This window comes from Rhizobium oryzicola, assembly GCF_030504645.1.
GTDB classification, from domain to species: Bacteria; Pseudomonadota; Alphaproteobacteria; order Rhizobiales; family Rhizobiaceae; genus Neorhizobium; species Neorhizobium oryzicola.
Map to the genome: position 1 here is coordinate 115,034 of NZ_JAUKWQ010000009.1, position 56,780 is coordinate 171,813.

General features: G+C 60.2%; 53 protein-coding genes (2 of these 53 running past the window's edge). 23 read left to right on the forward strand and 30 right to left on the reverse strand.

Features of this window, described 5'->3' with window-relative positions; all coding sequences use genetic code 11:
• The 3 genes from Q2T52_RS21255 to Q2T52_RS21265 all read right to left on the reverse strand — a co-directional run.
• Window positions 1-427, reverse strand: the start of a protein-coding gene (locus tag Q2T52_RS21255) for a threonine ammonia-lyase (protein WP_302078863.1). 548 nt of this gene lie to the left of the window's left edge; the window shows 427 of its 975 coding nt (coding positions 1-427); its start codon is at window positions 425-427; the stop codon falls past the left edge of the window.
• A gap of 261 nt (window positions 428-688) precedes the next feature.
• On the reverse strand, window positions 689-1,624 hold the full coding sequence (locus Q2T52_RS21260; protein WP_302078864.1) for a glutaminase: 936 nt from the start codon (window positions 1,622-1,624) through the stop codon (window positions 689-691).
• A 78-nt stretch (window positions 1,625-1,702) separates the two neighbouring features.
• Window positions 1,703-2,212 carry a MarR family winged helix-turn-helix transcriptional regulator gene (locus Q2T52_RS21265; RefSeq protein ID WP_302078865.1) on the reverse strand — a complete coding sequence of 170 codons (510 nt, stop codon included), beginning with the start codon at window positions 2,210-2,212 and terminating at the stop codon, window positions 1,703-1,705.
• 260 nt (window positions 2,213-2,472) lie between these two features.
• On the opposite strand from Q2T52_RS21265, the gene Q2T52_RS21270 reads away from it, so the two are divergent.
• On the forward strand, window positions 2,473-3,132 hold the full coding sequence (locus Q2T52_RS21270) for a peroxiredoxin (protein ID WP_302078867.1): 660 nt from the start codon (window positions 2,473-2,475) through the stop codon (window positions 3,130-3,132).
• Window positions 3,133-3,240: 108 nt separating this feature from the next.
• Here Q2T52_RS21270 and scpC read toward each other — a convergent pair whose 3' ends face one another.
• Window positions 3,241-4,767 (reverse strand): succinyl-CoA:acetate CoA-transferase ScpC, encoded by a 1,527-nt coding sequence (gene scpC, locus Q2T52_RS21275; protein WP_302078869.1) that lies wholly within the window; start codon window positions 4,765-4,767, stop codon window positions 3,241-3,243.
• Between the two features lie 264 nt (window positions 4,768-5,031).
• Here scpC and purU point away from each other — a divergent pair, with 264 nt between their 5' ends.
• Complete coding sequence (gene purU, locus Q2T52_RS21280; RefSeq protein ID WP_302078936.1) at window positions 5,032-5,916, forward strand: formyltetrahydrofolate deformylase; 885 nt, start codon at window positions 5,032-5,034, stop codon at window positions 5,914-5,916.
• A 44-nt stretch (window positions 5,917-5,960) separates the two neighbouring features.
• Here purU and Q2T52_RS21285 read toward each other — a convergent pair whose 3' ends face one another.
• From Q2T52_RS21285 to araD1, 7 genes are all read right to left on the reverse strand, one after another.
• A complete protein-coding gene (locus tag Q2T52_RS21285; protein WP_302078870.1) occupies window positions 5,961-6,203 on the reverse strand; it encodes a hypothetical protein in 243 nt (80 codons plus the stop codon).
• Window positions 6,204-6,403: 200 nt separating this feature from the next.
• Window positions 6,404-7,603: a multiple monosaccharide ABC transporter permease gene (mmsB, locus tag Q2T52_RS21290; protein WP_302078871.1), complete on the reverse strand. Its 1,200-nt coding sequence runs from the start codon at window positions 7,601-7,603 to the stop codon at window positions 6,404-6,406.
• Window positions 7,600-9,162, reverse strand: coding sequence for a multiple monosaccharide ABC transporter ATP-binding protein (gene mmsA, locus Q2T52_RS21295; protein ID WP_302078872.1), 1,563 nt, complete (start codon window positions 9,160-9,162; stop codon window positions 7,600-7,602). The genes mmsB and mmsA overlap by 4 nt, the downstream gene beginning before the upstream one ends.
• Before the next feature lie 57 nt (window positions 9,163-9,219).
• Window positions 9,220-10,278 (reverse strand): multiple monosaccharide ABC transporter substrate-binding protein, encoded by a 1,059-nt coding sequence (gene chvE / locus Q2T52_RS21300; protein WP_436799572.1) that lies wholly within the window; start codon window positions 10,276-10,278, stop codon window positions 9,220-9,222.
• 98 nt (window positions 10,279-10,376) lie between these two features.
• Window positions 10,377-12,200 (reverse strand): IlvD/Edd family dehydratase, encoded by a 1,824-nt coding sequence (locus Q2T52_RS21305; RefSeq protein WP_302078874.1) that lies wholly within the window; start codon window positions 12,198-12,200, stop codon window positions 10,377-10,379.
• Window positions 12,201-12,247: 47 nt separating this feature from the next.
• Entirely contained in the window at window positions 12,248-13,174 is a 927-nt protein-coding gene (locus tag Q2T52_RS21310) for a Gfo/Idh/MocA family protein (protein ID WP_302078875.1), read from the reverse strand.
• 9 nt (window positions 13,175-13,183) lie between these two features.
• The gene (gene araD1 / locus Q2T52_RS21315) at window positions 13,184-14,173 is read right to left on the reverse strand and encodes an AraD1 family protein (protein WP_302078876.1); all 990 of its coding nucleotides are present in this window, start codon (window positions 14,171-14,173) and stop codon (window positions 13,184-13,186) included.
• A 315-nt stretch (window positions 14,174-14,488) separates the two neighbouring features.
• Here araD1 and ytfQ point away from each other — a divergent pair, with 315 nt between their 5' ends.
• From ytfQ to Q2T52_RS21340, 5 genes are all read left to right on the forward strand, one after another.
• Window positions 14,489-15,448 (forward strand): galactofuranose ABC transporter, galactofuranose-binding protein YtfQ, encoded by a 960-nt coding sequence (ytfQ, locus tag Q2T52_RS21320; RefSeq protein ID WP_302078877.1) that lies wholly within the window; start codon window positions 14,489-14,491, stop codon window positions 15,446-15,448.
• Window positions 15,449-15,578: 130 nt separating this feature from the next.
• Window positions 15,579-17,105, forward strand: a complete 1,527-nt coding sequence (locus Q2T52_RS21325; protein ID WP_302078879.1) for a sugar ABC transporter ATP-binding protein — start codon at window positions 15,579-15,581, stop codon at window positions 17,103-17,105.
• On the forward strand, window positions 17,105-18,136 hold the full coding sequence (locus Q2T52_RS21330; protein ID WP_302078880.1) for an ABC transporter permease: 1,032 nt from the start codon (window positions 17,105-17,107) through the stop codon (window positions 18,134-18,136). Before Q2T52_RS21325 ends, Q2T52_RS21330 begins: the two co-directional genes overlap by 1 nt.
• Window positions 18,136-19,134: a galactofuranose ABC transporter, permease protein YjfF gene (yjfF, locus tag Q2T52_RS21335; protein ID WP_302078937.1), complete on the forward strand. Its 999-nt coding sequence runs from the start codon at window positions 18,136-18,138 to the stop codon at window positions 19,132-19,134. The genes Q2T52_RS21330 and yjfF overlap by 1 nt, the downstream gene beginning before the upstream one ends.
• A complete protein-coding gene (locus Q2T52_RS21340) occupies window positions 19,121-19,858 on the forward strand; it encodes a FadR/GntR family transcriptional regulator (protein WP_302078881.1) in 738 nt (245 codons plus the stop codon). Before yjfF ends, Q2T52_RS21340 begins: the two co-directional genes overlap by 14 nt.
• 27 nt (window positions 19,859-19,885) lie before the next feature.
• Here the strand turns inward: Q2T52_RS21340 and Q2T52_RS21345 are convergent, their stop codons facing one another.
• From Q2T52_RS21345 to Q2T52_RS21365, 5 genes are all read right to left on the reverse strand, one after another.
• Window positions 19,886-20,698, reverse strand: a complete 813-nt coding sequence (locus Q2T52_RS21345; RefSeq protein ID WP_302078883.1) for an SDR family oxidoreductase — start codon at window positions 20,696-20,698, stop codon at window positions 19,886-19,888.
• Between the two features lie 78 nt (window positions 20,699-20,776).
• Window positions 20,777-21,580, reverse strand: coding sequence for an ABC transporter ATP-binding protein (locus Q2T52_RS21350; protein ID WP_302078884.1), 804 nt, complete (start codon window positions 21,578-21,580; stop codon window positions 20,777-20,779).
• A 15-nt stretch (window positions 21,581-21,595) separates the two neighbouring features.
• A complete protein-coding gene (gene ssuC / locus Q2T52_RS21355) occupies window positions 21,596-22,429 on the reverse strand; it encodes an aliphatic sulfonate ABC transporter permease SsuC (RefSeq protein ID WP_302078886.1) in 834 nt (277 codons plus the stop codon).
• 28 nt (window positions 22,430-22,457) lie between these two features.
• Window positions 22,458-23,630, reverse strand: coding sequence for an FMNH2-dependent alkanesulfonate monooxygenase (ssuD, locus tag Q2T52_RS21360; protein WP_302078887.1), 1,173 nt, complete (start codon window positions 23,628-23,630; stop codon window positions 22,458-22,460).
• Between the two features lie 24 nt (window positions 23,631-23,654).
• Entirely contained in the window at window positions 23,655-24,623 is a 969-nt protein-coding gene (locus Q2T52_RS21365; protein WP_302078888.1) for an aliphatic sulfonate ABC transporter substrate-binding protein, read from the reverse strand.
• A gap of 263 nt (window positions 24,624-24,886) precedes the next feature.
• Between Q2T52_RS21365 and Q2T52_RS21370 the strand changes: the two genes are divergently transcribed.
• The 3 genes from Q2T52_RS21370 to Q2T52_RS21380 all read left to right on the forward strand — a co-directional run bounded on the left by Q2T52_RS21370 (window position 24,887) and on the right by Q2T52_RS21380 (window position 30,246).
• Complete coding sequence (locus tag Q2T52_RS21370) at window positions 24,887-25,756, forward strand: NAD(P)-dependent oxidoreductase (RefSeq protein ID WP_302078891.1); 870 nt, start codon at window positions 24,887-24,889, stop codon at window positions 25,754-25,756.
• A gap of 232 nt (window positions 25,757-25,988) precedes the next feature.
• A complete protein-coding gene (locus Q2T52_RS21375; RefSeq protein WP_302078892.1) occupies window positions 25,989-27,959 on the forward strand; it encodes a methyl-accepting chemotaxis protein in 1,971 nt (656 codons plus the stop codon).
• 319 nt (window positions 27,960-28,278) lie between these two features.
• Window positions 28,279-30,246 carry a methyl-accepting chemotaxis protein gene (locus Q2T52_RS21380; protein WP_302078893.1) on the forward strand — a complete coding sequence of 656 codons (1,968 nt, stop codon included), beginning with the start codon at window positions 28,279-28,281 and terminating at the stop codon, window positions 30,244-30,246.
• Window positions 30,247-30,326: 80 nt separating this feature from the next.
• Here Q2T52_RS21380 and Q2T52_RS21385 read toward each other — a convergent pair whose 3' ends face one another.
• The 3 genes from Q2T52_RS21385 to Q2T52_RS21395 all read right to left on the reverse strand — a co-directional run bounded on the left by Q2T52_RS21385 (window position 30,327) and on the right by Q2T52_RS21395 (window position 32,119).
• Entirely contained in the window at window positions 30,327-30,815 is a 489-nt protein-coding gene (locus Q2T52_RS21385) for an Lrp/AsnC family transcriptional regulator (protein WP_302078894.1), read from the reverse strand.
• A gap of 66 nt (window positions 30,816-30,881) precedes the next feature.
• A complete protein-coding gene (locus Q2T52_RS21390) occupies window positions 30,882-31,526 on the reverse strand; it encodes a uracil-DNA glycosylase family protein (RefSeq protein ID WP_302078938.1) in 645 nt (214 codons plus the stop codon).
• Window positions 31,526-32,119, reverse strand: coding sequence for a thermonuclease family protein (locus Q2T52_RS21395; protein WP_302078895.1), 594 nt, complete (start codon window positions 32,117-32,119; stop codon window positions 31,526-31,528). The genes Q2T52_RS21390 and Q2T52_RS21395 overlap by 1 nt, the downstream gene beginning before the upstream one ends.
• Before the next feature lie 266 nt (window positions 32,120-32,385).
• On the opposite strand from Q2T52_RS21395, the gene Q2T52_RS21400 reads away from it, so the two are divergent.
• From Q2T52_RS21400 to Q2T52_RS21410, 3 genes are all read left to right on the forward strand, one after another.
• Window positions 32,386-33,921: a sensor histidine kinase gene (locus Q2T52_RS21400; protein WP_302078939.1), complete on the forward strand. Its 1,536-nt coding sequence runs from the start codon at window positions 32,386-32,388 to the stop codon at window positions 33,919-33,921.
• A 68-nt stretch (window positions 33,922-33,989) separates the two neighbouring features.
• Window positions 33,990-34,232 (forward strand): type II toxin-antitoxin system ParD family antitoxin, encoded by a 243-nt coding sequence (locus Q2T52_RS21405; protein ID WP_302078896.1) that lies wholly within the window; start codon window positions 33,990-33,992, stop codon window positions 34,230-34,232.
• Between the two features lie 5 nt (window positions 34,233-34,237).
• Entirely contained in the window at window positions 34,238-34,531 is a 294-nt protein-coding gene (locus Q2T52_RS21410) for a type II toxin-antitoxin system RelE/ParE family toxin (protein WP_302078897.1), read from the forward strand.
• An 80-nt stretch (window positions 34,532-34,611) separates the two neighbouring features.
• Here the strand turns inward: Q2T52_RS21410 and cobT are convergent, their stop codons facing one another.
• Window positions 34,612-35,649 carry a nicotinate-nucleotide--dimethylbenzimidazole phosphoribosyltransferase gene (gene cobT / locus Q2T52_RS21415; RefSeq protein ID WP_302078898.1) on the reverse strand — a complete coding sequence of 346 codons (1,038 nt, stop codon included), beginning with the start codon at window positions 35,647-35,649 and terminating at the stop codon, window positions 34,612-34,614.
• 132 nt (window positions 35,650-35,781) lie between these two features.
• On the opposite strand from cobT, the gene cobS reads away from it, so the two are divergent.
• The 4 genes from cobS to Q2T52_RS21435 all read left to right on the forward strand — a co-directional run bounded on the left by cobS (window position 35,782) and on the right by Q2T52_RS21435 (window position 38,936).
• Window positions 35,782-36,531 (forward strand): adenosylcobinamide-GDP ribazoletransferase, encoded by a 750-nt coding sequence (gene cobS, locus Q2T52_RS21420; RefSeq protein WP_367187353.1) that lies wholly within the window; start codon window positions 35,782-35,784, stop codon window positions 36,529-36,531.
• Window positions 36,532-36,549: 18 nt separating this feature from the next.
• A complete protein-coding gene (locus tag Q2T52_RS21425) occupies window positions 36,550-36,759 on the forward strand; it encodes a DUF1289 domain-containing protein (RefSeq protein WP_302078899.1) in 210 nt (69 codons plus the stop codon).
• Window positions 36,756-37,460: a retropepsin-like aspartic protease family protein gene (locus Q2T52_RS21430; RefSeq protein ID WP_302078900.1), complete on the forward strand. Its 705-nt coding sequence runs from the start codon at window positions 36,756-36,758 to the stop codon at window positions 37,458-37,460. Before Q2T52_RS21425 ends, Q2T52_RS21430 begins: the two co-directional genes overlap by 4 nt.
• 264 nt (window positions 37,461-37,724) lie before the next feature.
• On the forward strand, window positions 37,725-38,936 hold the full coding sequence (locus Q2T52_RS21435) for an MFS transporter (protein WP_302078901.1): 1,212 nt from the start codon (window positions 37,725-37,727) through the stop codon (window positions 38,934-38,936).
• An 8-nt stretch (window positions 38,937-38,944) separates the two neighbouring features.
• Here Q2T52_RS21435 and Q2T52_RS21440 read toward each other — a convergent pair whose 3' ends face one another.
• The 6 genes from Q2T52_RS21440 to Q2T52_RS21465 all read right to left on the reverse strand — a co-directional run bounded on the left by Q2T52_RS21440 (window position 38,945) and on the right by Q2T52_RS21465 (window position 42,902).
• On the reverse strand, window positions 38,945-39,706 hold the full coding sequence (locus tag Q2T52_RS21440) for an ABC transporter permease (RefSeq protein ID WP_302078902.1): 762 nt from the start codon (window positions 39,704-39,706) through the stop codon (window positions 38,945-38,947).
• On the reverse strand, window positions 39,703-40,629 hold the full coding sequence (locus Q2T52_RS21445) for an ABC transporter ATP-binding protein (RefSeq protein WP_302078903.1): 927 nt from the start codon (window positions 40,627-40,629) through the stop codon (window positions 39,703-39,705). Before Q2T52_RS21445 ends, Q2T52_RS21440 begins: the two co-directional genes overlap by 4 nt.
• A gap of 95 nt (window positions 40,630-40,724) precedes the next feature.
• Window positions 40,725-40,946, reverse strand: a complete 222-nt coding sequence (locus tag Q2T52_RS21450) for a hypothetical protein (protein WP_302078904.1) — start codon at window positions 40,944-40,946, stop codon at window positions 40,725-40,727.
• Between the two features lie 86 nt (window positions 40,947-41,032).
• Window positions 41,033-41,269 (reverse strand): 30S ribosomal protein S21, encoded by a 237-nt coding sequence (gene rpsU, locus Q2T52_RS21455; RefSeq protein ID WP_302078905.1) that lies wholly within the window; start codon window positions 41,267-41,269, stop codon window positions 41,033-41,035.
• Between the two features lie 134 nt (window positions 41,270-41,403).
• The gene (locus Q2T52_RS21460) at window positions 41,404-41,613 is read right to left on the reverse strand and encodes a cold-shock protein (protein ID WP_302078906.1); all 210 of its coding nucleotides are present in this window, start codon (window positions 41,611-41,613) and stop codon (window positions 41,404-41,406) included.
• A gap of 236 nt (window positions 41,614-41,849) precedes the next feature.
• Complete coding sequence (locus Q2T52_RS21465; protein ID WP_302078908.1) at window positions 41,850-42,902, reverse strand: D-alanine--D-alanine ligase family protein; 1,053 nt, start codon at window positions 42,900-42,902, stop codon at window positions 41,850-41,852.
• A gap of 337 nt (window positions 42,903-43,239) precedes the next feature.
• Here Q2T52_RS21465 and Q2T52_RS21475 point away from each other — a divergent pair, with 337 nt between their 5' ends.
• Window positions 43,240-45,834: a methyl-accepting chemotaxis protein gene (locus Q2T52_RS21475; protein ID WP_436799570.1), complete on the forward strand. Its 2,595-nt coding sequence runs from the start codon at window positions 43,240-43,242 to the stop codon at window positions 45,832-45,834.
• 397 nt (window positions 45,835-46,231) lie between these two features.
• Here the strand turns inward: Q2T52_RS21475 and Q2T52_RS21480 are convergent, their stop codons facing one another.
• A complete protein-coding gene (locus Q2T52_RS21480) occupies window positions 46,232-47,620 on the reverse strand; it encodes an extensin-like domain-containing protein (RefSeq protein ID WP_302078909.1) in 1,389 nt (462 codons plus the stop codon).
• Window positions 47,621-47,832: 212 nt separating this feature from the next.
• Window positions 47,833-49,644 carry a methyl-accepting chemotaxis protein gene (locus tag Q2T52_RS21485; RefSeq protein ID WP_302078911.1) on the reverse strand — a complete coding sequence of 604 codons (1,812 nt, stop codon included), beginning with the start codon at window positions 49,642-49,644 and terminating at the stop codon, window positions 47,833-47,835.
• A 191-nt stretch (window positions 49,645-49,835) separates the two neighbouring features.
• On the opposite strand from Q2T52_RS21485, the gene Q2T52_RS21490 reads away from it, so the two are divergent.
• The gene (locus tag Q2T52_RS21490; RefSeq protein WP_302078912.1) at window positions 49,836-50,225 is read left to right on the forward strand and encodes an acyl-CoA thioesterase; all 390 of its coding nucleotides are present in this window, start codon (window positions 49,836-49,838) and stop codon (window positions 50,223-50,225) included.
• Between the two features lie 3 nt (window positions 50,226-50,228).
• Here Q2T52_RS21490 and Q2T52_RS21495 read toward each other — a convergent pair whose 3' ends face one another.
• Window positions 50,229-51,407: a DUF1501 domain-containing protein gene (locus Q2T52_RS21495; RefSeq protein ID WP_302078913.1), complete on the reverse strand. Its 1,179-nt coding sequence runs from the start codon at window positions 51,405-51,407 to the stop codon at window positions 50,229-50,231.
• A gap of 5 nt (window positions 51,408-51,412) precedes the next feature.
• On the reverse strand, window positions 51,413-52,849 hold the full coding sequence (locus Q2T52_RS21500) for a DUF1800 domain-containing protein (protein WP_302078915.1): 1,437 nt from the start codon (window positions 52,847-52,849) through the stop codon (window positions 51,413-51,415).
• Window positions 52,850-53,141: 292 nt separating this feature from the next.
• On the opposite strand from Q2T52_RS21500, the gene Q2T52_RS21505 reads away from it, so the two are divergent.
• The 4 genes from Q2T52_RS21505 to uvrB form a co-directional block, all read left to right on the forward strand.
• The gene (locus tag Q2T52_RS21505) at window positions 53,142-53,795 is read left to right on the forward strand and encodes a pectinesterase (RefSeq protein WP_302078916.1); all 654 of its coding nucleotides are present in this window, start codon (window positions 53,142-53,144) and stop codon (window positions 53,793-53,795) included.
• The gene (locus Q2T52_RS21510; RefSeq protein ID WP_302078941.1) at window positions 53,687-54,241 is read left to right on the forward strand and encodes a pectinesterase family protein; all 555 of its coding nucleotides are present in this window, start codon (window positions 53,687-53,689) and stop codon (window positions 54,239-54,241) included. Before Q2T52_RS21505 ends, Q2T52_RS21510 begins: the two co-directional genes overlap by 109 nt.
• A 182-nt stretch (window positions 54,242-54,423) precedes the next feature.
• Window positions 54,424-56,424: a putative bifunctional diguanylate cyclase/phosphodiesterase gene (locus tag Q2T52_RS21515; RefSeq protein ID WP_302078917.1), complete on the forward strand. Its 2,001-nt coding sequence runs from the start codon at window positions 54,424-54,426 to the stop codon at window positions 56,422-56,424.
• Window positions 56,425-56,537: 113 nt separating this feature from the next.
• On the forward strand, window positions 56,538-56,780 hold the 5' portion of the coding sequence (gene uvrB, locus Q2T52_RS21520; protein ID WP_302078918.1) for an excinuclease ABC subunit UvrB. 2,835 nt of this gene lie beyond the right edge of the window; the window shows 243 of its 3,078 coding nt (coding positions 1-243); its start codon is at window positions 56,538-56,540; its stop codon lies off the right edge, out of view.

Genomic DNA, 56,780 nt, shown 5'->3' on the forward strand with positions numbered 1-56,780 from the left:
CCAGCGTCAGTCCGCGTTCGGCAGAGAGCTTGGCGCCGATGGCATCGCGATCCTCCTTTTCCCGATCGTAGAGCACGACCTCCGCGCCATAGTCCCGCGTATTGGCGATCTTCAGGCGCGGCGCATCCGAAGGCATGATTATGACGGCAGCAATGCCATGCATCTTCGCCGCCAGGGCAACGCCCTGGGCATGGTTGCCGGAGGAAAAGGCCAGCACACCGCGTGCTCGCACATCCGGTTCCAGCGCAGAAATCGCCGACCATGCGCCGCGGAATTTGAATGACCCGGTCAGTTGCAGGCATTCCGCTTTGACGAAGACGCGACGTCCCGCAATTTCGTCCAGAAAGGGAGAGTTCAGGAGCGGCGTGCGCAAGGCGCGCCCGCCAATGCGCTGGCGTGCGGCTTCGATCAAATCGATGGATGTCATGAAGGTCCTGCCGGGGAATTCTGTTGAGAAGAAATAGCAGGTTAGGCCGCAGAAAGCGGCGAGGCAACCTCTATCGTCCCTATCGAAATCCGGGAGGAATTGGCATCTGCCAAATCCTCCCGTTGCCGCATCTCCCGGGAAACGGGTGATGATCTCGTGCAGTCATATCGACTGAATGATTCGATTTCAGCGGGAACTTGTGTCACCACAACCGAAATGACAACGGCTCGTCGCGAATAAATATATCAGATGAGCTATGTGCTAATGCTGGGTACCGAAAATGGACCAACCGGTGCGCGCTGCCAGCATTTCCAGCGCAACGGATCCCAGAAGTGAGTTACCGACCTGATTGAGGCCGGGGGACCAGACGGCAACGGATGCCCTGCCCGGCGCCACCGCCATGATGCCGCCCCCCACACCGCTCTTGCCAGGCAAGCCGACATGATAGGCAAAATCACCCGAGCCGTCATAATGACCGCAGGTCAACATCAGCGCGTTGATGCGCCGCGCCCGCTGGCTGGAAACGACAGTATGACCAGTGAGCGGGTTCTTGCCGTTGTTGGCCAAAAACAGCGCTGCGCGCGCCAACTGCGTGCAACTCATGGCCAGGGCGCACTGATGGAAATAGACGCCCAGCACATGATCGACGGCATGATCGAGCTTGCCGAAGGACTTCATAAAATTGGCCAATGCGAAATTGCGGTAGCCCGTGGCCGTTTCGGACCGTGCTACATCCGGGTCGATGGCAATGGTCTCGTCATCCGCCAGATATTGCACGAAGCGCACGATCTCGCCGATCGCCTCGCGCGGCGTGTGGCCGGACATCACGAGATCGCTGATGGCGATCGCACCGGCATTGATGAAAGGGTTGCGCGGCTTGCCGTTTTCATGCTCCAGCTGGACGATGGAGTTGAAGGCCGAGCCCGAAGGTTCACGACCGACCCGGTTCCAGGTGGTCTCGCCATGCTTGCCGAGCGCCAGCGTCAGCGTGAACACCTTCGACACGCTCTGGATCGAAAACGGCTCGTCGCAATCCCCCGCCTTGTAGACACGGCCATGGATATCGATGACGGCAATCCCGAACTTCTTCGGATCGACACGGGCAAGCTGCGGAATGTAGTCCGCTACCTTGCCTTCACCGAGGCGCGGAAGAAGCGCTTGATGGATCTCGTTGACGATTGTCTGTAGTTCGGCCATGCGCGTGCGCCCCACACCCGTATCACAATGATCTCATTGTATTGGCCGAGATGGCGCGCCTTCGCAAGCGCGAGATAGCTATTCGTCCGGAGCACCGGACAAATGATTGGCAACGGAGGATTTCACTCGCCCGACGTCATGCCAAAGATGCGAGATCACCGCGGGATCGACATCCGCCATCATATCGCGCAACCAGCCCTCGTGCGCTGCGGCCATGGCAGCAAAGACCTCCGTGCCACGCGCAGTCAGGCGCGCCACCGTCACGCGGCGATCCCCATCCGGGGTTTCCCGCAGCACGAGACCGTCGACCTCCAGCCGCTCCACAAGGCCGGTGATATTGCCATTGGTAACCATGGTGCGCTTGGAAATTTCCCCAAGGCGCAAACCGTCCTTTTCGCGATAGAGCTGCGCCATCAGGTCGAACTGCGGAAGCGTTGCGCCGAATTCCGCCCGCAACCGCTTGCGGATTTCCGTGGAGATCAGCTTGGTCGTGGAGAGCATTCGCAGCCATAGCCGGGTTTCCGGCTTGCTGCGCGGACCATCTGCGATGATCTCGAGATCGACCGAAGCGGCATCCGTTTCGCCCATAGTGCTGTTCCCCAAAATCGCTTTCTCAAACCTGTACGAAGGGATATTTCAAATGTCAAAGGTTTGACATCCTGGACGCCGCATCACGCCAGCTGATGATCGTCAAGACATCGACGATGCGCAACAAGCGCCACCTGCCTATACTGGTTTGAGGAAGAATTTTGCGCCGGAAGTCGCAATGGCAGACGCACTTGTCTGGCAAGAACAGGTCAAAGCTCTATCTTGGGACATCATCTGACCACCTCAAATGGAGTTTTCCCGTGTCGCTGCGCATCAATGATACCACCCCGGATTTTACTGCCGAGACCACCGCCGGCACCATCAACTTCCATGAATGGATCGGTGACGGCTGGGCCGTTCTTTTCTCACATCCGAAGAACTTTACACCCGTCTGCACCACTGAACTCGGCGCCATGGCCGGCCTTGAAGGCGAGTTCCGCAAGCGCGGCGTAAAGATCATCGGGATCTCTGTCGATCCGGTCGAAAGCCATGGCAAGTGGAAGGATGACATCCGCACCGCAACCGGCTTTGACGTGAACTATCCACTGATTGGCGACAAGAACCTGAATGTCGCAAAACTCTATGACATGTTGCCCGCCGGCGCTGGCGAAAGCTCGGAGGGGCGCACGCCTGCCGATAACGCCACCGTGCGCTCTGTTTACGTGATCGGCCCGGACAAGAAGATCAAGCTGATCCTCACCTATCCCATGACGACCGGCCGCAACTTCGCCGAAATTCTGCGTGCCATCGATTCCATCCAGCTGACGGCCAAGCACAAGGTAGCAACGCCAGCCAACTGGCAAAACGGCGATGACGTGATCATCACCGCCGCCGTCTCCGACGACGAGGCCAAGGAAAAGTTCGGCTCTTTTGACGTGGTCCTGCCCTATCTGCGCAAGACCAAGCAGCCTGCGGCTTGAGGCTGATGACTTGACTGAGCAACGGTGCCCTTCTCCCCGCAAGCGGGGAGAAGGAAGTGAACCGCGCCGTCTGCCTCAAACACCGCAAACCGTCGTCGCTGCTTAACTTCAAGCCAGCCGCACCTTTGGCTGGTCTTTCCCGCCTTCCGCTTTCATCGTTCCCGTATCGCGGCTGCGGATATGCCAGGAAAGCGCCTCTTCCAGGAGATGCGGCGTATGGCCACCGCGTGCGCAGGCACGCTCGAAGTAATCCATGAGATCGTCGCGGAAGCTCGGATGGGCGCAATTGCGGATCACCTCGACGGCGCGTTCGCGCGGTGCGAGCTCGCGCAGATCTGCCAGTCCGTTTTCCGTCACGATGATATCGACATCATGTTCAGTGTGATCCACATGTGCGACCATGGGAACGATGGAGGAAATACGTCCACCCTTGGCGAGCGACTTCGTGACAAAGATGGAGATATAGGCGTTGCGGGCAAAGTCACCGGAGCCGCCAATGCCGTTCATCATATGCGTGCCGTTGACATGGGTGGAGTTGATATTGCCGTAGATGTCGGCCTCCAGTGCCGTGTTAATGCCGATGACGCCCAGCCTGCGGATGACTTCCGGATGGTTGCTGATCTCCTGCGGGCGGAGAATGAGCCGGTCCTTGTAATGGGCGAAATTGCGGTAGACGCGGTTCGCACAGGCTGACGACAGGGTGATCGACGAACCGGATGCAAAGGTCAGCTTGCCGGCATCGAAGAGATCGAACGTGCTGTCCTGCAGCACCTCGCTATACATGCGCAGGTGATGGAACGGCCCGGTGGCAAGGCCCGCCAGCACGGAGTTGGCGATGGTGCCAATGCCCGCCTGCAGCGGGTCCAGCGTCAGGTCCAGCCGGCCGAGCTTCACTTCGTTTTCGAAGAAGGCAATGAGATGATCGGCAATCGCCTGCGTATCCGCATCCGCCGGTTCGATGGTGGAGAAGCTGTCCTGCTCATCGGTAATGACGATGGCAGCGATCTTGTCCGGATCCACAGGGATATAGGGCACGCCCGCATGTGTATCGCAGGCAACGACGGGGATCGCCTCACGGGTCGGGCGCTTTGTGGGAATGTAGATGTCGTGCAGCCCCTCCAGATCGAGCGTCTGCGCCAGATTGATTTCCACGATGATCTTCTTGGCGAGAATGGCGAAGCTCGCGGAATTGCCGATCGAGGTGGATGGGATGATGCCCCCATCCTCACGGATCGCCGCCGCCTCGATGATAGCGTAATCAATCGGGCCAAGCTGGTTTGACCGCAGATGCTCTACCGTCTCCGACAGGTGCTGGTCCACGAACATCACCTCGCCGCGATTGATGGCAGCCCGCAAGGTCGCATCCGTCTGGAAGGGCATGCGGCGCGCCAGCACATGCGCTTCGGTCAGCATGCGGTCGATGTCGTGGCCAAGCGAAGCACCCGTCAGCAGCGTGATCTTGAAGGGATCGGTCTTGGCGCGTTCGGCCATGGCAATCGGCACGGCCTTCGCGTCACCAGCGCGGGTGAAGCCGCTCATGCCAATGATCATTCCGTCCTCGATGAGACTGGCCGCCGCCTGCGGCGTGGTGATGCGTTCCAGAAGGGAGGGACGTCTGATGCGGTCTTCGAGCATGACAATATCCTGCAGTGCCAAATATGAGTGCCAATCTACCTCGCAACTGCGTCATGACCTTGACTGAAATCAAGCACGGCGGCTTTGAGCGGAAGGAAGACGCAAGCGGAACGGTTTTCCTATACCGGTGTCTTAAGCTCCGGCCACAGAACGAGACCGTTCCAACATCAGGGAGGAAACGCCTTGATATATTGCCGGTCTCGGCTATTGCCATGACGATCCGCTTGTAATGCGGAGTTGATCTTTGCCAGGAGTGAAATGACGATGAAAAGCTATGTGCTGACCGTATCCTGCCCGACGACGAGGGGCATTGTGGCCGCCCTTTCCGGTTATCTGGCGGAGAAGGGTTGCAACATTGTCGACAGCTCCCAATTCGATGATTTCGATACAAGCAAATTCTTCATGCGCATCTCCTTCATCTCCGAGGAAGGGCTGGATCGCGACACGCTACTGACAGGCCTCAAGCCGATCATCCAGCGCTTCCAGATGGAGGCCGACATCTTCGACGCCGCCGAGCGAATGAAGGTGATGCTGATGGTGTCCCGCTTCGGTCATTGCCTGAACGACCTGCTCTATCGCTGGAAGATCGGGGCGCTGCCGATCGATATCGTCGGCGTCGTCTCCAACCATTTCGACTATCAGAAGGTCGTCGTGAACCACGACATTCCCTTCCACCACATCAAGGTGACGAAGGAAAACAAGCCGCAGGCGGAAGCGCAGCTGATGGATGTGGTGGAGCAGACGGGCACGGAACTCATCGTCCTCGCCCGCTACATGCAGGTGCTGTCGGATGATCTGTGCAAGAAGATGTCCGGCCGCATCATCAACATCCACCACTCCTTCCTGCCGAGCTTCAAGGGTGCCAATCCCTACAAGCAGGCTTACCAGCGCGGCGTGAAGCTGATTGGTGCCACGGCCCATTACGTGACCGCCGATCTCGACGAAGGTCCGATCATCGAGCAGGACACAGTGCGCATCACGCATGCGCAGTCGCCGGATGATTACGTTTCGCTGGGTCGCGACGTGGAAGCACAGGTGCTGGCCCGTGCCATCCATGCGCATATCCACCACCGCACCTTCATCAACGGCAACCGCACCATCGTCTTCCCGCCGAGCCCGGGAAGCTATGCATCCGAGCGGATGGGGTGAGCAGAAGCCAAAGCGTTATCGACGTGGCCGAAGGCACGACCACGTCAGCTATCTTTTGAAAGAACCTTGAGCCGTTCGACTGTCAACGTGCCGACAGAGAGCGCGTCGATGCGCGCACGGCGGATCCGTAAACGGCCGATTGCCAATGCACCGATCGCCAGCGCGCCAATGGCAAGTGCCCCCACTGCGAGAGCGCCAAGTGCGGCTGCGCCCGACGCATGCGCTGCGGTAACCTTGGCGTCATGGATGTCCTCGATCATGGGAACCGGTACATTCGGCGTGCTCATCGCTCACTCTCCCTTGGACGACAGAAAATAATGCCGGCATAGCGCCGCTACCAGCCTATCAGCTTTTGAACCAGCCGACACTCTGTGGTCATTCAGTCGTCCAACGGGTAACCGGTCGGTCTGACAGTCGTGCCCTGACACGCAAAGGCCGCGGTCCCCTTGCGGAGACCGCGGCCCTGAGAAAGCGATCAATGGATCGATCAGCGGCGCTGGTTGTAGACGTCGACGCAAACGGCGCCCAGCAGCACGAGGCCCTTGATGACCTGCTGCAGGTCGATGCCGATGCCGAGGATGGACATGCCGTTGTTCATGACACCCATCAGGAAGGCGCCGATGACTGCACCGGTGACCTTGCCGACGCCGCCGTAAGCGGATGCGCCGCCGATGAAGCAGGCCGCGATGACGTCAAGCTCAAAACCCGTACCGGCTTTCGGCGTGGCGCTGTTCAGGCGAGCGGCAACCACGAGACCGGCCAGCGCTGCGAGAACGCCCATGTTCACGAAGGTCCAGAACACCAGACGCTGCGTCTTGATACCCGACAGTTCGGCTGCGCGTGCATTGCCGCCGACAGCGTATATCTGACGGCCGATCACGGTGCGGTTCGTGAAGAAGGCATAGGCCGCGATCAGCACGCCCATGATGATCAGCACGTTCGGCATGCCGCGATAGGAAGAGATCAAGTAAGCGATGTAGGCGATGATACCGAATACGACGACATTCTTGACGATGAAGAACGCGAGCGGCTCGGTCTCAACACCATGCGACAGATGGCGTGCCCGGCTCTGATAGCTCTGCCAGACGAGGAAAACCGCCAGCAGGATGCCGATGATGAAGGACGTGATATAGAAGCTGCCTTCGGAGGAGATCAGTTCCGGAATGAAGCCGGACGACAGTTTCTGGAAGCTCGGATCAAACGGGCCGATGGCCTGGCTGCCAAGAACCGTGATCATCAGACCGCGGAAGACGAGCATGCCCGCCAGCGTGACGATGAAGGACGGAATACGCAGATAGGCGATGAAATAGCCCTGCGCTGCGCCGATGATACCGCCGAGAACCAGGCAGATCAGCGAGGCAACGGCGAAATCAACGTGATACGGCACCATCAGCACCGCACCGAACCCGCCGATGAAGCCCGCCACCGAACCGACCGACAGGTCGATGTGGCCAGTGACGATGATCATCAGCATGCCGAGCGCCATAATGACGACATAGCTGTTCTGCAGGATGATATTCGTGAGGTTCAGCGGCTTCAGAATGATGCCGTTGGTGAGATAGGCGAAGATGATGACGATCGCGAGGAGCGATATCAGCATGCCATATTCGCGGAGGTTTTCCTTCCAGAAGCCGGCGCCGCGCTGCTGTTGCTGCGGAGCAGCCGTGGTATTCGACGGGTTGCTCATTGTTCCCTCGCTTTGCGGCGCATGATGGCGCGCATGATATTTTCCTGCGTGGCTTCCTCGCCGGCGACCTCGCCGACAAACGCACCTTCGTGCATCACCACGATACGGTCGCAAATGCCGATCAATTCCGGCATTTCCGACGAGATCACGATCACCGCCTTGCCGCTATCGGCAAGTTCATTGATGATCGTGTAAATTTCATATTTTGCACCGACATCGATGCCGCGGGTCGGCTCATCGAGGATCAGCACTTCCGGCCCGGTGAAGAGCCATTTCGAGAGCACAACCTTCTGCTGGTTGCCCCCCGAAAGCTTGCCCGTTTCCTGGTACACATTGTGGCTGCGGATGCGCATGCGTCCGCGGAATTCCTGTGCAACCTTCATCTCGGCGATATCGTCGATGACGCCCCGATTGGACACGCCAGCGAGATGCGCAAGCGAAATGTTCTTGCGGATGTCTTCGGCAAGTACCAGACCAAGGTGCTTACGGTCTTCCGTGACATAGGCAAGGCCGGCCTTGATCGCCCTGGGCACGTCTGAAAGATCGACTTCCTTGCCGTGCAGCTTCGCGGTGCCGGTGATGTTGCGGCCCCAGGAGCGACCGAACAGGCTCATGGCGAATTCCGTACGGCCAGCACCCATGAGGCCGGAAATGCCGACGATTTCGCCCGCACGCACCTTCATGGAGACATTCTTGACCACCTGGCGCTCGGAATGCAGCGGGTGATAGGCAGACCAGTTGTCCACTTCGAAGACGACATCGCCAATCTTGGGTTCGCGCTTGGGATAGCGGCTGTCGAGATCGCGATCGACCATGCGGCGAACGATCTCGTCCTCATCGACCGGACCGGCATGGCAATCCATGGTGCCGACGGTGCGGCCATCGCGCAGAACCGTGATGCGGTCGGCGATCTCGGTGATCTCGTTCAGCTTGTGGCTGATCATGATCGAAGTGATGCCGCGGCGGCGGAATTCCTTGAGAAGCTCGAGCAGAGCGGCACTGTCGGTCTCGTTGAGAGACGCGGTCGGCTCGTCGAGGATCAGCAGGCGCACGTCCTTCGACAGCGCCTTGGCGATTTCGACCAGCTGCTGCTTGCCGACGCCGATATTGGTAATCAGCATTTCAGGCGCTTCGCTCAGGCCCACCTTTTCAAGCAGGGCCTTGGTGCGCCGACGGCGCTCGTCCTGGTCGATGATACCGAACTTGGACGGCGCAGTGTGAAGAAAGATGTTTTCGGCAATCGACATCAGTGGGATGAGCGCGAGCTCCTGATGAATGATGATGATGCCGAGCTTTTCAGAATCGTTGATGTCGCGAAACTGCCGCTCTTCGCCACCGAAAAGGATCGAGCCTTCATAGGAGCCGTGCGGATAGACGCCAGACAGGACCTTCATAAGGGTCGACTTGCCTGCGCCGTTCTCACCGACGAGCGCGTGAATCTCGCCCTCGCGTACGGTAAAGCTGACATCAGAAAGCGCCTTGACGGCGCCAAAGCTCTTCGAAATGCCTCGCATTTCGAGAATTGGCGGCTTCTCGGCGTTGGAAACGGTATCGGACATGGTCACTCCATGGGGCAAGACCGCGCGGCGGTGACCCCGCCGCGCGGTTCAAGAGTCTTACTTGACCTGGGCTTCCTTGTAGTAGCCGCTGTCAACCAGAACCTGCTTCCAGTTGGACTTGTCGACGACGACCGGCTTCAGCAGGTAGGAAGGAACAACCTTCTTGCCGTTGTCGTAGGTCTTGGTGTCGTTGACGGTCGGCTCCTTGCCGCTCATGGCAGCGTCAACCATGTCGACGGTTACCTTGGCGAGGTCGCGCGTATCCTTGAAGATGGTGGAGTACTGTTCGCCAGCGATGATCGACTTGACGGACGGAACTTCAGCGTCCTGGCCGGTCACGATCGGCATGGCCTGACCGCCCGAGCCATAGCCGACGCCCTTCAGCGACGACAGGATACCGATGGAGATACCATCATAAGGAGACAGAACGCCGTTCAGCTTCTTGTCGGAATAGGTCGAAGACAAGATGGCGTCCATGCGAGCCTGGGCCGTTGCCGGGTCCCAACGCAGCGTGGCAACCTTGTCCATGCCGATCTGGCCGGAACCAACCTTCAGAACGCCCTTGTCGATCAGCGGCTGCAGAACGCTCATGGCGCCGTTGTAGAAGAAGAAGGCGTTGTTGTCGTCCGGAGAACCACCGAAGAGTTCGATGTTGAACGGACCCTTTTCGGTGTCAGCCTTCAGGCCCTTGACGAGCGAGGTTGCTTGCTGAACGCCGACCTGGAAGTTGTCGAAGGTCGCGTAGTAGTCGACATTCGGCGTTTCGCGGATCAGGCGGTCATAAGCGATGACCTTGATGCCCTTGTCATGAGCCTGCTTGAGAACGTCCGACAGCGTGGTGCCGTCGATCGAGGCAACGACGAGCACCTTGGCGCCCTTGGTTACCATGTTCTCGATCTGGGAAAGCTGGTTCGGAATGTCGTCTTCTGCGTACTGCAGGTCGACATTGTAACCGCGATCCTTGAGTACCTTCACCATGTTATCGCCATCGGCGATCCAGCGAGCGGACGACTTGGTCGGCATGGCAACGCCAACGAGACCCTTGTCCGCTGCACCAGCCGGGGCTGCCATAGCCATAACGGCCAGCATCGCGGCAGTGGTCAAATACTTCATCATTTTCATAGGTACTCCTCCTATAGAAACGGGCCTCCCTGTGAGCCCCGCCGGTCCCCCGCAGACGGCACGATTGCCGTCTGCAAACGATTTAAATCAGCTTAGTGATTATCACGCGGAATTCCCTTTGTCTGCGCGATTCGCTGATATTTCACTGCTGGCTCCAGAACGGCGCCGGTTTCCATCTGACCGACGATGCCCCGCTGGATCTCCTGCCACGGTGTCTGATGATCCGGATACTTGTATCCGCCTTCGGCTGCAAGAGCCTGACGGCGTGCCTGGAGTTCCTCCTCGGAAATCAGGATGTCCGCCTTGCCCTGGCCAACGTCGATTCGAACGCGATCGCCCGTCTTCAACAGGGCGAGACCGCCGCCAGCTGCCGCTTCCGGCGAAGCATTCAGGATGGACGGGCTGCCCGACGTACCGGACTGACGGCCATCGCCGATGCATGGTAGCGAGGTCACGCCCTTGTTGAGCAGGTAGCTCGGAGCGCGCATGTTGACCACTTCGGCAGCGCCGGGATAGCCGATCGGGCCAGCGCCGCGCATGAAGAGAACGGTGTTTTCGTCGATCTCAAGCGACGGATCGTCGATGCGGTGATGGTAATCCTCCGGACCATCGAACACGACCGCCCGACCTTCGAAGGCTTCCGGATCGTTCGGGTTCGACAGGTAACGGTCGCGGAACTCCTTGGAGATCACGCTCGTCTTCATGATGGCAGAAGAGAACAGGTTGCCGCGCAGCACGCGGAAGCCGGCACGCTCCTTGAGAGGCTGCTCGTACGGACGAATCACCTTCTCGTCTTCGATGATGGCGCCACGGCAGTTTTCGCCGATCGTCTTGCCATTCACCGTCATCGCGTCTTCCTTGATGAGGCCCTGCTTCATCAACTGGTTGACGACAGCCGGAACGCCGCCAGCGTGATAGTAATCTTCACCGAGGTATTCGCCAGCCGGCTGCAGGTTCACAAGAAGCGGAATTTCCTCGCCATAGGTCTGCCAGTCATCGACGGTCAGCTCAACGCCGAGGTGGCGCGCCAGACCGTTCAGATGGATCGGCGCATTGGTGGAACCACCGATGGCCGAGTTCACGCGAATTGCGTTGATGAAGGCATCCTTCGTCATGATGTCGGAAGGCTTCAGGTCCTCCTTGACCATCTCAACGATGCGAAGGCCCGTGTGGTAGGAGACTTCCTGACGGTCGCGATAGGGCGCCGGAATGGCGGCCGAACCCGGCAGCTGCATGCCGAGCGCCTCTGCCAGCGAGTTCATGGTCGTGGCGGTGCCCATAGTATTGCAGTAGCCGGTCGACGGAGCCGACGAGGCCACGAGCTTCACGAAGCCTGCGTAGTCGATCTCGCCCTTTGCCAGCAGTTCGCGGGCCTTCCAGACGATGGTGCCGGAACCCGTACGCTCGCCACGGAACCAGCCATTCAGCATCGGACCGACCGACAGGGCGATCGCCGGAATGTTCACGGTGGCGGCGGCCATGAGACAGGCCGGCGTGGTCTTGTCGCAGCCGATCGTCAGGACGACGCCATCAAGTGGATAACCATACAGCACTTCCACGAGGCCGAGATAAGCGAGGTTGCGATCGAGACCCGCGGTCGGGCGCTTCCCCGTTTCCTGGATCGGGTGAACCGGGAATTCGATGGCGATGCCGCCGGCTTCGCGGATACCTTCGCGCAGGCGATTTGCCAGCTCCAGGTGATGACGGTTGCACGGAGACAAATCCGAGCCGGTCTGCGCGATACCGATGATCGGACGATCCGACTGCAGTTCCGCCTGGCTGAGGCCAAAGTTCATGTAGCGCTCGAGATAAAGCGCCGTCATGTCGGCATTGGCGGGGTTGTCGAACCACGCGCGTGAGCGAAGCTTGCCGTTCGGTCCCTTGGCGGTCGTGGTGGGCAGTTTGTCGTTGCTCATGAGCTCAATCTTCTTTTCAAGGACGTGACGGACTGGCCGTCAGCACATCAATCTTCAAAGGCCTCGACCACATTGCGGCGGCCCAGCATGAATGCGTCGGCCACATGCACCAATGGTGAGAAGTCCGTATCGGACCGGCCGGCATTTACCAATGACACGAAATGACGGTAGAGGTTGCGATATTCGCGATCTTCCTCGACAATTTGCGCAGTGCCATCCACCAGCAGGCGGCTGCCGCCATGCGTCAGGACAACAGGCCCCTCCTCCGTCTCGACCCGGATATCCCAGGTCTGAGGACCGGTCTGGCGCCAGTCGAATTCGGCGGTCACGGCAATGCCACTGGCCGATGCAAAGGTCAGATTGGCAGCGATCGGGGCCGCACGATTGGCCGGGAAGGACAGTTCGGACGCCGTGAGGTGGAAGCTTTCCGGCATGATGCGGGTGACGATCGACAGTGCGTTGATACCCGGATCGAAGACGCCGAGACCGCCCGGCTCCCAGATCCAGGCCTGACCCGGATGCCAGTGGCGAACATCTTCCTTCCATTCCACGTGGACGGAACGGACCTTGCGTTCAGAAAGCAGCTTGCGCGCCGGCTCAACGGCAGCGGCCTCACGCGAATGCCAGGTGGCAAACAGCGACTTACCCTGCTTCTGCGCCAGCTGATCCAGCGCGAAAACTTCTGCGATCGTCGCACCCGGCGGCTTTTCCAGCATCACATGCTTGTTGGCGAGAAGCGCTGCCTGCGCCTGCTCAAAACGACCCTGCGGTGGCGTGCAGAGCGAAATGGCATCGATTTCAATGCCCGACGCCAGAAGCTCGTGGATGTCGCTGAAACAGTGCACACCTTCGAGCTTTGCGTTGCGGCTGGCCACCGCAACCAGATCGATACCATCAGTCGCCTCAATGGCACCCAGATGCTGATCGCGGGCGATTTTGCCAAGACCGACGATGGCAAGACGAATGGAACTCATCGACCGCCCTCACAGAACCTTGATGGTAACAGGCGTTTCCGCTGCCACGGCCAGACGATTGGAGAGCGTAAGCTTGAAGGGGGCCGCCGAAATTTCGAACACGTCACCGGCCTCGGTCTTGATATTGTCCGAGAAGGACAAGGTGGCCGTGCCGAAGAAGTGGACATGCAGATCGCCCGGACGACGGAATAAATCATACTTGAAGTTATGATGTTCCAAATTGGCGATGGTGTGCGACATGTTCGCTTCACCAGACAGGAACGGCTTCTCGAAGATCACCTTGTCGCCGCGACGCACGCGGGACGTGCCTTCCACATGCGCCGGCAGTTCGCCGACCAAGAGTTCCGGACCGAGCGATGCCTGGCGAAGCTTGGAATGCGCAAGCCAGAGGTAGTTGCCCTTCTCCGTGACGTGGTCGGAAAATTCGTTGGCGAGACAGAAACCGAGGCGGTAGGGCGTTCCATCCGCACCAACCAGATAAATACCGGCCAGTTCCGGCTCTTCGCCGCCATCGAGCGCAAAAGACGGAGAGACGAGGTCTTCACCGGTTGCCTTCAACTGCGTGCCATCGCCTTTATAGAACCATTCCGGCTGAACGCCGGTTTCGCCGGCCTTCGGCTTGCCGCCTTCAACGCCCATCAGGAACATGCGCATGGAATCGGTCGGCTTCTCTGCAGACTGGGCAGCCTTGTGCATCTTGTCGCGACCATCGGCGGAACCAAGATGGGTGAGCCCCGTACCGGCAACGATGAAATGGGCCGGATCCGGATGGCTAATCGGAAGGCCGATGCGGTTCTCAGCAGCCGCCTTTTCCAGGTCGACGCTCTCGCCGAGGCTGAGCGTTGCGATGTAATCCGCAAATCCCTTGCCCGCAGCAATGGCCTTTTGCGCCAGTTCATAGGTGGACTGAACGCCTTCAACGACCTGACCGGCGCCTTCGCCGTGCCAGACAACAACGCGCGGCTGACCGCCGACGATCACTTGGAGAAGTCTCAACATGTATCCCTGATACCTACCCTGAATGTGCCGCTCAGTAGACCTGAGTGCATTATCCTCCCGGACGCCGGAGCGCCTTAGTCTATAAATATGACTATTTGCCAGCGACCCTTCTTGTCAAGCACCGTCTCGGTTTAATCCGCGACGCAACATTTTGAATGCAACGCAACATAATTTCGTGTGCGCTGCGAATTAGATCGATTTAAATTCTTAGTTGTGAAAATTTTCGTTCAGAAAGAGAAAAATCCGCTTTTCAAAAGTAATATAATATGGTCACTTCCCGCTCGTCACTGCTGACATCATCTCTGGGAGGATAAGATGAAAAAAGCTCTCGCGACGCTCGCTGTCGCCGTTACCCTGTCATTGGCATCCAGCGTTTCCGCGGCTTCGTTGACCGTCGGTTTTTCGCAGATCGGCTCCGAATCGGGCTGGCGTGCGGCTGAAACCACCGTCACCAAGCAGGAGGCAGAAAAGCGCGGCGTAACGCTCAAGTTCGCCGATGCCCAGCAAAAGCAGGAAAACCAGATCAAGGCGATCCGTGGCTTTATCGCACAGAAGGTCGATGCGATCTTCGTGGCACCGGTGGTGGCAACCGGCTGGGACGCCGTTCTGAAGGAAGCCAAGGAAGAGAAGATCCCCGTGATCCTTCTCGACCGCGAAGTGGAAGCTCCGAAGGACCTTTACCTGACAGCCGTCACGTCCGACACCGTGCATGAAGGCAAGGTTGCCGGCGATTACCTGGTGAAGGACGTTGCAGGCAAGGACTGCAAGGTCGTGGAACTGCAGGGCACCACGGGCTCCTCGCCCGCCATCAACCGCAAGAAGGGTTTCGAACAGGCGATCGCTGGCCATGCCAACATCAAGATCGTCCGCTCGCAGACCGGTGACTTCACCCGTACCAAGGGCAAGGAAGTCATGGAAAGCTTCATCAAGGCGGAAGGCGGCGGCAAGGGCATCTGTGCCGTCTATGCCCACAACGACGACATGGCCGTCGGCGCCATCCAGGCCATCAAGGAAGCTGGTCTGAAGCCGGGCACCGACATCAAGGTTGTCTCGATCGACGCTGTTCCTGACATCTTCAAGGCCATGGCAGCCGGCGAAGCCAACGCCACTGTCGAACTGACGCCGAACATGGCAGGTCCGGCCTTCGATGCGCTGATGGCGTATCTGAAGGACAAGAAGGAGCCGCCGAAGTGGATCCAGACCGAATCCAAGCTCTACACGGCCAAGGATGACCCGATGAAGGTCTACGAAGCCAAGAAGGGCCTCGGCTACTGATATCCTGGCGCCAAAGGCCGGGGGTGGGCTTTGCCTGCCTCCGGCCTTGCGGGCTTGCGCCCCTCTCGGTCGGAACGACCAAACGGCTTCATCCGGCCGACCTGCATTTTACGTGTAGCGGATATCGTCCATGTCAGATCATACTCCACTTCTGGAGGCTCGTGCCATTGGCAAGAGCTTCCTCGGCATCACTGCGCTTGATGGTGTCGATTTCACGCTGCATCGCGGTGAAGTCCATGCGCTTCTCGGCGAGAACGGCGCAGGCAAATCAACCCTGATCAAGATCCTCACCGGCGTCTATCAGCGCGATAATGGCACGATCCGCATGGACGGCGAGGAAATTTTCCCGGCTTCCGTGGCCGATGCACAGGCACTCGGTATCGGCACCGTCTATCAGGAGGTGAACCTTCTTGAAAATCTGACGGTTGCGGAAAATCTGTTTCTCGGACGCCAGCCGCGCCGCTTCGGCATGGTCAACAAGGCGGAGATGCGCAAACGCTCTCGTGAACTGCTGTCGCGCTACGGTCTCGACATCGACGTGGATGCGCTGCTCTCCAGCTATTCGGTGGCAATCCGCCAGATCGTTGCCATTGCGCGCGCCGTCGATCTCTCCGGCAAGGTGCTGGTTCTGGACGAACCGACCGCCAGCCTGGATAGCAACGAAGTCGAAATGCTGTTTGATGTGCTGCGCAAGCTGAAGGCCGAGGGCCTCGGCATCATCATCATCACCCACTTCCTCAATCAGGTCTATGCGATCGCCGACCGGACCACAGTGCTGCGCAATGGCCGCCTCGTCGGAAGCCGCGCACTGGAGGGCCTGCCACGCATGGAGCTGATCTCCATGATGCTCGGCCGCGAACTCCAGCACATCACGCGTGATCATCATGCCGCGGACGAAAAGGTAGCGCCGAGTGGCGAGGCCCCGATCCGATTCGAGAATTTCGGCAAGCGCGGCAGTGTCGATCCCTTCGATCTGGAAATCCAGCCCGGCGAAGTCGTCGGCATCGCGGGTCTGCTCGGTTCCGGCCGCACGGAAACCGCCTTCCTGCTGTTTGGCATCGACAAGGCCGATTCCGGAACAGCCACGATCGATGGGAAGCCTGTCCAACTGCATTCGCCTGAATCGGCAATTTCTCAGCGCTTCGGCTTCTGTCCGGAAGAGCGCAAGACCGATGGCATCATCGGCGACTTCTCCGTCGCGGAAAACATCGCACTTGCACTTCAGGCGCGCGATGGATGGGCCAAGCCTATTTCCGCCAAGAAACAGAAGGCGCTTGCCCAGGAATACATTCGTTCGCTCGACATTCGCCCGGCCGATGCCGAACGTCCCATCAAGTTCCTGTCCGGCGGCAACCAGCAGAAGGCGATCCTCGCACGCTGGCTGGCGACAAATCCGCGCCTGCTGATTCTGGACGAACCAACGCGCGGCATCGATATCGGCGCGCATGCGGAAATCCTGCGCATGATCGAGCGGTTGTGTGCGGAAGGCATGTCGCTGGTGGTCATCTCCTCCGAGTTGGAAGAGCTCACTGCTGTTGCGCATCGCGTCGTGGTTCTCTCCGACCGGCGCCACGTGGCGGAACTGAAGGGCGCCGACGTAACAGCCGATAACATCATGCACGCCATTGCCGGCCCCACGAAAACGGAGGCCGCATAATGGGCAGCTCCCTCACCCGCAAGTTCAAGCGGCTTGCGCCGCAGATCGCCGCGTTGGTGATCATCCTCGGCCTCATTTCGCTGGTGTCCCCAGGCTTCCTGTCGGTATCGATCCAGAACGGCCGTCTTTATGGCAGCCTCATCGACATTCTGGTGCGCGCCGCTCCCGTGGCGCTGCTGACGGTTGGCATGACGCTCGTGATTGCCACGCGCGGTATCGATCTTTCCATCGGCGCGGTCATTGCCATCTGCGGCGCTGTCGCCGCAACTCTCGTGGCACAGGGCCAGCCTCTGACGGTTGTCGTGCTGGTGGCGGTCGGCGTCGGTCTCGCCTGCGGACTGTGGAATGGAGCTCTGGTCGCTCTTCTCGACATCCAGCCGATCATTGCAACGCTGATCCTGATGGTGGCCGGACGCGGTATCGCGCAGTTGATCACCGAGGGCGTCATCCTCACCTTCAACAATGACAGCTTCGCGGCCTTCGGCTCCGGCGCACTCGGCGGCATTCCGATCCCGGTTCTGTTGTGGCTGGCGGCCGGTCTGTTGATCGGGCTATTGGTGCGCCGCTCCGCGCTTGGCTTCTTGATCGAGGCAACGGGCATCAACCGTCGCGCCGCCATGCTGGCTGGCGTGCGCGCCCGCTTCCTGCTGTTCTTCGTCTATGCCGTCTCCGGCGTGATGGCAGCGATTGCAGGCCTGATCGTGACGGCCGATATTCGTGGTGCGGACGCCAACAATGCTGGTCTCTGGCTGGAGCTCGATGCCATCCTTGCCGTGGTCATCGGCGGCACCTCGCTGAACGGCGGCCGCTTTTCCATCACCGCTTCGCTGCTCGGCGCACTGATTATCCAGACCATCAACACCGGCACGCTGCTGTCCGGCTTCCCGCCGGAATTCAACCTGATCATCAAGGCCAGCATCATCATCGTCGTGCTGACACTGCAATCGCCTGCCGTTGGTCTCCTCCTCGGCTTTGCCAAGAAGCCGGGTGGACCGGCCAAGTCCCATCAGAAGGTGGAGAAACGCGCATGATGAACTCCCGCAACCTGCCCTTCCTGGCAACACTTGCGATTTTCCTCATCGCCTATGCGCTCTGCACCATGCAGTTTCCGGCGATGTTCTCGACGCGCGTCATGGGCAATCTGCTGACGGACAATGCCTTTCTGGGGATTGCTGCCGTCGGCATGACCTTCGTCATCCTGTCAGGCGGTATCGATCTATCCGTGGGTTCCGTCATCGCCTTCACCAGCGTGTTCGTGGCGGTTCTGGTGGGCAAGCTGGGCGTCCACCCGTTGGTGGCGTTCGGCCTGGTGTTGATCATGTCGACCGCATTCGGGGCCGGAATGGGTTTGATGATTCGCTTTCTTGGCATTCCGCCCTTCGTGGTGACCCTGGCGGGCATGTTCTTCGCGCGCGGCGCGGCCTATCTCATCTCGACGGAATCCGTGCCGATCAGTCATCCTTTGCTGGACGCGATCCAGGGCTTCTACCTGCGCATTCCGGGCGGTGGACGGCTCTCGGCACTCGCCATGCTGATGCTTGTCGTGTTTGCGGCGGCCATCATTATTGCCGGCCGCACACGCTTCGGTGCCAATGTCTATGCCCTTGGCGGCAACCAGCAATCTGCAGAATTGATGGGCGTTCCCGCAGGCAAGACGACAGTCGAAATCTACGCACTGTCGGGCTTTCTCTCTGGCCTGTCCGGGCTTGCCTATACGCTTTACACCTCGTCCGGCTACTCGCTGGCGACGGTTGGAATCGAACTGGATGCCATTGCGGCTGTCGTCATTGGCGGTACGCTTCTCACGGGCGGCACCGGGCTTGTGGCCGGAACATTCCTGGGCATCCTGATCCAGGGCCTGATACAAACCTACATCGTATTCGATGGAACACTCTCGTCCTGGTGGACAAAGATCGTTATTGGCATCCTTCTGTTTGTTTTCATTGCCCTTCAGAGAGGTATCATCTGGTATTCGAATCTTCGGATGAGCCGTGGTGGGGGAAAAGGAGCGTTAGGTGGGGTTGCTTGAGACGACGATCACAGGCAAGAAGCGCGGCAGCAGCCATGCGCATGTGGTAGCGGAACTGGGCAGCGCCATTGTCTCTGGCCGCATACCCGAAGGGTCCATTCTTCCGGGTGACACGGAGCTCTCGATGCGCTTCGGCGTTTCGAGGACCGTGCTGCGCGAAGCGATGAAGACGCTGGCAGCGAAACGCTTGATCGAGGCCAAGGCCAAGGTGGGCACCCGTGCGCTGCCGCGTTCGAACTGGAACTTCTTCGATCCGGATGTGCTTGGCTGGCGCTGCGACGTGGGCGTCGATCTGTCCTTTATCGAGCATCTGGCGGAAATGCGCCTGGCACTCGAACCGGCGGCAGCTGCGGCTGCCGCGCTGCGTGCCTCCAGCGATGACATCGTGGCACTGTACGCCATTGCGGCCAAGTTCGACGATCCCAAGCATACGCCGGAAAGCATCGCCAAGGTGGATCTTGAATTCCACCTGGCGATTGCCCGCATGTCCGGCAACCCGTTCATGCGGTCCGCAAGCGCGCTCATCGAGGCGGCACTGGCCATATCCTTCCGCCTGTCCTCGCCCGCGGCCTCGCCGGAAAAGATCGACGAAGTGGCGACAAACCACCTGCGCATTGCCCACGCCATCGCATCGCGTGATCCGGACAAGGCTGTTGCCGCCATGCGTCACGTCATCGATGTCGGTCGCACCCGCATTCACAAGACGCTTGAGGGCGACGAATGATCGACCGCCCTCGGGTCAGGCCGCCTGTTACCCCTTAAGCTTTTCCGTCGGCACTGGCGCATCGTCGTAACCGCCATAGACGGACTGGTCGAAGGGGATGACTGCGCCGGTCATCATGCCGCTTTCATCCGATGCCATCCACAGCACCGTACGCGCCACTTCCCTCGGGTCGAGAATGCGGCCAAACGGCTTTTGCGCAGCGGCGCGATCGATGAAATCGGGGTCGCCGGTTTCGGAGAGGATCAGCTTTCGCTCGTGGTCGGAATTCATCCAGCCGATATCCAGCTGGTTCACATGGATGCGATGGCGCATCAGCGAATAGGCGGCGTTGCGGGTCAGTGTCGCCAGTGCGCCTTTGGACGCGGAATAGGGTGCCAGAAACGGCTGGCCTGCCAGGCTCGACATGGAGCCGATATTGACCACCCTGCCCTCGATGCCCTCGCGGATCATCACCTTGGCCGCATCCTGCAGCAGGAAGAAAGGCGCACGCGTATTGACCGCGAACATCCGGTCAAAGAGCTCTGGCGTGGTGTTAAGGATATTGCCGCGATCCGTCAGTCCTGCCGCATTGACCAGAATATCAACCCGCCCAAACAGCCTGTCCGCAGCCGGAATGATGGTGCGCACAGCAAGGATATCGGCCAGATCGGCAGCCACCACTTCGACGGCGACACCCGTCTTCTCCGCAATGCGGTTGGCAACGCCTTGACCCTTGCCCGCGTCGCGCCCGACAATCACAATGCCCGCCGCTCCGGCTTCCGCAAATTGCTCGGCAATCGCCGCGCCCAATCCTTGCGTACCGCCCGTTACGACGGCTATCTGCCCTTCTATACGGCTCATGGTGTCCTCCCCTGAAAGCCTTGTCCATTCCTCACCGTGGATTGGATAGGGCTTATGAGGGCAGTTGCCAATGCCACGTCACCGTTCGCCGAGGATTGCCTCCAGCAGCTGCCCCTCTATTTTTGCCAGCGAGGCATCGCCATGGTGGCGGGGATGCGGCTGCGGAACGGCGATATCCCTGATGATGCGGCCTTCGTCCAGCACAATCACCCTATCCGCAAGGTGAACCGCTTCCGTTACGTCATGCGTGACGAGCACGGCCGTAAACCCAAGCTCTTGCCATACGCGGGCAAGCAGCGCCTGCATGCTGATGCGGGTCAGCGCATCCAGCGCGCCGAGCGGTTCATCCAGCGCCAGAAGTCCCGGACGGCTGACGAGCGCACGCGCCAGCGCCACGCGCTGGCGCTGGCCGCCGGATAGGCGCGAAGGCCATTCCTTCGCCTTGTCCGAAAGCTGCACTTCGGCAAGCGCCGCCTCACCCCGCCGACGTGCGTCGGCACGCGCAACACCATCGCCGAGTCCGACGCCGACATTATCGGCCACATCGAACCACGGCAGCAGGCGCGGCTCCTGAAAGACAATACGGGAATTTGGCGCGATCTCCTGGCCTTGCCCATCTTCGAAGGCAATCGTACCGCCGGTTTGCTGGTCGAGCCCGACGAGAAGTCTGAGCAGCGTGCTCTTGCCGCAGCCGCTCTTGCCGACGATCGCAAGGAACTGGCCGGCGGGTACGAAGAGATCGATGCCACGCAGCACGCGGTTCTTGCCGAAGGTCTTCTCGACACCTCGCAGGCGAAGACCTGCCGGTGCGACAGAAGGTGCCGTTTCGGAAGTGGTCTCGATGGATGCGCGGTGGTCGCGTTCAACCTGAGCGATGGTCATGACACAATCCTTTTGTCAGCGCTGGTAGGCGGGGTTCCAGGAGAGCGCCCAGCGCTCCAACGCGCGGGCCACCACATCGGCTAGCTTGCCGAGCAGGGCGTAGATGACGAGTGCGAGAACGACAATATCGGTCATCATGAACTCGCGGGCATTGTTGGCCATGTAACCGATGCCGGACGAAGCGGCGATGGTTTCGGACACGATCAGCGTCAGCCACATGATGCCGAGCGCATAACGAAGCCCGACAAAGATGGACGGCAGCGCGCCGGGGAAAATCACCTTGCGGAACAAGGACCAGCGGCCCATGCCGTAGATGCGGCCCATCTCGATCAGATCGCGATCGACATTGCGCACGCCGTGATAGGTGTTGAGATAGACGGGGAAGAGCACGCCGAGCGCCGTCAGAAACAGCTTTGCTTCCTCGCCAATGCCGAACCAGAGAATGACCAGAGGGATGAGTGCCAGATGCGGAATGGTGCGCACCATCTGCAACGTCGTGTCCGTCAGCCGTTCGGAAAGCCGAGACAACCCGTTCACGATGCCGAGCAGGAAGCCGATACTGCCGCCGACCGCAAGGCCCGCCAGCGCGCGCGCTCCGCTGACCAGGATATTGTGCCCGAGATCGCCGGAGGCTGCCTCCTGCCAGAAGGCAGAGAGGACGGCCAGAGGCGATGGCATGATGCGGTCTGAAATGAACCCGAAAGAGGAGCCGGCCTGCCACAGACCAACAAGCGCCACCGGCACGACAAAGGGCAAGAGACGATCGGCATCAACCTTTGGAAGCCGAAAGGTCTTGGGCTTGTCGGCACCAAAGGTTCGTGCTGGACCTTGAATATCCAAAATCGACATGGGCGTTCTCCTTCGGGTCAGTTCCGGATCAGGATGCGGCAACCGCGCGCAGCGTCTGATGGCCACCGCCGGCAAAGACGGTGTTGGAGGTGAATTCAGAGCCAAAGCCGGTCCGCTGCTCGTCGCGGCCAATGCCGAGTTCCGGGAACAGAAGTTCGGCGACGCGGTAAGCTTCCTCCAGATGCGGATAACCGGAACCGATCACCGTCTCGATGCCCAGGTCCTGGTATTCCTTGAGCCGCGCAGCAACCGTCTTCGGCGAGCCGACGAGGGCGGTACCGGCGCCGGACCGCACGAGACCGATACCGGCCCAGAGGTTGGGAGCGACTTCCAGTCTGTCGCGCCGCCCGCCATGCAGAGCCGCCATGCGTTGCTGGCCGACCGAGTCCGACGCGCTGGCGAAATGCGCCTGCGCCTTGGCGATCGTCTCGTCATCCAGCTTGGAGATCAACCGATCTGCCGCTTCCCAGGCCTCGTCATCCGTCTCCCGCACGATGAAGTGCAGGCGGATGCCGAAGGAAACCTCCCTGCCCTTGGCAGCGGCTGACTTACGAACCCGCTCGATCTTTTCAGCCACCTGTTCCGGCGGCTCGCCCCAGGTGAGGTATTTGTCGGCGCGGCCCGTGGAGAATTCGATGCCCGCATCGGACGAACCGCCAAAATAGAGCGGCGGGCGCGGCTGCTGAATGGTCGGGAAACCGAGCTTGGCCTGCTTGGCCTGGATGTACTTGCCGTCGAGATCCGCCTTGCCGGTCGCCAGCAGGTCTTCAAACACCTGGAAAAATTCCTCGGCGTGTGCGTAGCGTTCGTCGTGCGGCAGGAAGATGCCATCACCCGCCAACTCCGCCGGCGAACCGCCGACGACGATGTTCAGCAGCAGCCGCCCGTTGGAGATGCGGTCGAGCGTCGAGGCGAGACGCGCATAATAGGCGGGAGACGCGGTGCCCGGACGGATCGCCACCAGGAACTTCAGCTTTTCTGTAAACGGGGCGAGCGACGCTGCCGTCACGAAGCTCTCCTCGCAGGACACGCCCGTCGGCAGCAGAACGCCGCTGTAACCCAGACGGTCCACGGCAACCGCGATTTCACGGAGATAGCGGTTGTCGGGGGCACGATTAAGGTCGCTGGCACCGATATAGGTGCCGTCGCCGCTGGTTGGAATGAACCAAAGGAAATCGATCGGCTTCTGCTGCTGTGTCATGGCGGGTCTCCAGGCGGTTCGGGATTAGCTGGCCTTCGGGCGCCAGACGATGTCACTGATGGTGAGCTTGCGCGGGATGATCTTCAGGTCGAAGAACTCGTCCGCCAGCGATTGCTGGTAGGCGATAGCCGCATCGGAGATGGTCGCGACATCACCCAGGTTGGAGTCGCTGCGGGTCAGCGTCACCCGCGTGATATCCTGCGGAACGCCGGTGATCTCAGACAGTGCCGGAATGGTGGCTTCCAGATTGGTTTGAGCCTCCTTGCCGAAGCGCGCCAGCTCCTTGATGATATCAGTGATCACGTCCGGATTGGCCTTGGCGAAATCACCATTCGCGAGGAAGAAGCTCCAGGATTCGACGATGCCCTTCGCGGTCGTCAGCACGCGAGTCTGAGGGTCTGCCTGCGCCACGGCGGTAAAGGGATCCCAGATCGACCAGGCATCGATGCTGCCATTCTTGAATGCGGCTGCGGCATCGGCCGGTGCCAGATCAACCTGCGTCACATCGGTCAGCGCAAGGCCACCTTTGCGCAGCACCTTCACCGCCACGTTATGGGCGCTGGAGCCACGCTTGAAGGCAAGCTTCTTACCCTTCAGATCCTGCAATGTCTGGATCGGCGAGTCCTTGCGCACCAGGATGGCAGAGCCTTCGGCGCTCCCCTTGTAGGTGCCAGCGTAGACGAGATTGCCGCGGGCAGCCTGTGCAAACAGCGGCGGTACGTCGCCGGTCGGGCCGAAATCCAGCGCGCCTGCACCAAGGGCCTCCAGAAGCGGAGGACCGGAGGAGAATTCTGACCACGTGATGCTGATACCACGGCTGGCAAACAGCTTTTCCAGAGCGCCCTGGCTCTTGGCGAGCGCCAGAATGCCGCCCTTCTGCCAGCCGATGCGCAGTGTTTTGGGCGTAGCTGCACGCGCACCGCCGGTAAACGGCAAGCCCGCTGCAATGGCCGAGGCTCCGATGAGGCCCAATGTCTGTCGGCGAGTTACCATTTGTCCCTGTCCCCTTCCTGTGGCAGGATAGATGTCATCCCGCCGCGTTCACGATGACAAAAGGCTCGCATAGACGACCCATCCGGTCGACATAAGATCATTTCAAATATGACCTGCACGCGATCATTTCATTCCAAATTTGCGGCCCATGCGGAACGAAAGTTCACGCGACGGTGAACCTGTAGCCTCCTGCATCTCAGCCCTGCCCTTTTCCGACGCGTTGATTTGGTCTACTCAGAAACGAACAACAGCTGGAGAATGGCATGGCGAAGGTAGCGTTCATCGGTCTTGGCGTGATGGGTTTTCCCATGGCAGGGCATCTGAAGGAAAAGGGCGGTCACGAGGTCACGGTTTACAACCGCACGACTGCCAAGGCTGAAGAATGGGTCAAACGCTATGGCGGCAGCCATGCGCTGACCCCGCGCGAGGCTGCGGCCGATGCGGATTTCGTCTTCACCTGCGTGGGCAATGACGATGACCTTCGCTCAGTCACCATATCAGCCGATGGTGTATTGGCTGGCATGAAGTCTGGCGCCGTCCTGATCGACAATACGACGGCTTCCGCAGAAGTGGCGCGCGAGCTCGCAGCGGCTGCTGAAGCCAAGGGGCTGGGCTTCATCGACGCGCCGGTCTCCGGTGGACAGGCTGGTGCGGAAAACGGGGTGCTCACCGTCATGTGCGGCGGCGAGCAGTCCATCTTCGACAAGGCCAAGCCCGTGATCGACGCCTATGCGCGCATGGTGGGGCTGATGGGGCCTGTCGGTTCCGGCCAGCTGACCAAGATGATGAACCAGATCTGCATCGCTGGCATCGTGCAGGGTCTTGCCGAGGCCATCCATTTCGGCAAGAAAGCCGGCCTCGACATCGAAAAGGTGGTCGACGTCATCTCCAAGGGTGCTGCCGGTTCCTGGCAGATGGAAAACCGCCACAAGACGATGAACCAAGGCAAGTATGATTTCGGTTTTGCCGTCGACTGGATGCGCAAGGACCTGGACATCGTGCTGAGCGAGGCAAAGCGCAACAAGGCGAGCCTCCCTCTGACGGCGCTTGTCGACCAGTTCTACGCAGAGGTTCAGAAACTCGGCGGCAACCGCTGGGATACATCCTCGCTGCTGGCGCGGCTGGATCAATAGTCCCTCAAAATCAGGGGCGGCAGATTGTCGTCCCTGACCTGCACACGCTGCAGGATTGGCCCGCAAGACATTACAATCAAAAGCTTATTAGGCGCCGTGAAAAATTGACGGGACGAGACCCAATATTGCATCCCTAAAAAATAGGAGTGTGTGCAGTTTGAGTTCGTTAACGGCACAAGCCGATTGGTCCTCATATGTGCCCGGGCGGGCGATTCCATTTGAGGGAAGTCGGATGAAAAATATCCCGATCATCGGCAAGTTTCTCAGCATCATGGCGCTGTTTGGCGTCTTTGCGCTGGGTGTAACGGGCTACACGGCGCTGCAGATCTCGAAGATCGACACCAGCTACTCGCAACTGCTAACGCGAGAGGCGGCAGCGATGACCGCGATCTCCAGGGCCAGCCGCTCCATGCAGAATGCGCGTGCCGCGATTAGTGATATTCTGATGGCAAGAACCGATGCTCTCAACGCATCTGCCCAGAGCGAATTCGAAACTGCCGTGAAAACATTCACGGACTTCATGACAACAGCCATGACGGCATTGCCGGAGAGAACGGACCTCGGGCCGCTCAAGCAGGACGGCCTGAGGATTCTGAACACAACTTGCGCGAACTCTATCAAGCTCGGCCTTGCATCAACCACGCCAGAGCAGATCGCGGCCTCTGAGGAAGTCTTCCTCAAGGAATGCCAGCCCTCATTCGTCGATATCACGCCGCGCTTCACCACGGTGGTTCGGGACATAGACAGCGCACAGAACGCACAAAGCGGCAAGCTGTCGGACGTCTCCATGGCAACGATCCTCGATACCGAGGCAGGTATCGTGGTGGGCTTGGCGGTCATCATGATCCTCGGCTTCTTCCTGATCCGCGCCTGGCTGGTGACCCCGATCCGCGGCCTTGCCTCCACGATGGAAGTTCTGGCAGGCGGCAATCTGTCAGCCAATGTCGACGGAACCGATCGCCGCGATGAAGTCGGCACGATGGCCAAGGCCGTGCAGGTGTTCAAGGACAACGGCTTGAAGGCAAAGGCTCTGGAAGCCGAAGCTGCAAGTGCCCGTTCCATGACCGAGGCCGAGCGCGCCCGCGTGGCCGAAGTTGATGCCAAGCGCGCTGCCGAAATGGCAGAAGCCACATCCGGCCTCGCCGAGGGTCTGAAGCAGCTCGCCGGCGGCAATCTCGGCTTCGAACTGTCGCGTCCCTTCGCATCTGACTTCGAAGGCCTGCGCAGCGATTTCAATATGGCTGTCAGCCAGCTGCGCGATACGCTCTCGGCTGTGGCCGACGCCACCCGTTCCATCGACAGCGGCTCACGCGAACTCTCCTCCAGCGCCAACGATCTTTCCAAGCGCACCGAACAGCAGGCGGCCTCGCTGGAAGAGACGGCCGCAGCCCTTGACGAGATTACCGCCAATGTCTCGAACGCTTCGAAGCGAACCGAAGAGGCGCGCACGATGGCGATGGATGCGAACAAGTCGGCCGAAAAGTCCGAATCTGTCGTCGCGGACGCCGTCAATGCGATGCAGCGCATCGAAGCCTCGTCGAGCCAGATTTCCAACATCATTGGCGTCATCGATGAGATCGCCTTCCAGACCAACTTGCTGGCCCTGAATGCCGGTGTCGAGGCAGCCCGTGCGGGCGAAGCGGGCAAGGGCTTTGCCGTCGTTGCCCAGGAAGTGCGCGAGCTTGCCCAGCGTTCCGCCCAGGCGGCGAAGGAGATCAAGGATCTCATCCGCACCTCGGCGGATGAAGTGGAAAATGGCGTCAGGCTCGTCAGTGCCACGGGCGATGCCCTGAAGATGATCGGCGGCTATGTCGTTTCGATCAACGGTCAGCTGGATGCGATCGCCACGTCCGCCCGCGAACAATCGGTCGGCCTCTCCGAGGTCAACACCGCCGTCAACCAGATGGACCAGACCACCCAGCAGAACGCTGCCATGGTGGAACAGGCAACCGCCGCCAGCGCCTCGCTGGCCGGAGAAGCCGACAAGCTTCGCCAGCTCGTCGGTCGCTTCCAGATCGGCGGCGGCAGCGCTTCCGGCTATGGCCATGGCGGTTACGCCCGGTCCTCAGCCCCGGTCGCGGCCTCCAGCCGCCATGCGGCGGCCCCCTCACCGGCCCGCAAGCTCGTCAGCAAGCTTGCCCGCGCGGTCGGCGTCGGTGGTGGTTCGTCAGCCGCGGCGACCGAAAGCTGGGAAGAGTTTTAAGCACGGGCAGAGCATCACAAACAGCAAAAGGCCGGTGGAGCGATCCACCGGCTTTTTATTGATTCGAAACTCAACCGAAAGTAAGAAATAAAGCGGCGAAGTACAATTTCTAAATTAGGAAACAAGAAGAAAATAAGACCCCCTAAAATATAGGGATATTCATAGAGTTAAAATATGAAATTAAATCAGTTAGATCGATAATATGAAGAAGTCACGCCACATTAACTTTTAATTTTATTTTATTCAAATAAATCCTCCGCGCGCATAGACCAAACAACGAGGCAGGACTGCGCAGAGACGTGGAAGCGAGGATGTCACCATGAGTAATTTTCCGATCATCACGAAATTTTTGGCCATTATGGGATTGTTCGCAATCTTCTCGGCAGGCGTTGCCTTCTATTCCGCGTCGCGCATGTGGGCGATTGATGATAGCTATAGTGGCCTGATCAGCGGCGAAATGACTGCCGCTGTATCGACCGCCCGGGCCAATCGCAACTTCCAGACGATGCGTGGTGCCATTGGCGACATCATCTCGACCACCGATGCTGCAGTCCTGAAGAGTGCATCCGACGAGCTGACGACGTCGCGCGCTAATTTTCTCAAAATGATGGATACCGCAATCCAGGCATTGCCAAGAGAGGCGGCTCTGCAAGACCTCAAGGTCTCTGCCCTTCGCATTGTCGACACGAGCTGCGCCGACGTTATCGCCGCCGGTCTGGCGACGACAGACCCTGTGGAAAACCAGAGGATCCAACAGCGCTATTTCAAGACCTGCCAGCCCGAGATCACCAAGCTGGCGGCGGTCATGACCGAAAACACCGCGCGCCTGACGAAGCAAGCGCAGGAGGAAAACGACGCCCTGACAGTTCGCACAGGCACGACAGTCTTCACGATGATTGCCGGACTGATGGCAGGTGTCGTGATCGTTTCCGCGATCGGCTTTGTGTTCATCAAGTCTTCCGTCGTCGCGCCGATCCGCGGCCTTGCGTCGACCATGGGCATTCTGGCAGGCGGCAATCTGTCGGCCAATGTGGATGGAACCGATCGCCGCGATGAAGTGGGTGCCATGGCCAAGGCCGTGCAGGTGTTCAAGGACAACGGCTTGAAGGCCAAGGCTCTGGAAGCGGAAGCCGAAAGCAATCGTAACATGACCGAGGCCGAACGCGCCCGTGTGGCCGAAGCCGATGCCAAGCGCGCCGCTGAAATGGCAGAAGCCACCTCCGGTCTGGCCGAAGGGCTGAAGCAGCTCGCCGGCGGCAATCTCGGCTTCGAACTCTCGCGTCCATTCGCGTCTGACTTCGAAGGCCTGCGCAACGACTTCAACCTCGCAGTTTCCCAACTGCGCGACACCCTCTCTTCCGTCGCCGAAGCCACCCGCTCTATCGACAGCGGCTCACGCGAACTGTCTTCCAGTGCCAACGACCTGTCGAAGCGCACCGAGCAACAGGCTGCGTCTCTCGAGGAGACAGCCGCGGCGCTGGATCAGATCACCGTCAACGTCACCAATTCGACCAAGCGCACGGAAGAAGCGCGTGCTCTCGCAGTGGACGCCAACAGATCCGCAGAGAAGTCGGAAACCGTCGTCGCGGATGCCGTCAATGCAATGCAGCGCATCGAAGCCTCGTCGAGCCAGATCTCCAACATCATCGGGGTGATCGACGAGATCGCCTTCCAGACCAACCTGCTGGCGCTGAACGCCGGTGTCGAGGCAGCCCGTGCGGGCGAAGCGGGCAAGGGTTTTGCCGTTGTTGCCCAGGAAGTGCGCGAGCTTGCCCAGCGTTCTGCCCAGGCGGCGAAGGAGATCAAGGATCTCATCCGCACCTCGGCGGATGAAGTGGAAAATGGCGTCAGGCTCGTCAGTGCCACGGGCGATGCCCTGAAGATGATCGGCGGCTATGTCGTCTCGATCAACGGTCAGCTGGATGCAATCGCCACCTCGGCCCGCGAGCAGTCGGTCGGCCTGTCCGAGGTCAACACCGCCGTCAACCAGATGGACCAGACCACCCAACAGAACGCCGCGATGGTGGAACAGGCAACCGCCGCCAGCGCCTCGCTGGCCGGTGAAGCAGACAAGCTTCGCCAGCTCGTCGGTCGATTCCAGATCGGTGGCGGCAGCGCTTCCGGCTATGGCCATGGCAGTTACGCCCAGGCCTCAGCCCCGGTCGCAGCCTCCAGCCGCCATGCGGCAGCCCCTTCGCCCGCCCGCAAGCTCGTCAGCAAGCTTGCTCGCGCGGTCGGCGTCGGTGGGGCATCAGCCGCGGCGACCGAAAGCTGGGAAGAGTTTTGAGGTTTCGTACAACATGCAAAACGACAAAGGCCGGTGGAGCGATCCACCGGCCTTTTGCTTTGACACCGTGAGACAAAAACTCAATCCTCGCCGGACTTCTGGTTGTCCAGCACCATGTAATCCAGCGGCAGTTCTGTGGTGTACTTGATCTGCTCCATCGCGAACGCAGAGGACACGTCGCGGATTTCGATCTTGGCAATCAGCCGTTTGTAGAAGGCATCATAGGCGCCAATATCAGGGACGACGACGCGCAGCAGATAGTCGACATCACCGCTCATGCGATAGAATTCGACGACTTCCGGAAACTCGACGACGACTTCCGAAAAGCGCTTCAGCCACTCGATGGAATGGCTTGCCGTGCGGATCGACACGAAGACCGTGACCTTGGTGTTGACCTTGCCGGGATCGAGCAGCGCGACACGACGGCGGATGACGCCATCCTCTTCCATCTTCTGAATACGGCGCCAGCAGGGGGTGGTGGAAAGACCGACCTTCTTGGCCAGATCGGCAACGGCAAGCGTAGAATCTTCCTGCAGGATGCGCAGGATTTTGCGGTCAAGGCGGTCCATTCATCGTCCCTCTGAGATTAATTTTCTTCATACCGCGAAATTCACGCCATGTAACCGAAAATCTTTTCAGACAACGAGGCTTTCCACATGCTGTCTCAAAACAGGAAGCAGCTCCTCCTCGAACCAGGGATTTTTCTTCAACCAACCGCTGTTGCGCCAGCTGGGATGCGGCAGTGCCAGACGAAGCGGCCCTGTTCCCTGCCCCATGCCAACCCGCCAGTTGCGCACCGTCTCGGTCATGCTCTTGGCCACGAGATCGGGCATATGCCAGTGCTGCGCATACTGGCCGATGACAAGCACGAGCTCGATCTGCGGCATGGCGTCGATCACCTGCTGCCTCCAGGTAGGCGCACATTCCGGTCGCGGCGGCAGATCGCTTCCGCGCGCATCATAACCCGGAAAGCAGAAGCCCATCGGCACAATCGCAAACCTGTCAGGATCATAGAACTGGTCGCGCGTCACGCTCAGCCAGTCCCGCAGCCGGTTACCTGAGGCATCGTTGAAGGGCAGACCGCTCTCATGCACGCGCAGGCCCGGCGCCTGGCCGGCGATCAGGATGCGCGCCCGCTTCGACATCACCACGACAGGTCGCGGCTCGTGCGGCAGACGAGACTCCGGACCGCCGAGCGGAGCATCACGACAGAGCCGACAGGCGTGGATCGCTTCCGCCAGTTCTTCGAGCGCTGCTTGCCCACCAGAGGCAGCCGCCATCACCAGATCCTTTTCCAGAGATGATCGAGACCGGGCCATGCCGCATCATCCTCCCGTTCTTGCGCCATGCGTCTGCGCCACTCGCGCGGCGTCTCGAAAGTGCCCTGCCAGATACCAAGCCTGGCGCGACGCGCTTCGGATTCCTCCGCCACATACGCACCACCGCTGGCAAGCGCCATACCGCTTGACACCATGACCTCGTTGACCGACACCGCACCCACCGTGCAGGTCACCAGCAGGCGCTGATAGCGATCTCTGCGGCGACCCTGACATTGCACACCATCCTGTCGTGCAAACTTTCGCAACGCCTCACGCGCCGCCTCGCCGCAACGCCACTCCCGGCCATCGCCATCCTGACAGGTCTGTTCCAGTTCCGGTGCATCGATCTCCACAAGCCGCAGCCGTTCCCGGCCATGTGCCAGCGTATCGCCGTCCACCACGCGGAACGGCCCGATCAACGGGTCTGGTGCATTGACGTGATCGACAATGCTGGCGCCCGCCGCCACCAGGCCCACGAAGAAAAGGGTTAGCAGGACATCGCGCCCCTGCGGCAGCCGCTTCGAATGGCGGTTACGATACGGCCCAAATCGCAATTGGAAACTTCCCAAAGACGGCAAACAAAACCTTGCCAGCGCCCCGATTTTTTACCTTTGCCTGGCATTCGCAGCGAGACCAGGCACCAATGTCAGAATCCGATGAGCCCCGCTTACCCCTTGATTGTTATCGAATTTTCCAACCTTGATATTTGATCCTCGTGAGTGCCGCAAATGGTTATCAAATGTGAAATTCATTGCATGGATCAGGATCTTCTTAAGATTTGACCTCTAGTGTGGCAATATCCGGATGAACATCAATGGCCATGAGTAGCGGCGTCAGCACCTCCAACGACAAGATTATCGTGGACCGAACACGCGCTCACCGCAACAAGGCGGTATCGAAAGCGGTTCGGGCAACACGAGAGCGGCTGCAGTCCAACGGCAGTAGCAGCCCCATGTTCGATCGGGAAATGCTCACCCTGCACCTGCATTCGATGCTCCAAGGTGCCATGATCATGCCGCTCTTCGTGACGCTGGTCGCGGCGGCAGGCATCTACATCAACCCGCAAGGGGGAATGCTGGGCTGGGCGCTTCTGACGCTCGCCATCCACTCCATCAACCTGCTTCTGGCGCGCCGCGCATCCCGCATCGAGATCACCACGGCCAAGATCGGAAAATGGCGCATCCGGCTGCTGGCAGGTCAGATCCTGATGGGCTGCTGTTGGGCGATCTTCTCGCTGGGCCAATGCGATACCTGTGGTACCGATGGCTTCTATTTCTACAAGGGCGCCGTCCTGCTGGTTGCGATATCGATATCGGCGATGGCAAACGTGACGTTGCGTCAGGCAACACTGCTCGCCTTTGTTCCCGCTGTCATTACGCTTGCAGTCACGGCGTTTAGCTCGCGCAGTACCCTTGACATCGGCCTGACGGCGATGGCGGCAACCGCGCTGATCCTCTTTCATTACATCTCGGACCGCCTCCACCGCTCCAATCTGACGTTGATGTCCTACCAATCGGAAAAGGATGATCTGATCGCGGAGTTGGAAGTCGCGAAGTCTGTCTCCGACGAAGCACGCCGCCGGGCCGAAGAGGCAAACCTTGCGAAATCACGCTTCCTGGCGTCCATGTCGCATGAATTGCGCACGCCGCTGAATGCCATCCTCGGCTTTTCCGAAGTGATGAGTTCGGAAGTGCTGGGGCCGCTCTCCAACCCGACCTACAAGGAATATGCGGGCGATATTCACCGCTCGGGCCAGCACCTGCTCAACCTCATCAACGAGATCCTCGATCTGTCGCGCATCGAAGCCGGGCGTTATGAACTGAGCGAGGAGTCGCTGTCACTGCTTGAAATTGCCGAGGATTGCATCGGCATGGTCCAGCTGCGTGCCCGCTCCAAGAACATCACCATCAAGCAGCAGTTCGAGCCCGATCTGCCGCAAGTCTGGGCGGACGAGAAATCCATGCGCCAGGTGGTGCTGAACCTTCTGTCGAATGCGGTGAAGTTCACCACGCAAGGTGGCGAGGTAACGGTCAAGGTCGGCTGGACGGCCGGCGGCGGCCAGTACGTCACCATCAAGGACAATGGTCCGGGCATTGCCGAGGAGGAGATCCCCGTGGTGCTCTCGGCTTTCGGGCAGGGCTCGATCGCCATCAAGAGCGCCGAGCAGGGCACCGGCCTTGGCCTGCCCATCGTTCAGGCGATCCTCGCCAAGCATGACGGCCAGTTCATCCTGCGATCCAAGCTTCGCGAAGGCACGGAAGCCATCGCCATCCTGCCCGCCACCCGCGTGCTGCAGAGCCTGCCCGCTGTCGCCGATGCCCAGGCGATTGAGCCGCGCCGCAAGAGCTTTGCCTAGCCGCCCGCAGCGTTTGACAAACTTTGCCATCATGAGGATACTTACGCTCCAATGAGCTTGAGGCTGCCATGGCAACGATGAACGTATCCATTCCCGATCAGATGAAAGACTGGGTCGAGGCTCAATCACGGTCTGGCCGCTATTCGAACTCAAGCGATTACGTGCGCGATCTGATCCGTCGCGATCAGGAACGGATCGAACGAATCCAGTCCATGCAGCGGCTGGTCGATGAAGGCTTGCAAAGCGGAATAGGGGAACGCTCAGGCGAGGCCCTGTTTGAAGCCGCTCTAAAAGCAGCGACCAAGACCTAAATCCGATGGGCTATCGGCTCACCGTTGCGGCTGAAGAGGACATTATTGCCATCGCCACGAATGGTTTCGCGCTGTTTGGTGAGTCAAAAGCTAGACAATATCACCAACATCTTCTCCGGATGTTTGAATTGATATCACTCAACCCACGCATGGCTCGTGAACGAGACGAGATTACACCACCCGTTCGTGTCCACCCATTTCAGGCGCACCTCATCATTTACCGCATTGAGGAAAATAACGACATTCTCGTCATTCGTGTGCGTCACGCCCACGAGGACTGGATTGCCGATTCCTATTAACGCCCTTCTCCGTTCGTCCTGAATATGCCCGGTAAGTCCCAGCCAGCCGCAAAGGCGCGGCTGGCTGATCCGTAATCACCTCAATGGGAATGCGGCACCGGCTGGCTTGCCGTCGTCACCCCGGCCTGCGCAAAAGTTGCCATGCCGGAATGGCAGGCGGCGGCGGCCTTCACGATGCCGGCGGCAAGGGCCGCACCCGTGCCCTCGCCGAGCCGCATGCCGAGCGCCAGAAGCGGCGTCTTGCCGAGCTTCTCGATCGCCTTCAGATGGCCGGGTTCACCCGAGACATGGCCGATCAGGCAGTGATCGAGCGCGGTCGGATTGGCAGCCTTCAGGATCGAAGCCGCAGCGGTCGCCACATAGCCGTCGATCAGGACAGGGATCTTTTCCATGCGGGCCGCGAGAATGGCACCCGCCATGGCGGCGATTTCGCGCCCACCCAGACGGCGCAGGATTTCCAGCGGGTCAGACAGGTGATCCTTATGGAAGGCAAGGGCCGCCTTTACCGCAGCGACTTTGCGGTCCAGTACCTGCCCTTGAGAGCCTGTGCCGGGGCCGACCCATTCTTCCGCCTCGCCGCCATAAAGCGCCATGTTGATCGCGGCGGCAATCGTCGTATTGCCGATGCCCATCTCGCCAATGCAGAGCAGATCGGTGCCGCCCGCAGTGGCTTCCATGCCAAATGCCATGGTGGCGGCGCAGTCGCGCTCGGAGAGAGCCGCTTCCGTGGTGATGTCGCCGGTCGGATAATCCAGCGCCAGATCGAAGATCTTCAAGCCGAGGTCATAGGCCGCGCAGATCTGGTTGATGGCAGCGCCACCGGCGGCAAAATTCTCGACCATCTGCTGCGTCACGCTCGGCGGGTAGGGCGTGATGCCGTGGCGCGCCACGCCGTGATTTCCGGCGAAGATAGCCACCAGTGGCCGGTTGACCGCGGGCGCCCGGCCAGACCAGGCGGCGAGCCAATAGGCAATCTCTTCCAGCCGGCCGAGCGAGCCGGCGGGCTTCGTCAATTGCGCATCACGCTCGCGGGCGGCCACCAGCGCACGGGTATCAGGACCGGGAAGCTCGCGCAGAAGCACACGAAAATCGTCGAAGGGCAAACCGCTGAGGCTCATCGGATCTCTCTTTCTTGGGCGTCACCGGCAGACGTACTTTGCCTTGTCGGTGGAATCTGATTTGGTGGCCCCTTCTTTAAGCACCGAAGGCCGGAGGGACAACTGTCTAGCGCGCAGGATTTCATTGCAGACATTGCACGCTCGGTCGCATTCCTGAGCCGCCTGCCCGTACCTTCCCGCTTTTTCGAGGGGCATGACGGCAGCGTCGCCCGTGCCTGCCGGGCCTTTCCTGTGGCGGGCGCGCTGATCGCCCTGCCCTCGGCCCTGATCCTGCTCGCGATGGCAGACAAGCTGCCTCTGGTCGCGGCGCTGCTGGCGATTGGGCTTTCTGCGGCACTTTGCGGCGCGCTGCATGAGGATGGCTTTGCCGACAGCGTCGATGGCCTTGGCGGCGGGCGCGACAAGGATCATGCGCTCACCATCATGAAGGACAGCCGCACCGGTGCCTATGGGGTGATCGCGCTGATCCTCAGCTTCGGGCTCAGAACCTTCGCGCTCGCATCGCTTGCCACGCTCATCTCTGCGCACGCGGCGGCGGCAGCTTTCATCGCTGCGGCAACGGTCGGTCGCGCCCTGATGATCTGGCACTGGTCGAAGCTGCCACCCGCCCGCCAGAACGGGACGGCGGTTGCCGCAGGCCAGCCGCAGGAGAGTGCGGTGACTTTTGCTATCATTTCCGCCATCGGCCTCATGTTCGTGCTGCTCTGGCCGCAAATCCGCCTTGGGCCGCTCCTGTTCGCCTTCTTTGCAAGCCTTGTCGCGGTTCTCGCCTTCACCCGTTTCGTGCGCCGCAAAATCGGTGGTCATAGCGGCGATACGATCGGCGGCAGTGAACAACTGGTTGAGATCACCTTCCTCGTGGCCCTTGCCGCGCTCGCCTGACAGCACGATATATTGGTCATGATTTCACCCTGTATCCTCGTCTGCTCGCTTGATCCCGCCAGTGGCCTCTGCATGGGCTGCGGACGCAGCCTTGATGAGATCGCCAGCTGGTCGAGCCTGGGCGACCACGAGCGCCTCGCGCTCATGGAGAGCCTTCCCGAACGGCTGCAGGCTTTGAACGCGTCGGCGGAGAGTTCGTCCTCGACAGTAGGCGGAGATGCAGCATGAAAGGCCTGACGCTCGTTCTTCTGATCTTGGGCGTCGGCCTCGCACTCTTGGTCTTCAACCATGATACGGGCCAGACCTTCGGCATGGCAAACGAGGATTTCGGCCGCCTTGTCTATATGCTCCCGATTGCGGCCCTTTTGTCGGCAGGCGTGCTGGCGGGCCGGCGCGGACCCGCGCACGAGGTTCTTCGCAACATCGCGATCTGGCTGCTGATCATCTTCGTGCTGGTCGCCGGCTATATCTATCGAGACGACTTTACCCAGTTCGGCGCACGCATGACGGCCGGTCTGATGCCAGGCAGCGCGGTGGTCGTCACCACAAGTGAAGGCGGTCAGGAGGTCATCTTGCACCGGGCGATGGGCGGCCATTTCCGCGCCCGCGTCGATGTCAACGGCAAGACGGTGCCTATGCTGGTGGATACGGGTGCCAGCGCCGTGGTGCTGACCTACCAGGATGCAGAGCGCCTGGGGCTGAAGCCAGAAGCGCTGACCTATTCCGTGCGGGTGCAGACGGCCAATGGCGCGGCCTATGCCGCACCGGTGCGGCTCGATACGGTCGGCATCGGACCGATCGAGCGCAGTTCCATCCGTGCGATGGTGGCGGAAAAGGGCAAGCTGGAAGAAAGTCTGCTCGGCATGACCTTCCTCTCCACGCTGGGCTCGCTGCAAATGCAGACGGACCAGTTGAAGCTGCGCGATTGAACTGTTGCGCATTGGTTTCGGCACTGAACATGGTACGCACCTAACGGATTGTCGATTACCCCCTCTGGCCTGCCGGCCATCTCCCCCACAAGGAGGGAAACGGCCGGCGGGCCAGAGGGGGGTGCACCCACTTCAAGCGACGTGTCCGATGTGCAGTTTCGGAGGAATGATCAACCATCGCGGTGGATCGGCCATAGGAATAGCTGTGATTTTCAGTCAGCTTTGCGGCGGTTTTCCCAAGACCATATCACAAGGATTCCCGATATGACCGATTCCTGCCTCGACCTGCCCGTGGAGGATGATCGTGCTGACCGCGTTGCCTGGCCCGCGATCATTTCCCTCTCGCTTGGTGTGTTCGGCCTCGTGACGGCAGAGTTTCTGCCGGCCAGCCTTTTGCCGCCCATCGCCCAGGACCTTTCCATCAGCACCGGTCTTGCCGGCCAGACGGTTACGGCAACGGCTGTGATCGGCGCCATTGCGGGCCCCGCTATCGTTGTCGGCGGGCGTAAGCTCGACCGTCGTCTCGTCCTGCTGACACTCACCAGCCTGCTCATCATTTCCAGCCTGATCGCAGCGACATCAACCGGCTTTATCCCGCTGCTTGTTGCCCGCGTCCTGCTGGGCGTCGCGCTGGGTGGTTTCTGGGCGCTCTCCGCCGCCTTCGCCATGCGGCTTGCTCCCGGTGATAACCTTCCGCGCGCCATGTCCGTCATCATGGCGGGGGTTTCTGTTGCGACTGTCTGCGCCGCCCCGCTCGGCGCCTGGATCGGTGCCACACTTGGCTGGCGCGCCGCCTTCTACCTGACGGCAGCGCTCGGCGTTGTCGTCTTCCTGCTGCAGGCCTTCACCGTTCCGGCCATGCCGCCTGCGGGTCATGCATCCTTCGCCACCATGGGCCGGCTGCTCGGACGGCGCAGCGTACGCACGGTGTTCTTCGTGATCATCCTGACGGCAGCCGGTCATTTCGCAGGCTTCACCTTCATTCGCAGCTATCTGGATGATATCATGCATCTCGACGTCGCGACGGTTTCGCTTGTCCTGCTGGCTTTCGGCGTCGCGGGCTTCTTCGGCAATCTCGCCGGCGGCGCACTCTCCGCCCGCAGCAATGCCGGGGCCGTCGCCATCGCAGCCCTGATGATTGCAATCGCCATGGCCATTGTTGCCGCAAGCAGCAGCGTAGCTGCCATTGCCATTGCGGGCGTTGCCTTCTGGGGCTTCGGCTTCGGGGCCTTCCCCGTCAGCGTCCAGAACCGCATCACACGCATCGCCTCGGATGAGGTGGAAAGCGCGGGCGCCATCATGCTGACCACCTTTCAGGTCGCCATTTCCAGCGGTGCAGTGATTGGCGGTTTGCTGGTTGATGCCAGCGGACCGATCGGCGTCATGGCCTTCGCCGCGGTTTCAAGCGCACTCGCGGCCGCGGTCATGATCTCAGGCCGCGATCACCAGACGGAGGCCGCCGAACAGGCGGCCTGAAACTTCGCCTACTTCCGCAACCGGTAACCGGTGCGGAACATCCAGCTCAGCACCGTCATGCCCGCCGTCAGGAAGACGGCGATCATGACGAGGCTGATCAAAGGATTGACATCCGAGATACCGTAGAAGCTCCAGCGAAAGCCGGAGACGAGATAGAGCACCGGGTTCAGGTGGCTGACAGCGGCCCAGAAGGGCGGCAGCATGTCGATGGAATAGAAGCTGCCGCCAAGGAAGGTCAGCGGTGGCACCACCAGCATCGGCACCAGATTGAGCTGCTCGAAATTATCCGCCCAGACGCCGATGATGAAGCCGAACATCGAGAAGGTAATCGCCGTCAGCACCATGAAGACCAGCATCATGACCGGATGCTGGATATGGATATCCACGAAGAAGGACGCCGTGGCGAGGATGATCAGCCCGATGATCATGCCCTTGCTGGCCGCCGCACCGACATAGCCGATGACAATCTCTGCCATCGACACCGGGGCAGACAGGATCTCGTAGATGGTGCCGGTAAACTTAGGAAAATAAATCCCAACGGAGCCGTTGCTGATGCACTGGCCGAGCAGAGTCAGCATGATCAGGCCGGGCGTGATGAAGGCGCCGTAGGACACGCCGCCCACCTCTTGGATGCGCGAGCCGATCGCCGTGCCGAACACGATGAAGTAGAGCGATGTTGTGATGACAGGCGAGATCACGCTTTGCAGAAGCGTGCGCCGCATGCGCGCCATCTCGAAGAAATAGATCGCCTTGATCGCCTCGACATTCATTGGCGCGCCTCCACCAGCGAAACGAAGATGTCTTCGAGCGAGCTTTGATGCGTGGACACGTCGCTGAGCGACAGCCCCTCCGCCTCGATCGCCGCCAGCACCTGGCCTATACGCCCCTCGCCCGCGCCATTGCCATATTCGTGCACCAACTGGCGACCGTCTTCGGAAAGCGTCAGGCCAAGTGCGGCAAGAGCCGGTGGCAGGGTGCCGAGCGGCGTCTTCAGTTCCAGATGCAATTGCTTGCGACCGAGCTTTTGCATCAGCTCGCGCTTTTCCTCCACCAGCAGGATTTCGCCGCCCCTGATAACGGCGATCCGGTCCGCCATTTCCTCGGCCTCTTCAATGTAATGCGTCGTGAGGATGACGGTGACGCCCGTCGCGCGCAGACGGTCAATCGCCGTCCACATGCCGCGCCGCAACTCGACATCGACCCCGGCGGTCGGCTCGTCCAGAAACAGAATGCGCGGCTCATGCGCCAGCGCCTTGGCAATCAGCACGCGCCGCTTCATGCCGCCGGAAAGCTCGCGCAGCTTGTTGTCGCGTTTGTCCCAAAGCGACAGGTCTTTCAGGATACGCTCAATCAGTGCCGGGTTCTTTTTGCCCCCATGCAGGCCACGCGAGAAGCTGACGGTGTTCCAGACCGTCTCGAACTGGTCCGTGGTCAATTCCTGCGGCACAAGACCGATCAGCCGACGCGTCTCGCGAAACTCGCTCACGACGTCGTGGCCGCCGACAAGGACCTGGCCGGACGACGGCGTGGAGAGCCCGCAGATGATGGAAATCATCGTGGTCTTGCCAGCCCCATTGGGGCCAAGGAGGGCAAGGATTTCACCTTCTCGGATGTCGAGATCGACACCCTTTAGGGCTGAAAATCCGTTCGCATAGGTTTTGGTGAGATTTCGGATCGAGACGATGGGGGACATGAATGCGCACAGGTTGGGCGGGAACATGCCCCATATATAGGCAGCATTTCGCGATAACGAGATGTCAATAAGGCGAATGCGAACGCAATGGCGGATTACTTGCCGCTCTTGGCCGTGCGTTTCTTGGCGGCTGGTGGCACGATGGCCGGACCATCGGCATCGCGTGCTTCGCGCAGCTGCCTCAGTCGCTCCGTCTTGCGGATGCGATCGGCCTGATCGGCCTGAATAATCTGCCTGGCAGCCTCATCGGTACGAGAGGCTTTTTCAGCAGAGGAAGTCTTGCCCGGCTTGAAGAACTCGTCCTTGGTGATGCTCATCGCACTCTCCTTTTGTCAGACGGTTGCGGCGGGGAAATAGCGGGAGGCCGACACCGCGTAGGAGGCGGTGTCCGACCTTCGCAAAATCAACGCGTGCGGGCAGCCTTCTTGGGCGCCGGCAGCAGGCCTTCGCGCTGCAGCTTCTTGCGTGCCATCTTGCGGTAACGGCGAACGGCTTCAGCCTTTTCGCGAACGCGCTTTTCAGACGGCTTTTCGTAGGATTCGCGGGCGCGCATTTCGCGGAAGATACCTTCGCGCTGCATGCGCTTCTTCAGAACGCGAAGGGCCTGTTCAACATTGTTGTCTCTGACGATGACCTGCAAGTTATCTCCTGACGCAGCAGACGCTGCTTTTTCCCGAGTTGTAAAAACACAAAAGGCCGGGGTTGACCCGACCTCTCACGATCACCGCATTCTGCTGCCGGTACATCCGTGGTCAGCAGGAACGCAGTTCAATATCAGGCTGCGCGCAGGTTGTCTGCGGAGCTCTTGCCGGAGCGGCGGTCCTGTACGATGTCGTACGAGATCTTCTGACCGTCGTTCAGCGAACGCATGCCTGCGCGCTCGACAGCAGAGATATGCACGAATACGTCCGTGCCGCCGTTGTCCGGCTGAATGAAGCCAAAGCCCTTGGTGGCATTAAACCACTTGACCGTACCAGTGTTCATAACGATTTCCTTTCAAGCAATCGTTGTTGTTCCCGCGATACCTTGCGGGATTAGATCGATGTTTTGAGAGGATATCCAACGTGAGCGCGAATTGGGCTCTGAACGACGTCACAAGCAAAGGTCGATGCGAGCAATATACGCCCATTTCAGATTTTTGCAATAGACACCGTTAATTATTCGCACACGCCGGGCATCCCCCCACTGCGACCCTGACGGCAGATTGCCCGCCGACCACTCTACTGCCCGCGCCCTTTCAGCGCGAACTCGATGGCCACGTCGATCCAGCCGGAATAGCTGATGCCGCATTTACCGAGCGCCAGCGGATACATGCTGCGATTGGTACAGCCGGGCATGGTGTTGATCTCGTTCACATAGAGCTCGCCCGCTTCGGTGAGGAAGAAATCGACGCGCGCGATGCCATCACAGCCGAGTGCCCGGAAGGCGTCGGCAGCCAGGATCTTCGCCTGTTCCACCACAGCCTCGACCACCTTGGCGGGGACGTGGATCGCCGCCCCATCCGGATCGAAATATTTGGCTTCGTAATTGTAGAAATCGTGCTTCTTGTTGGTCACGATTTCGCCCGGCGGCGATACCGTCAGGCTGCCATCGGCATGCTGAAGCACCGCGCATTCGATTTCACGGCCCTGCAGGAATTCTTCCACCAGAACTTTCGCGTCGTAACGGAACGCGGTTTCCAGCGCGGGCAGAAAGGCCTGGCTGCCATCGACGCGGGACACGCCGAAGGAGGATCCCTGCCGCGCAGGCTTTACGAACAGCGGCCAGCCCAGACGATCGGAGATTGCCGTTGCCGACACCGGGTCTGATGCGGTGAGGCAGACGGATCTGGCAACAGGAATGCCAGCCTGTTTCAGCAGTCGTTTCGCCACATCCTTGTCCATGGCGGCGGCAGACCCGATGAGGCCGCAGCCGGCATAGGGAACGCCCGCCAGTTCGGCATAGCCCTGCACGGTACCATCTTCGCCGAAACGGCCGTGCAGAACCGGAAAGAGAACGTCAAGCTGTGGTAGGGTAGCAGCACCGTCGCCGACCGCCACCAGACGGCCCTTGCCGCCAGGCAGAAGCGCCACCTGCACGCCCCTGCCCGGCTGCAGCGGCTCTCCGTCATCCGCGCCCAGCCACCAGCACCCGTCGCGGTCGACGCCGATGGGCAGCACGTCGTAACGGCCGCGATCCATCGCCTTCATCACATTCGTAGCCGACATGATCGACACGTCATGCTCTGCGGATTGGCCGCCGAACAGCACGCCGATCTTCAACTTGTTTGCCATTTCAATTGTCCCTCATAAAGCGCACGGGCGTCCCCACGACCGGCGAATCTCAAACATCAGTGTTTTCAGTGAATATGGGCAGGTTTGCGGCCTGATCTCTATACATTGGCCTCGAAAGTACACCGCGTCGCGGCCATCTGCGCAGCCAGCCTTTCCGCTGAATATGACACGCACTACACGAGTTCATTCATCAAAAATAATCTTCCTAATTTAGGGGACTCTTAATTATTAACTCCGCTAATTTGGGTTGTATTGGAGCCATCGGGACAATCGATCGATCGCGCATGCCGAACCTGACATGTACATCCGAAATCAGATTCCGACGAGGGAGAATAGAATGTCTTTCTACACGCAGATGAAGAAGTCTTCCAAAGCTCCGGTGGCGCTCGCCGAGATGCAACGCGTCTCTGTTGGCATCCTTGCCGGCAATCTGTCGGAACGAGCAAATGTCGACATCGCAACGGGCGAAGCCAGAGAGATGCTGGCAGCCGTCAACGCATTGCTCGATGCGACCACGCAGCCGATGAAGAAGCTTGCGACTTCCGTCGCGCGCATGTCGGGCGAACATGACAAGGGCGACATTGATGTCGCGCTGCCCGTGGAGGAGTTCAGCGGCGATCTTGCGGTCATGGCCAAGGGCATCAACGACATGGTGGCGGGCCATATCGCGGTCAAGAAGAAGGCGATGGCCTGCGTCAAAGAACTGGGCAATGGCAATTTCGACGCGCCACTCGATCAATTCCCCGGCAAGAAAGCCTTCATCAACGAGACGATTGAGACCCTGCGCGGCAATCTGCGCGGCCTGATCAGCGAGATGAACAAGATGTCGGCCGAGCACGACAAGGGCGACATTGACGTGTTTGTCCCTGTCGACAAGTTCAAGGGCGATTTTGGCACCATGGCCAAAGGCATCAACGACATGGTGGCGGGCCATATCGCCGTCAAGAAGAAAGCCATGGCCTGCATCAAGGAATTGGGCGAAGGCAACTTCGATGCGTCGCTTGAGCAGTTTCCGGGCAAGAAGGCTTTCATCAACGAGACGATCGAGACCCTGCGCGGCAATCTTCGCGGCCTGATCAATGAAATGAACAAGATGTCGGCCGAGCACGACAAGGGCGACATCGACGTCTTCCTCGCCACCGACCGCTTCAAAGGCGACTTCGGCAACATGGCCAAGGGCATCAACGAGATGGTCGCAGGCCATATCGCCGTCAAGAAAAAAGCCATGGCCTGCATCAAGGAATTGGGCGAGGGCAATTTCGAGGCGCCGCTGGAACAGTTCCCCGGAAAGAAGGCCTTCATCAACCAGACGGTCGAAACGCTCCGTGGCAATCTCAAAGGCCTGATTGCCGAAATGAACAAAATGTCGATCGAGCACGACAAGGGCGACATCGACGTGTTTGTCCCTATCGACAAGTTCCAGGGCGATTTCGCTGCCATGGCCAAGGGCATCAACGAGATGGTTGCAGGCCATATCGCCGTCAAGAAGAAGGCGATGGCTTGCATCAAGGAATTGGGCGAAGGCAACTTCGAGGCAACGCTCGAACAGTTCCCGGGCAAGAAGGCCTTTATCAACCAGACAATCGAAACACTGCGCGGCAATCTTCGCGCAATCACCACTGAGCTTCAGCGCCTGATTGCCGCCTCCACAGCCGGCAAGCTCCAGGAGCGGGGTGCGGCGGATCGCTTCGTGGGCGATTTCGCCAAGCTGGTCTCCGGGATCAACGGAATGCTGGACGCCATCATCCTGCCGATTTCCGAGGGGAACCGCGTGTTGCGCCAGGTCAGCATTGGCGACCTGACGGAGCGCGTCGACATAGAATGCGAGGGCGATCATGAGCGCATGAAGAGTGCGATCAATACACTGGTGGACAACCTGCGCAACACGGCAGGCATTGCCGACAAGATTGCCAGCGGCGACCTGACCGTGGAACCCAAGCCGCTTTCGGACAAGGACAGGCTGGGAATTTCACTTGTGTCCATGGTCGATCGCCTGCGCGGCGTTGTTGCCGACGCGCTCAGTGCAAGCGACCAGGTTTCAGCGGGTTCACAGCAGCTTTCGGCCGGTGCAGAACAGCTTTCGCAAGGCGCGACCGAACAGGCTTCGGCGGCTGAAGAAGCCTCTGCCTCCATGGAACAGATGGCCGCCAACATCAAGCAGAACGCCGACAATGCTGCCCAGACGGAAAAGATCGCACGTCAATCGTCAAAGGATGCCGAAGCATCCGGTGAGGCTGTCAATCGCGCCGTGGCTGCGATGCGCACCATCGCCGAGAAGATTTCCATCGTTCAGGAAATCGCCCGCCAGACCGATCTTCTCGCGCTGAATGCGGCAGTGGAAGCCGCGCGTGCCGGTGAACATGGCAAGGGCTTTGCCGTCGTCGCCTCCGAAGTCCGCAAGCTTGCTGAACGCAGCCAGTCCGCTGCGGCAGAAATCAGCGGCCTTTCGAGCACCACAGTGAACGTTGCGACAGAGGCAGGGACAATGCTCGCCCGCCTCGTGCCCGATATCCGCAAAACGGCAGAACTGGTCTCGGAAATCTCGGCTGCCTGCCGCGAACAGGATATCGGCGCAAGCCAGATCAACGAAGCCATCCAGCAGCTCGACACGGTGACACAGCAAAACGCCGGAGCCTCTGAAGAGATGGCGGCGACCTCTGAAGAACTTGCCGCACAGGCCGAAGAGCTTCAGGCCTCCATCGCCTTCTTCAGGGTCGATACCGGCGAGAGCGACAAAATGCAGCCCTCTCGCGCCCAACAGGCCAAGGCTGGAGCGTGGAATCATGGCCCGGCGAAGCCCGCCGCCAAGGGGTCAACCTTCCCGGCTGGCAGGACGGTGCGAGACCAGCAAGCCCGCGTGAAGGGGTTGACGATCGACATGTCGGTGGGCGGCCCAGACTCGGATGACGCCAACTTTAAAGTAAGCGCGTAACAACATAGGTTCTAGGGTGAGGGCTCAATCATATTATTGAAATGGCGCGATGAACGGCCATGATATGCGAGGAGAAGCGCGCACGAATGGGTCCGGCACCCATTCAAGCGCTTCGACACAGCAGATCGCAGCCGTTCGCGCGTCCCCGCATAATCCCGACGGGATTATGCTCGGGATGTGGTCGATCCGGCGAGCTACATCGTTGAAAAGCCTCGCCGATGCAAAAGCATCGCCTCCGTTTTTCGCCTCGTATCTCATCCGGATCGCCTCGCACCATTTCAACAAGATGATTGGGTCCTCATCCTAAGTTCAAACTCCAAATGATGGGCTGGCCCGACAGGACTGTCGCGGTCAGCCTTTCATTTATGGGTGAGGTCGAGAAACAACGGGCACACCGTCAATCGCAGTAGCGATTGCCGGAAGCGCGGCTGCGCAGATCGAAATGGAAGTGGTTCCAGTGTTCGGCATTGCTGCCGGGACCCAGCACCGTATTGAAATACTTGCAGCTGTCGGAGCGGACGGATTTCAGCAGGCCGCCCTCGCGGAACGAGAACAGGCCCTTCTTGCGCACATCGATGTCATGGCCGTTGTTCAGCACGAAGGCACCCACATCGATGGCGTTGCCATGCGCGTGCTCCGACATCGGGTTGTAGCGCTGGTTGCTGTTGTTCATGCGCCGGCAGGAATAGCCGCCCATGGACTGGATGGTCTTGACCCCGCTCCAGTAGCGGGTGCGGGCTGCGGGCTGCAGTTCGTTCTTGACCCATTTGGCAAAGGCGAGCGTCGTCTGGCAGTTGAGCTTGGTGGCAGGCTTTACGTCAATGCCACCGGCAAGGCCGGACAGTTCCACCGGATAGGGAATGCCGCAGCTTGGGCCGTCATTGATGGTCGCCAGATCGCGATACTGCACGCCCATGCGGCGAAGCTCGGCCCGGCAGGCGACTTCCGAGGCCGGCATCTGCGCCGGTGCCCTTGGCGTCTCGTTGACCGTCGGCTTGTTCGGCATCAGCATCGCCACTTCCTGCATCTGGGCAGGCTGGCGGCTGGGCGGCACGACCATGCTCTGGTCACCCCAGCGTGGCGTCTGTTGGCCAACGGCATCGCCACGCGGCGGCAGGGATTGCCGCTTCGGCGGGACGATCACCAGATCATCCTCGGCAAGCGGTTGCGGGGCGGCTTGACGTGGGGCGGGTGCCGACGTACGGCGCGCGCCGCCGACCGCGACGGGGTTGTCGGTGCCGATGCCCGTCACCACAGGCTGGCTGGTGGCACCTTCGGCAATATCGGCATTCTGTTCTTCCGCGAGGCCTACGACACGTTGACTGGAGGCTCGCGGTGACTGTGCCGCCATTGCATTGGCATTTGGCGCACCGACGCCAAGCCCGTCATCCATGTTTACTCCGCCTGCGGGAATGGTCAGCGTGCCGAGATTGCGAGGCCCGCGATCATTGGCGAGCGCTTCCGCACTGTCGATCGCTGGCAGGCGACCGCCTCGCATGGACTGCGGCTGGCTGGTTGCCGGATAGGTCATCGGCTCGGGCTGCGGGGCATGCGGGGCGGCGAGATTGGGATTATCGAGATAACCGAGATTGCCACTGGCCTGCGCCACTGGCTGGTTTGCGCCACCATAGCCCTGCGGCAACGGTTGCGGAGGACGGATGGCGCCCACCCGCGTTCCCTTGTCGATCGGCGCTGGCGGCACCAATCCATCGGCGGTGCAGCCCACCAGGACGGTCGAAATCATCAGGAAGGCGACAACCCGCCGCGAGGAAAAAGCATACGCCATACCAGATGCCCAAGTCTCAAGATGCAGGAATGCCACACTGCGAGACTCTAGGCGGATAGGGTAAGCGAAGGTTTAACGGACCTTGTTCTTTTGGGGGTGATGTTGGGGCAAGCTGCACGTTTTGCGCCACATTCCTCAACAAGCCCTTACTCTGGATAGCAATGAAAACGCCGCCCGCAGAGCCGGACGGCGCTTTTTCATGCATGCGTTTGTTACGCCGCGGAGGCGCGGCGTTCACCGCCACCGGAAAGGCGAAAGCCGGTCAGAAGAGCCTGAAGTTTACGGCTCTGCTCCTCCAGCGTCTGGCTGGCAGCGGTGGTTTCTTCCACCATCGCCGCATTCTGCTGCGTCATCTGATCCATGTGGTGGACGGAACTATTGATCTCTTGCAACCCGTTCGCCTGCTCGCGCGAGGCCGTAGCCATACTCTCCACCTGGTCATTGACCTTGTCGACCAGTTGGACGATCTCGATCAACGCATCCCCTGTCTTGCGCACCAGCGAAACGCCCTGCTCCACCTCATGGGCGGAATTGTCGATCAGCGTCTTGATCTCCTTTGCGGCATTGGCCGAGCGTTGCGCCAGTTCGCGCACCTCCTGCGCAACGACGGCAAATCCGCGACCTGCCTCGCCTGCTCGCGCTGCCTCGACGCCCGCGTTCAGCGCCAGCAGGTTGGTCTGGAAGGCGATCTCGTCGATCACCGAGATGATCTGGCTGATCCGACTGGAGGAATCCTCGATGCGGCCCATGGCATCAATTGCGGTCTGGACGATCTCTCCGGACCGACCCGCGCTTTGCTTCGTCGCGGCCACCATCGAGCGGGCTTCGGAAGCCCGTTCGGAAGCGCTACGCACCGTTTCGGTGATTTCCGTCAAGGCCGCTGCGGTTTCCTCCAGCGCAGCCGCCTGCTGCTCCGTGCGGCGAGAAAGATTGCCGGTGGCGCCGCTGATATCCGCAGCGCTGGCGTGCACGACGCGGCCGGTGTCGGAAATCCCCTCGATCGTGGCGCGCAGCGCCGAAACGGCAGAATTGAAGTCATTGCGCAGCTTGGCGTAATCCTCGCCGAGGTCGTTCAGGGAAACGGAGAGATCGCCCCGGGCCAGCGCATCCAGCGCCCGGCCGAGTTCACGCATCGCCCGATCCTGACGATCGGCTGCCGCCTGGATGGTGCGCGCGGTATCCTCGCGATCAGCGGCCAGCGCGCGCTGCTGTTCGGCTTCGCGCTGCTCCAGCATATGGCGCGCTTTCACCGCGTCGCCCAGCACGATGATGGAGCGGGCGATCTCGCCGAATTCGTTGCGTCTTTGCGAACCCTCGACAGCAACGTCAGCCTGTCCCTCCGCCATGCGCGACAGCGCCTGCCGGATAGAGGCAACCGGATGAATGACGCTGCGTACGATCAGAAAAGCGGTCGCGACAAGCGCCAGCAGACCAAGGGCGGACAAGAGTGCGAAACGCGTCGCCTTTTGCCAGAACAGCGCCTGCAGGTCGTCCACATAGACGCCGGTGCCGACCACCCAACCCCAGGGCTCGAAACCGGCAATGTGTGAATACTTCGCCACCGGCTCTTGTGCGCCCGGTTTCGGCCAATAGTAATCGACAAAGCCCTGCCCTTGCGCCTTCACCACTTTGGCGAATTCCACGAAAATGAACTTGCCGTTCGGATCCTTGATCTGGGAGACATCCGTATTGTTCAGCTCCGGCTTGACCGGATGCATGACCATGCGCGGCTGCATGTCGTTGATCCAGAAATAGCCGCTGCCATTGTCGTAGCGCATAGCACCGATTACGCGCTTGGCTTCCGCCTGCGCCTGCTCGCGCGTCATCGCACCCGACTTTTCCTGCTCATAATATAACTTGATGAGACTAAGGGCATTGGAGTCCATGGACACCAGCGAGGCGCGTCGTTCGTGCTCAAGCGCATCATAGCTTTGCACAAGACTAAACGTCATCGCACCAGCCAGAATGACGGCTGCAAGCGCGACCAGAATATAGAGCCGCGTCGACAGACGGAGATTATACATAAATTACCTCCAGACATCGTTTACAAAGTCCAACATTAACCTTTGCAAGTTTATCACAAGTAAATTCTATAACTTGAGAACAAAATCAACTTTTGCGAGCATTGAATTAGAAATTAATTCCTATTGGATATCAGTCTCGCAAAAGAGTCCGACACGCAGTAACCGATCGACAATGCCAAAGGAGCCATATCATGAACGACACCCTGTTGCCGGAAGGCGAACTGACCCTGCGAACGCTTGCCATGCCAGGTGACGCCAATCCCGCCGGCGACATCTTCGGTGGTTGGGTCATGGCGCAGATGGACTTGGCAGCTGGGATCCGCGCAGGTGAGCGGGCTCGAGGCCGCGTGGTCACCGCCGCCGTCAAGGAAATGGCGTTTCAACGGCCGGTGAAGATTGGCGACACGCTCAGCATCTACACGCAGATCGACCGGATCGGCCGCACCTCCATCACGCTGAAAGTCGAAGCCTGGGCGAACCGCTCGCGGCGCGGCCTTCTGGAAAAGGTAACGGATGGCCTCTTCATCATGGTCGCCATGGATGACGACGGAAAGCCCACGGAAGTTCCCGCGGAGGCGTGAAACTTATCCGCGCAGATAAATGGAATTGCCGTCGAAATCGAGGCCGGGAAACACCTTCGAGACGATGTTGCCGATACTGATATCGAATTGCTGGTAGAGCATCGCGGCGGCAATCTCGCGGACGTCAGTGGTGGGCGCGAGATCCTGCCCGTCCAGAAGAGCATCATGCGAAAGACCCGGCCATTCCCCCATGACGGAGCCGCCCGCAACCGCGCCGCCGGCAATGATGGCAAGACTGCCGGTGCCATGCTCGGTGCCGCCGTGATCGTTGAGCCTAAGAGCTCGGCCGAACTCGGTCACGGCCAGCACGGACGTGTTGCGCCATGCCTCTTCGCCAAGCCCTTCCTTCAGGGCGAGAAACGCTCTTGAGAGGTCTGCGCTAGCCCGCGCAAAGAGCTGCTTTTGATCGCGGTGGCTGTCCCAGCCTCCAATCGAGAAACTGGCAATACGATAATTCTCGCGCAGCAATCCTCCGGTCAGGCGCGCCATGTCGGCAATACCCGCAGCACGTCGTTGAGGGTCAAAGATAGCGCTGTGGTTCCCGGAGCCCGCCGCTGGCATGGCGGCGGCAAGAGTGCGGCTGAAGCCATCATCCTCGCTATAGAGGCGCGCCAACATATCCACCTCATCCGGCGCCAGAGACGTATCCGCCTGCGTGGTCCAGCTGTCGGTGGTTGTCGCTCCTGACAGGATCAGTTCCATCGATGCATTGACGTCGATGGCGCGACGTCCTGCCGAGCGTGGAATGAGCGCCAGCGCCCTATTCAGCCATCCCGTACGTTGCAAACGCCCCTCGCCCGAGCCGCTTTCCAGCATGTTCTGCGCACTGAAATGATCGGCCCGGTTACGATACGGTCCGGCCGTGGCATGCACGAATCCCAGTTCCCCTGCCCGGTAAAGCGGCAGCAGTGATGCAGCAGAAGGATCGAGACCATAGAAGCCGTCCAGATCCAGGAGACCTGTCTCAGGGGTCAGGGCAAGGCCCGCTCGCAAGCCACTCCAGCCGGCTTCACCATAAGGCTGCACCAGTTGCAGCCCGTCCAGGCCGCCCCGCAGCAGAATGACAACGAGACGGCTTTCGCCGCCCGTTGCCGATTGGCCGCGGGACGCTAACGGCCACAGCATGACGGAGGCCGCAGATGCACTCAGGAAGCCGCGGCGGGTAATGCGCGTGAAGGACATCGCGGCTATCTCCTGTTGAATTCCGGCGAAGCAAGCGCCAGCGTCAGGGCGTGCACCTTGGTGGGTGCGGCCAGCACCAGTTCACGCGTCACATCGCGTGCACCATCCCCCAATGCAGCCTCTACGAATTCTTCCGGCTCCACGTCGCGCCCCAGCGCTCTCGCGGCCATGCGCGCCCAGCCGATGCGTTCGCTGATCTGCCCCGGTGAAAGCCATGCATCGGTGCGATCGGAAAAGCCTGCCGGGCTGGGCGGTTGCCAGACAGGCTGACCCATGCGCTTCAGAGCCTCGATGGTCAGCGCGCGGGCCACGCCCGGCTTGTCCCGCATCACGCCCTTGCCCGTCATCGGCATGGCTTCTTCACCCACACCGCTTTCCATGGCCTTGGCCAATGCCTGGAACTCCCCCGGCTTCAATTCGAAGGCTCGCAAACCCGTCACAACGAAATCGAAAGGCGGGATCACCTTGCTCATCTCGCCCGACCAGGCGCGTGGCTGATCCAGCATGGCGCGGTAAACGCGGGTCAGGTCGCCATTGCTTTCGGTCCAGGCCGCAAGCATCGGCTCGACAACCTCTGCCGGCGGATCATCGGAAATGAAATGGCTGACCAGCTTGCGGCAGATGAAGCGCGCCGTTTCCGGTCGCACAGCCAGATCCTCCAGCATGCGCTGATGATCGTCGCTGCCGCCTGTATAGGTGCGGCCAAACAGGGCCATGCCGTTGGTGCGCCCGCGCGGGCGATAGGCAATCTCCAGGCTGCGATTGTCGACGGAAAGACCCGCAAGGATGAAAGATACGCCCCGCAGATCCTCCACGCTATAGCCGGCATCCGCCCCCATGGTGTGCAGGTCGAGAAGATCACGGCCCAGCGTCTCGTTGAGGGCAGGCGCGCCGGGTGCCTCAGGTTCGTTGGCAGTCGCCTCGACCCTCTCCTGATCCAGATAGATCAGCATGGCCGGGTGCAGGATGGCCGCCTTCAGAAGCTTGGAAAAAGGTCCCGCCAGATTGGGGCGGATTGCCTCCGCCTCGAACAGCGGCACGATCATATGCGTCTCATAGACCTTGCGGGCGTTGACGGCGAAATGATCCATCCAGAAGGTCGCCAGCCGCTCGTAGAAACCATAGGGCGAATAGACGGCCTGCGTGATCCGCCCCAGCGCATCACGTTCGAAAATGCGGTCTGCTTCCTTCTGGGTCTCCTTGCGCAGCGCTACATTGGGCCGACCGTCGAGTGCCGCCTTGGCCTCCACCGCACGCACCGAGAGCAGACGACCGGCGGTCTCGCGGCGTCCGGTAATGCCTTCGCGGGGAAAACGCGGCGCGCTCTTCATCGCCTTCGGCAGCTGCGCCATCATGTCATCAACGTCGTCAGGCGCGTCCTCACCCGGTCGCATGCCGTAACCGAAGCGCCGGGAAGCGATCGTCGAAAAGGAAGGTGTCATTCTTCATCCTCGTTGTGTCCGCTCGCACAACATTACTGTTCCGGCGTGTGATTGGATTTCTCAGGTCCGTCAGGGTTCAGGAGAAATACGGCCCCCTCGTGACCGGTCATCGATCCGATTCAGGTTCACATCCTGATATGAGCGGCAAGGTGGAAATGGCAAGCGCCCCACAAATGGAGACTGCAGTCTTTTCCCTGAATGATGGTCGAGAACGCAGGACAGGCCGATGCCCGCTTTGTTAAAGTTCGGCCGCTATTCCTGTGCCTGCACATAGACTCGAATGGAATTGCTGATGAGGATGTCTCTTCGCCAAGCGGCCGTCATGACCTTCATTGTGAGTGTTTCGGTTCTCGGCGCTCTGTCATGGCCGCTTGCTGCAACTGAACAGCTAGCAACAGCGGCAGATGCGCCCTTCCCTGCACCTTCCTGCCGAGCAAAACCGGTAGGCGGTTGCGCGCCGCGCCCGACAGAGACAACGCAATCCCTGAGCGTTGGCCAGGGGCAACCTTACGCCACGGTGCAGGCAGCTGCGGATGCGGCCAAACCGGGGGATACTATTCTGGTACAACCGGGCGCATATCGGGAGGTGGTGCATCTGCGCACCCCGAACCTGCACGTCATCGGCATGGGCGCGACGGCCGACGACGTCGTCATCGAGGCCGATCACAGTGCCGGAGACAGCGGCGGCACGTCGCGTTCAGCTACGGTATTTGCCGAGGCAGACGGCATCGAGATGGCGCGCCTGACCATCGCAAACCGTTTCCACGATACCATCCCGATGTCACCCAGGGCGCCCAGGCGATTGCCCTGTCGGCCACGGGCGACCGCCAGCAGTTCATCGGTCTTCACCTCATCGGCTGGCAAGATACGCTCTATGCCGGCAGCCATGGCTGCAATGGACCGGAGAGCTGTAGGCCGACCCGGCAATATTACGAGGATGCGCTGATTGAGGGCTCCGTGGATTTTGTGTTCGGCGATGCGCTGGCCTGGTTCGAACGGCCGGAACTGCGCGGTGTCAACCGTGGCAAAATAACGGTAACAGCACAGAGCCGGCGCGTACCACAGCAGCGAAGCGGCTATGTATTTCACGATTGCAAGGTGACTGGCGATGCTTCCGTGCAGACCATCAGCCTTGGTCGGCCCTGGCGCGACTATGCCACCGTCACCTACATAGATTGCTGGCTCGACGCCCGGGTATTGCCGGAGGGTTTTACCGAGTGGCAGGGCGAGCATAGACTGCCAACCGCACGCTACATGATTATCGACGCCACCGGCCCCGGCAGCGACACGAATGCGCGGGAACCCTGGATGATTTCTGCGGATGCAGAAGCACGCTCAATCCTTTCAACTCCGGAACGCTATTTTGCAGAGTACGCTCAAGGCGGGGAATGATGCCCCTATATCTCGCCGTTGACGTCAACAATTCGTCAAGCATAGCCAAGACTTTCGCAGGCAAACATTTCACCCCGCGATAAAATTGAATTATCTTATATTTTCCGGGAATTAGGGATGGCTTAAGACCGGATCGACTAACGTGGATACCATTAGAACCCAAGTATATTTGAGAGTGCAATATGTCTGTTGGGGTCCAGCCGAGCCAGGCTGTAGATGAGGCGTTCGCAGTCCGGCAGGCACAGGCGATCGCCGTGATCAGAAAGGCCCTGACGCCGCTCATCCTGAACCTGGCTGTCTCGGCATCGGTCGTAGGTCTGGTCTATGCGACGCAATGCCCACGGGAAGGCATCTGGGTCTGGTTCGCCGGCATCGTAGCGACCCTGACGCTGCGTCTCGCTCTCTTGCTGACAATCAGGAAGCGAGATCTTGCAACAACCCATCCGCTGCGCACCTTGCGCCTCGTTCCCGCAGGAAACTTCCTGACGGGTATTGCCTGGGGCACACTTCCTTTTCTCATCGACGGCTCCGCAAATGCTTTGATGGGCAACAATGTCTATCTGATGCTCTTCGGCGTCACCGCGGGTGCTGCACTGCTGAACGTCGAGTTCAGCCGGCCGGGAATCGCCTTCACGCTGCCCGCCCATATCGGAGCCTGCCTCTCGCTGCTGCTCTATTCGGGCACAACCGGATTGATCCTGTGCGCCAATCTGTTGCTGATGACGCTGATCTTTTATCGCAGCAGCCGCGCCAGCGAGCGAACCTATCTGGAAAACCTGACGACCGAGTTGAAGGCGACCTCGCTGGCGCAATCGCTGACGGCAGCGAATGTGGATATTCTCAAGGCCAATGCGCGGCTTGAAGATCTCGCCAACCGCGATTCGCTGACGCATGTGGCGAACAGGGCAGCCTTCAATACACGGTTGGCAGAGGGCATCAGCCAGGCGGCGAGCAACGGCGAAGAACTGGCGCTGCTCATCCTCGACATCGATCGTTTCAAGACGATCAACGACACGATGGGACATCGCGGCGGCGACGAACTGCTGCGGCAGTTTGCCGAAAGGCTGCGCACCACACTTCCCGCCCAAAACATCATCTCGCGTCTGGGCGGCGATGAGTTTGCAGTCATTCTCGCCGGCAAGGATGCCTATGGCCGGGCAATCCAGGAAGCCCAAGCCATTCTGGAACACAGCCGCGCCCCCTTCGATCTCAAGGGTCAGTGCCGCATGATTTCCAGCTCGATCGGGATTGCCGTCTATCCGCACCATGCACGCAACGCCGAAGAGCTGTTCGTATCCGCCGACATGGCACTGCATGCCACGAAGGATCGAGGCCGCGGCACCTACACGGAATTTGCGCCGCAAATGCGGGCGGCCGCTGCTCGCCAGCGGCAGGTGGAAGGCGACATCCTGCAGGCCATCAAGGCGGGCGCGGTGGAAACATGGTTCCAACCGCAAGTCAGTCTCAACACTGGCCGGATCCTCGGCTTCGAGGCGCTGGTGCGCTGGCATCACCCGCAACTTGGCGCCATTTCGCCCCCGGAAATCGTGCAGGCTGCCCACAACATCCAATCTTCGCAGGTACTGACCCCAGCGATTGCGGATGCCGCCTGCCGGATGCTGAAGCGTCTGCCTTCGCTCGGCCTGCCGGAAGCCACCATCGCCATCAACGTGTCGCCACGCGAATTTGCCATGTATTCCGTGCCCGATATGCTGGACGAGGTTGCCACCCGCCATGGCATTTGCCGGAGCCTGCTGGAGATCGAGATCACCGAGGAGGCTCTGCTGGACACCGAAATCGCCATGGCACAGCTGAAACAGCTGGAGACCTCCGGATTCCTGTTGGCCGTGGATGATTTCGGCGCTGGTCATTCCTCGCTCACTCATCTGATCGACCTGAAGGTGGACCGCCTGAAGATCGATCGCGGCCTTACCACAGGCATTCATCTGAGCCCGCGCAACCAGGCGATCATTTCGGCGCTGATCAGCCTTGGCGATGCGCTGTCGATGTCCGTTCTGGCGGAAGGTGTTGAAACGGATGAGGAGGCGGACAGCCTGCGCCAGCTAGGTTGCGAAATCGGGCAAGGCTTTCTCTTCTCGCGCGCGCTGCGGGCCGACCAGCTGGAGCCCTGGGTCGTTGCCTGGCGCTTTCGCGACAACGACGCCGATTACGCGGTGGCCTGACCCTTCGAGGCGAATTGAGGCGCTGCATTCGCAAGCTGGCTTTCGAACCGCCGTTCCCAATTTGTTTCCCCGCCGCCCTTCACTTTCGGCCGGACTCCCTCCATATTCCGGCCATGGCCAAGACACCGAAAAACTCCCCCTCCCAGACCCCCGCAAACGGCTTCGAGGAAGCGCCGCAGGCTGCTTTCGAAGGCGCTCCCCTGTCAGGCTCCGTCTCCGACTGGGTGAAGCAGCTGGAAGCACAGGCCGAGGCGGACGCGATGGAAACCCAGCGCGAGATCGCCTCCAAGGCCGGCAAGCATCGCAAGAAGATCGAGATCGCCGCCCGCGAGCAGGCCATCCGCGAAGCGAAGGAA

Excerpts from the sequence above, each read along its gene's own strand:
- ssuD (WP_302078887.1), bottom strand. The coding sequence starts at position 23,630 with ATGACACAGCAGCAGAAGCCGATCGATTTCCTTTGGTTCATTCCAACC.
- Q2T52_RS21425 (WP_302078899.1), top strand. The coding sequence starts at position 36,550 with ATGATTTCACCCTGTATCCTCGTCTGCTCGCTTGATCCCGCCAGTGGC.
- Q2T52_RS21385 (WP_302078894.1), bottom strand. The coding sequence starts at position 30,815 with ATGGACCGCCTTGACCGCAAAATCCTGCGCATCCTGCAGGAAGATTCT.
- ytfQ (WP_302078877.1), top strand. The coding sequence starts at position 14,489 with ATGAAAAAAGCTCTCGCGACGCTCGCTGTCGCCGTTACCCTGTCATTG.
- Q2T52_RS21285 (WP_302078870.1), bottom strand. The coding sequence starts at position 6,203 with ATGAGCACGCCGAATGTACCGGTTCCCATGATCGAGGACATCCATGAC.
- Q2T52_RS21265 (WP_302078865.1), bottom strand. The coding sequence starts at position 2,212 with ATGGGCGAAACGGATGCCGCTTCGGTCGATCTCGAGATCATCGCAGAT.
- scpC (WP_302078869.1), bottom strand. The coding sequence starts at position 4,767 with ATGCTCGAAGACCGCATCAGACGTCCCTCCCTTCTGGAACGCATCACC.
- Q2T52_RS21475 (WP_436799570.1), top strand. The coding sequence starts at position 43,240 with ATGTCTTTCTACACGCAGATGAAGAAGTCTTCCAAAGCTCCGGTGGCG.
- Q2T52_RS21330 (WP_302078880.1), top strand. The coding sequence starts at position 17,105 with ATGGGCAGCTCCCTCACCCGCAAGTTCAAGCGGCTTGCGCCGCAGATC.
- Q2T52_RS21375 (WP_302078892.1), top strand. The coding sequence starts at position 25,989 with ATGAAAAATATCCCGATCATCGGCAAGTTTCTCAGCATCATGGCGCTG.
- Q2T52_RS21410 (WP_302078897.1), top strand. The coding sequence starts at position 34,238 with ATGGGCTATCGGCTCACCGTTGCGGCTGAAGAGGACATTATTGCCATC.
- Q2T52_RS21345 (WP_302078883.1), bottom strand. The coding sequence starts at position 20,698 with ATGAGCCGTATAGAAGGGCAGATAGCCGTCGTAACGGGCGGTACGCAA.
- Q2T52_RS21485 (WP_302078911.1), bottom strand. The coding sequence starts at position 49,644 with ATGTATAATCTCCGTCTGTCGACGCGGCTCTATATTCTGGTCGCGCTT.
- Q2T52_RS21490 (WP_302078912.1), top strand. The coding sequence starts at position 49,836 with ATGAACGACACCCTGTTGCCGGAAGGCGAACTGACCCTGCGAACGCTT.
- Q2T52_RS21350 (WP_302078884.1), bottom strand. The coding sequence starts at position 21,580 with ATGACCATCGCTCAGGTTGAACGCGACCACCGCGCATCCATCGAGACC.
- Q2T52_RS21400 (WP_302078939.1), top strand. The coding sequence starts at position 32,386 with ATGAGTAGCGGCGTCAGCACCTCCAACGACAAGATTATCGTGGACCGA.
- Q2T52_RS21450 (WP_302078904.1), bottom strand. The coding sequence starts at position 40,946 with ATGAGCATCACCAAGGACGAGTTCTTCAAGCCGGGCAAGACTTCCTCT.
- Q2T52_RS21440 (WP_302078902.1), bottom strand. The coding sequence starts at position 39,706 with ATGAATGTCGAGGCGATCAAGGCGATCTATTTCTTCGAGATGGCGCGC.
- mmsB (WP_302078871.1), bottom strand. The coding sequence starts at position 7,603 with ATGAGCAACCCGTCGAATACCACGGCTGCTCCGCAGCAACAGCAGCGC.
- yjfF (WP_302078937.1), top strand. The coding sequence starts at position 18,136 with ATGAACTCCCGCAACCTGCCCTTCCTGGCAACACTTGCGATTTTCCTC.
- Q2T52_RS21500 (WP_302078915.1), bottom strand. The coding sequence starts at position 52,849 with ATGACACCTTCCTTTTCGACGATCGCTTCCCGGCGCTTCGGTTACGGC.
- purU (WP_302078936.1), top strand. The coding sequence starts at position 5,032 with ATGAAAAGCTATGTGCTGACCGTATCCTGCCCGACGACGAGGGGCATT.
- ssuC (WP_302078886.1), bottom strand. The coding sequence starts at position 22,429 with ATGTCGATTTTGGATATTCAAGGTCCAGCACGAACCTTTGGTGCCGAC.
- Q2T52_RS21505 (WP_302078916.1), top strand. The coding sequence starts at position 53,142 with ATGAGGATGTCTCTTCGCCAAGCGGCCGTCATGACCTTCATTGTGAGT.
- Q2T52_RS21465 (WP_302078908.1), bottom strand. The coding sequence starts at position 42,902 with ATGGCAAACAAGTTGAAGATCGGCGTGCTGTTCGGCGGCCAATCCGCA.
- cobT (WP_302078898.1), bottom strand. The coding sequence starts at position 35,649 with ATGAGCCTCAGCGGTTTGCCCTTCGACGATTTTCGTGTGCTTCTGCGC.
- chvE (WP_436799572.1), bottom strand. The coding sequence starts at position 10,278 with ATGATGAAGTATTTGACCACTGCCGCGATGCTGGCCGTTATGGCTATG.
- Q2T52_RS21310 (WP_302078875.1), bottom strand. The coding sequence starts at position 13,174 with ATGAGTTCCATTCGTCTTGCCATCGTCGGTCTTGGCAAAATCGCCCGC.
- Q2T52_RS21445 (WP_302078903.1), bottom strand. The coding sequence starts at position 40,629 with ATGTCCCCCATCGTCTCGATCCGAAATCTCACCAAAACCTATGCGAAC.
- Q2T52_RS21380 (WP_302078893.1), top strand. The coding sequence starts at position 28,279 with ATGAGTAATTTTCCGATCATCACGAAATTTTTGGCCATTATGGGATTG.
- Q2T52_RS21460 (WP_302078906.1), bottom strand. The coding sequence starts at position 41,613 with ATGAACACTGGTACGGTCAAGTGGTTTAATGCCACCAAGGGCTTTGGC.
- Q2T52_RS21515 (WP_302078917.1), top strand. The coding sequence starts at position 54,424 with ATGTCTGTTGGGGTCCAGCCGAGCCAGGCTGTAGATGAGGCGTTCGCA.
- Q2T52_RS21370 (WP_302078891.1), top strand. The coding sequence starts at position 24,887 with ATGGCGAAGGTAGCGTTCATCGGTCTTGGCGTGATGGGTTTTCCCATG.
- Q2T52_RS21480 (WP_302078909.1), bottom strand. The coding sequence starts at position 47,620 with ATGGCGTATGCTTTTTCCTCGCGGCGGGTTGTCGCCTTCCTGATGATT.
- Q2T52_RS21325 (WP_302078879.1), top strand. The coding sequence starts at position 15,579 with ATGTCAGATCATACTCCACTTCTGGAGGCTCGTGCCATTGGCAAGAGC.
- Q2T52_RS21390 (WP_302078938.1), bottom strand. The coding sequence starts at position 31,526 with ATGGCGGCTGCCTCTGGTGGGCAAGCAGCGCTCGAAGAACTGGCGGAA.
- Q2T52_RS21430 (WP_302078900.1), top strand. The coding sequence starts at position 36,756 with ATGAAAGGCCTGACGCTCGTTCTTCTGATCTTGGGCGTCGGCCTCGCA.
- Q2T52_RS21260 (WP_302078864.1), bottom strand. The coding sequence starts at position 1,624 with ATGGCCGAACTACAGACAATCGTCAACGAGATCCATCAAGCGCTTCTT.
- Q2T52_RS21365 (WP_302078888.1), bottom strand. The coding sequence starts at position 24,623 with ATGGTAACTCGCCGACAGACATTGGGCCTCATCGGAGCCTCGGCCATT.
- Q2T52_RS21405 (WP_302078896.1), top strand. The coding sequence starts at position 33,990 with ATGGCAACGATGAACGTATCCATTCCCGATCAGATGAAAGACTGGGTC.
- Q2T52_RS21495 (WP_302078913.1), bottom strand. The coding sequence starts at position 51,407 with ATGTCCTTCACGCGCATTACCCGCCGCGGCTTCCTGAGTGCATCTGCG.
- araD1 (WP_302078876.1), bottom strand. The coding sequence starts at position 14,173 with ATGTTGAGACTTCTCCAAGTGATCGTCGGCGGTCAGCCGCGCGTTGTT.
- mmsA (WP_302078872.1), bottom strand. The coding sequence starts at position 9,162 with ATGTCCGATACCGTTTCCAACGCCGAGAAGCCGCCAATTCTCGAAATG.
- Q2T52_RS21435 (WP_302078901.1), top strand. The coding sequence starts at position 37,725 with ATGACCGATTCCTGCCTCGACCTGCCCGTGGAGGATGATCGTGCTGAC.
- Q2T52_RS21305 (WP_302078874.1), bottom strand. The coding sequence starts at position 12,200 with ATGAGCAACGACAAACTGCCCACCACGACCGCCAAGGGACCGAACGGC.